Consider the following 56,682-nt stretch of genomic DNA (forward strand, 5'->3'; position numbering starts at 1 on the left):
CGAGATCCGCAAACAGAACCCCGCCTTCGGGCTCGGGTCCTACACCGAGCTGCAGTCCTCGAACCCCGCGGTGATCGCCTTCCTGCGCGAGTACGGCGACGACCTAGTGCTGTGCGTGCACAACTTCTCACGGTTCGCACAGCCCACCGAACTGGATCTGCGGGTCTACGACGGACGGCACCCCGTCGAGCTGATCGGCGGCGTCCGCTTCCCCGCCATCGGTGAACTCCCCTACCTGCTGACGCTCGCGGGGCACGGCTTCTACTGGTTCCGGCTCACCCGAGTCGCATCCCGCATCGGCCGCCGCCGCTGAGCGTCGGGCGAGGAGAGGACGCGTCACCATGCCGAAGACCATCACCCCCCGGCCGAGAACCGCAGCCGGCAGCGACCGGCCCCTGGCCTCGCTGAGCGGGCTGCTGCGCGAATGGCTGCCCATGCAGCGCTGGTTCGCGGGCAAGGACCGGCCGGTCACCGACCTGTCGTTGCTGTCCATGAGTGAGCTGTTCCCGGGCTGTCTGCACCTGCTGGTCCACGCCTCGCACGCGCCGGTGCCCACCCTCGGCGGCACGCCCCCGCCCGGCGACTGCTACCAGCTGTTCCTGGGCCTGCGCGAGCACCTGGCACCGCGGCTGGAACGGGCGTACATCGGCCGCGTCGAGGAGGGTCCGTTCGCCGGCCTCGCCGTGTACGACGCCCTGCAGGACCCGCGCTCGGCCCATCTGCTCCTGGAGCGGCTTAGGCAGCCCGGCACGACGGGTCCGCTGCGCTTCGAGGCGACCCCGGCCGTCCATCTGCCCGGCGGGCTCCCGCCCCGGCTGCTGGACGCCGAGCAGTCCAACTCGTCGATCGTCTACGGCGACGCGTACATCCTGAAGCTCTTCCGCCGCATCCAGCCGGGCGTCAACCCCGACCTGGAGGTGCCGGGCGCGCTGGCGGCACAGGGCTGCACGCGGGTGCCGGCGCCGGTCGCCTGGTTCAGCACCACCGCTCCGCGCCCGGCCACACTGGGTGTGCTGCAGCCGTTCCTGCCCGACGCCACCGACGGCTGGACGCTGGCGCTGGGCGCACTCGCGACGGGCGACGACTTCACCGCCGAGGCCCGGGAGCTGGGCCGGGCCATGGCCGAGGTGCACCTCGCGCTGGCGGAGGCCTTCCCGCCGGCCGGACCGGGCGAGAACGGCTGTATGGCGGAGGCGATGTCCGCCCGGCTGGACGCCGCCACGCACGCCGTGCCGGCGCTGCGGCCCTTCGTCCCCGGCCTGCGGGCCGCGTTCGGTGCCCTGGCCACCTGCGACACCGGACCGCCCGCCCAGCGCATCCACGGTGACCTGCACCTGGGCCAGGTGCTGCAGGCCGGGCGCGACTGGTTCGTCATCGACTTCGAGGGCGAGCCGTCCCGGCCGCTCGACGAGCGGCGGGCCCCGCAGTCCCCGGTGCGTGACGTGGCCGGGATGCTGCGCTCCTTCGACTACGCGGCCCGCCAGCGCCGCCCCTGGCGGCCGGAATGGGCGCGCCGCTGCCGGGAGGCGTTCTGCGCGGGCTACGCGGCCCGCGCCGGATGGGATCCACGCAAGAAGCACGCGCTGCTGCGCGCGCACGAGACGGACAGGGCGGTGTACGAGGTGCTGTACGAGGCAAGACACCGTCCGGACTGGCTGCCGGTTCCGATGGCCGCGATCAAGCGGCTCGCCGTGTGGAGAGGCTGACGTGATGGCACTGCGCGACATCGCACTTCCCGAGGGCGCCGGACCCGTGCCGCCCGTGGCCGTCCCGCTCGATAAGGGCGAGCGCGACCGCCTGCTCGGCGGTGCGCACCACGACCCGCACGCGCTGCTGGGCGCCCATCCGGTACCGGGCGCCACCCTGTTCCGTGCGCTGCGCCCGAACGCCCGCGCGGTGAGCGTCGTGGTCGACGGGACGAGCAGCCCGCTGGTGTCGGAGGGCGGCGGGCTCTTCGCCGCCGTGCTGCCGTACCCGCAGATCCCGTCGTACACGCTGCTGGTGGCGTACGACGACGGCGAGCAGGAGGTGGAGGACCCGTACCGCTTGCTGCCCGCCCTCGGGGAGCTGGACCTGCATCTGATCCGCGAGGGCCGGCACGAGCAGCTGTGGCAGGCGCTCGGCGCCGAGCCCATGACCCACCAGGGGGTGACGGGCACCCGCTTCACCGTCTGGGCGCCGAACGCCCAAGGGGTGCGGGTCGCCGGCGACTTCACCTACTGGGACGGCACGCAGTACCCGATGCGGTCGCTCGGCGCGTCCGGCGTGTGGGAGCTGTTCCTGCCGGGCATCGGCGAGGGCGCCCGGTACAAGTTCGAGATCACCTCCCGCTACGGCACCCGGTTCCTGAAGGCGGACCCGATGGCCCGCCGAACGGAGGTCCCGCCCGCGACCGCCTCCGTCGTGGCCGTCTCGCGGTTCGAGTGGGACGACGCGGAATGGATGGTCCACCGCGGTGACCTCCCGGTGCACGAGGCGCCGTTGTCCGTGTACGAGGTGCATCTGCCCTCCTGGCGCAGCGGCCTGACGTACCGCACGCTGGCCGATGAACTCCCCGCGTATGTCAAGGAGATGGGCTTCACACACGTGGAGCTGATGCCCGTCGCCGAGCATCCCTTCGGTCCCTCCTGGGGCTACCAGGTCACCGGCTTCTACGCCCCGACGTCCCGGCTCGGCTCGCCGGACGACTTCAAGTACCTGATCGACGCGCTGCACCGGGCCGGCATCGGCGTGATCATGGACTGGGTGCCGGCCCACTTCCCCAAGGACGACTGGGCGCTGGCCCGGTTCGACGGCGACCCGCTGTACGAACCCGGGGACTCCCGGCGGGCCGAGCATCCGGACTGGGGGACGTACGAGTTCGACCTCGGACGGGTCGAGGTGCGCAATTTCCTCGTCGCCAACGCCGTGTACTGGTGCCAGGAGTTCCACATCGACGGGCTGCGGGTGGATGCCGTGGCCTCCATGCTCTACCTCGACTACTCGCGCGACTCCGGGCAGTGGACTCCGAACGTCTTCGGCGGGCGGGAGGACCTGGACGCCGTGGCCTTCCTGCAGGAGATGAACGCCACCGTCTACCGGCGCTGCCCGGGCGTGGTGACCATCGCCGAGGAGTCCACCGCCTGGGACGGGGTGACCCGGCCGACGGACAGCGGCGGGCTGGGCTTCGGGCTGAAGTGGAACATGGGCTGGATGCACGACTCGTTGGAGTACATCCGGCACGAGCCGGTGCACCGCAAGTACCACCACCACGAGATGACCTTCTCGATGGTGTACGCGTACAGCGAGAACTATGTGCTGCCGATCTCCCACGACGAGGTCGTACACGGCAAGCAGGCGCTGGTGTCGAAGATGCCGGGCGACTGGTGGCAGCGGCGGGCCAACCACCGGGCCTACCTCGGCTTCATGTGGGCGCATCCGGGCAAGCAGCTGCTGTTCATGGGGCAGGAGTTCGCACAGGGCGCGGAGTGGTCCGAGGCGCACGGTCCCGAGTGGTGGCTGCTGGACGCGGACTACTGCTCAGCGGGCGACCACCGGGGCGTACAGGATCTGGTCCGGGATCTGAACACGCTGTACCGGGGCACCGAGGCACTGTGGCAGCGGGACACCGATCCGGGCGGTTTCCGGTGGGTGCTGTGTGACGCGGCGGACGACAATGTGTTCGCGTTTCTGCGGTTCGCCGCCGACGGCTCCCCCCTGCTGGCGGTGTCCAACCTCTCCCCCGTGGTCCGTGACGACTACCGCGTCTGGGTTCCCGACGGGATTCCCGCCTGGCAGGAGGCTCTGAACACGGACGATGCACGCTACGGCGGCAGCGGCGTGAGCGCCGGCGCCCCCGGGGCGCTCAAGCCCGAGGACGGCTTCCTCCGGCTCACGCTGCCCCCGCTCGCCACTGTCTGGTTGACGCCCGTGCGCTGAACCCCCAGGTGTCGGCGGCCCTCTCCGAGGGGCAGTCAGGGTCGTACGGACCCACGACTGCTCCTCGTGGCATGACGGAAGGGCGGTACCGCGTGCGAACTGTCGGAGTGGAGGAGGAACTCCTTCTGGTCGACCCGGACAGCGGGGAGCCGAAGGCATTGTCGGCCGCCGTCCTCGCCCGTGCCGCCCAGGACGATCCCGGACAGATCGCGTTCCAGAGGGAACTGTTCGGGCAGATGCTGGAGTTCGCCACCCATCCGCAGTCGGAGATGGCGGACCTCGGCGCCGAGATAGTGCGCGGCCGCAAGGAGGCGGCCCGGCTCGCCGACGAGATCGGCTGCGCGGTCGCCGCGCTCGCCACCTGCCCGCTTCCGGTCACCCCCCTGCTCAGTGCGCACGCACGCTACGAGTGGATTGCCGGGCACTACGGGATCGCCACCCAGGACCAGCTCGTGTGCGGCTGCCATGTCCATGTGTCGGTGGAGTCCGACGAGGAGGGCGTGGCCGTCCTCGACCGGCTCAGGCCGTGGCTTCCGGTGCTCTGCGCGCTCAGCGCCAACTCGCCGTTCTGGCAGGGCCTGGACACCGGATACGTCAGTTTCCGCAGCCGGGTCTGGGCCCGCTGGCCGTCGGCGGGGCCGACCGAACTGTTCGGCTCGGCCGAGCACTACCACCACCGGGTCAAGGACATGGTGGCCAGCGCGGTCATCCTGGACGAGGCGATGGCGTACTTCGACGCGCGTCTGTCCGCCACCTACCCGACGGTGGAGATCCGGGCATCGGACGTGTGTCTGCGCGCGGACACCACCGTCCTCGTCGCCACGCTGGCCCGCGCCCTGGTGGAGACGGCCGCACGCGACTGGCGGGCCGGGCGGCCGCCGCTCGACCACAGCGTGAGCATGCTCAGGCTGGCCTCGTGGCAGGCGGCCCGCTCCGGCCTGGACCAGGACCTGCTCGACCCCGCGACCATGCGGCCCCGGCCCGCCGCGCAGGTGCTGCACTCGCTGTTGGAGCACACCGGGGAGGCCCTCGCCGCCAGCGGTGACACTCCCTGTGTCGAGGAGGCCGTCGCAAGGCTGTTGCGCCGGGGCAACGGTGCCCGCGAGCAGCGGCTGCTGAGGGAGCGCACGGGCAGCCTGCGGGACGTGGTCACCGAGTGTGTGCGCCGCACCCAGGACTGAGCGGCGGCCCGGGGACACGCGCAGATCATCAGCCGATCACGACTTCCCTGTTCCCGGCACCGAAACCGCTTCCCTGGGCTACATTCGAGCACCGCCGGACACAGATCCGACCGGCGGAGTGACCCTCCGTACTCTCCGGGAGCAGCGCATGCGCGACGTCGCCCTCGCTCCACCAGCCGTGCCGCCGCTGACCGGCGGGCTCGCCGACAGCATCTTCGAGAACGCGGCCCGGACCCCGACCCTGCCCGTCCTCGCGCGCCGTACGGACGCGGCGCCCCGGGTGTGGGAGGAGGTGACGGCGGTCGAGCTGCGGGACGAAGTGGTCGATGTGGCCAAGGGCCTGATCGCCGCGGGGATCTCCCCGGGCCACCGGGTGGCCCTGATGGCCAGGACCCGCTACGAGTGGACGGTGTTCGCCCACGCGCTGTGGACCGTCGGCGGGGAGGTCGTGCCGATCCACCCGACGTCCTCGCGGGACCAGGTGGCGTGGATCCTGCGGGACGCCGGCTGCGTTGCCGTCGTGGTGGAGGACGAGCAGGGCGCCATGACCGTCGGCACCGTGTGCGCGGGGCTGCCACGGCTGAAGCACGTCTGGCAGCTGGACGCCGGCGCGCTGCAGCGGCTGGCCGAGCAGGGTGCGTTCGTCCCGCTGACCACGGTGGATTCGCTGCGCCGGATCGTGCTGCCCGACTCGACGGCGGCCATCACCTACACCTCGGGCACCTCCGGGCGTCCCCTGGGCTGCGCACTGAGCCACCGTGGCCTGGCCTACCCGTGCGACATCCTGCTCGCCGGCTGGAGACACACCGCGGCGCCGCCGGGTGAGCAGCCGTCCGTGCTGGCCTTCCTGCCCTTCTCCCATGTGTACGGGATCATGATCCAGGTGCTGTGCCTGCGCGGCGGGGTCCTGATGGCCCATGAGCCGGAGATGACGGAGGCGGCCCTCGCCTCGGCGCTGGCCACGTTCCGGCCGACGTACCTGTACGGCGTGCCGTCGGTGTTCGAGAAGCTGTACAAGACCTTTTTGCGGACCGCCCAGCAGGCGGGCCGGGGCGCGCTGTTCGAGCGGGCGGCGCAGACGGCGCGGGACTTCGCCGAGGCCGAGGAGCGCAGGCGGCTCGGCCTCGGGCCGGGTCCCGGGCTCGACCTTCGGCTGCAACACGCCCTGTACGAGCGGACGGTGTACCGAAAGCTGCGGGCCGGACTCGGCGGGCGGGTCGTGCGGGGCACCTCGGGCGGTTCGTCGCTCAGCCGGGAGCTCTGCCTTTTCTACGAGGGCATCGGTCTGTACGTGAACGACGGGTACGGGCTGACGGAGAGCTCCGGCGGGATCACGGTGCAGCCGCTGGGGCGGGAGAAGTCGGGGACCGTGGGCCGGCCGCTGCCGGGCACCGAGGTCCAGGTGGCCGACGACGGGGAGATCCTGGTGCGCGGCCCCTCGGTGTTCCAGGGCTACATCAGCGACGAGGCCCGTACGCGGGCCGTGCTGAGCGGCGGCTGGCTGGCCACCGGGGACGTCGGGCGGCTGGACTCCGAGGGCTATCTGACCATCACCGGCCGCAAGAAGGACGTCATCGTCACCAGCAGCGGCAAGAGTGTGGCCCCGGCGCAGCTGGAGCAGCGGCTGCGCCTGCATCCGCTGGTGCACCAGGCGGTGGTCGTCGGCGACGACCGGCCCTGTGTCGGGGCCCTGATCACCCTGGATCCGGTATTCCTCGCGCACTGGCGGGCCGCCCTGGCCCTGCAGGGCGAGTCGCCGGGCCGGGAGGCCCGCGAGGAGAACGCGCTCAGGGAGGAGATCGCGCGGGCCGTCGCCTCGGCCAACAGCGTGGTGTCCCGCGCGGAGTCCATCAGGGTCTACCGTGTCCTCCAAGAGCCGTTCGCCCCGGACAACGGGCTGCTCACGCCGTCCATGAAGCTGCGCCGGGACGCCATTGCGCGGCACTACGCCGCCGAGATCGACGCGATGTACGAGGCCCGTCCCCGCGCGATGCGGCGGCCGGGCCCCGAGGAGCCGGCCGACTGGGACGAGTCGGACAGCGTCTTCCGCTAGGAGGTGCCCGTACGCAGGCCGGCTGCCGGGCCGGACGGATAACCCGGCCCGACTGTGGGAACCCGCAGTGTTGGAGTGATCAGCAACGACGACCGCCCTGGCCGGAAGGGGCCGCCGCCCCGGCCGTGCGGGGCCGGGGAATGCGAGATGGCGACGGAGCCGCGGTGGGACGACACACCTCCCTCGGAGGACGGGTACGAGCGCGCCTTTTCCTTCCCGGGTGAGCTGCGCAACGTCACGGGCGCGCGGCTCGCGGCGGAGGAGTTCCTGTGCGGCCTCGCCCAGGACGCGCCGCCCCGCACGCACGAGTGCTGGGACGACATCCTGCTGGTCGTCACGGAACTGGCCGCCAACGCCATCCAGTACGCCCCCGGGCCGTTCGGGCTGCGGCTGCGCCGCACCTTCGACGGGGTGCACGTGACCATGCACGACACCAGCAGTACCCGGCCCGAGCCGAGGCCGTTCCACCCGAACGCGGGCGGTGGTGGCATCGGGTGGCACCTCGTGCACACGCTGTGCAGTCAGGTGAGCGTCGTCGTCCACGACCACGGCAAGGAAATCCACGTGTTCCTGCCCTGGTGACCGGCGTGCCCCGGGAGCGGGGTTCAGGAGTACGACGTGTATCTGTGCGAGTTGCGGATACTCCAGCCGCGGCAGGGGCATGCTGGTCCCCACGCATTCGTCTGCCTGCCGCACCCAGCTGGCGGAACGGCTGGGAGCACGGTGGGATCGATGTGGTCACAGCGATCCAGGGCATGCGAACGGCGTCGAGTCGGACCGCCTGGAGCCGCAGAAAGGGATGAACACCGTGACACGACCCAGGATTCTGGTGATCGGCGCAGGCTTCGCCGGAGTCGGGTGCGTCCGCCGCCTGGAGCGGAAACTCACCCCCGACGAGGCCGACGTCACCCTGGTGACGCCGTTCGCCTACCAGCTCTACCTCCCTCTGCTGCCCCAGGTCGCCTCCGGCGTGCTCACGCCGCAGTCGATCGCCCTGTCGCTGCGCCGCAGCAAGAAGTACCGGACCCGGATCATCCCGGGCGGTGCGATCGGCGTGGACCTGAAGTCCAAGGTCTGTGTCATCCGCACCATCACCGGCAAGACGATCAACGAGCGGTACGACTACATCGTGCTGGCGCCGGGCAGCGTGACCCGCACCTTCGACATCCCGGGGCTGACCGAGCACGCCTTCGGGCTGAAGACTCTCGCCGAGGCCGCCTACATCCGCGATCACGTCATCTCACAGCTGGACCTCGCGGACGCCAGCGACAATCCGGCCGAGCGGGCCGCGCGGCTGCAGTTCGTGGTGGTCGGCGGCGGCTACGCGGGCACCGAGACCGCGGCCTGTCTGCAACGGCTCACGCACGCGGCGGTCCAGCGCTATCCGCGCCTCGACCCGAACCTGATCAAGTGGCATCTCATCGACATCGCGCCCAAGCTCATGCCGGAGCTGGGCGACAAGCTCGGCCGCAGCGCGCAGGAGATCCTGAAGCGCCGCGGCATCGACGTCTCGCTGGGCGTGTCGATCGACAAGGCGGGCGCCGAGGAGGTCACCTTCACCGACGGCCGGGTGGTGCCGACCCACACGCTGATCTGGACGGCGGGTGTGGTCGCGAGCCCGCTGATCGCCACGCTCGGCACGGAGACGGTCCGCGGCAGGCTCGCGGTCACCGCCGAGATGACCCTGCCGGGCCACGACGGGGTGTTCGCGCTCGGCGACGCCGCCGCCGTACCCGACAAGGCCAAGGGCGAGGAGGACGCGATCTGCCCGCCGACCGCCCAGCACGCCATGCGCCAGGGCACCAAGGTCGCCGACAACGTCATCGCGACGCTGCGCAGCGAGCCTCTCCAGCCGTACGTGCACAGGGACTTGGGTCTCGTGGTCGACCTCGGCGGCAAGGATGCCGTGTCCAAGCCGCTGGGCATCGAGCTGCGGGGCGTACTCGCGCAGACGGTGGCCCGCGGGTATCACTGGTCGGCGCTGCGCACCAACGTCGCCAAGGCCCGTGTCATGACCAACTGGCTGCTGAACGCGGTCGCCGGCGACGACTTCGTGCGTACCGGCTTCCAGTCCCGCAAGGCCAGCCGGCTGAAGGACTTCGAGTTCACGGACTCCTACCTGACACCGGAACAGGTCCGCTCCAAGGTGGAGGGCCCGGCCGCCAAGAGTTCCTGAGGCGACCCGGACCACCGGAGAAGACCGCCGATCCGCCTCCCCGCCGGTCGGCGGTCTTCTCCGGTGCCTGCGGAACGGGGTGGCCTGGCGGAGTCCGAGCGCGGGCCGGGGCATGGGCACGGGCTCGCCGATGCGCTCGTCGTGTCCAGGCCGGCCGACGGCAGGTGGCGGAGGCCGGCCGGGGGCAGGCGGTCCAGGGTGTCGTGCGATGCTGGGCGGAGATCATGTTCTGGCACGGGAGAGAGCACGGCGGCGTGAGAGCAGTGGGACGGCCGGGGCGGGCGCGGATGCGGGACCGGCTCGCGGCGTCCGATCCCGGGTTGATCAGGCTCACCGCGGGCCTGCGCACGGTGGTCGCGATCGCCCTGACCCTCGCCGTGCTGGCCCTTCTGCGGGTTCCGGTCCCCCAGCTGGTCGCGGGCGCCATGGCGGCGATGGTCGCGACCTTCGCCATCCAGGAGAAGCAGCGCTCCCCGCAGGCCGTCACCCTCGCCCTCGGCCTGCCCGTGGCGCTCGCGTCGGTGGCGCTGGGCGCGCTGCTGAACCATCGGGTCGTCGCGGGCGACGTGTTCTTCGTCGTCCTCATCTTCTGTGCCGTCTACGGCCGCCGGTTCGGTGACCGTGGCACGGCACTGGGCCTGATCGGCTTCCAGATCTACTTCCTCTCCCTGTTCGTGCAGGCGACCACGTCCGGGCTGCCCGCCCTGTACGGCGTGATCGCCGTGGCGTTCGGCTGCAGCGCCGCGGCCCGCTTCGTGCTGCTGCCCGAGACCCCGGCGGGCACCCTCGACCGGCTGCGCGGGGCCTTCCGCGCCCGGCTCGGACAGCTGATCGCCAGCCAGATCGAGCTGCTGGACGCCGGACCGGACGACGTCGAGCAGGTCCTGGAGGAACTGCGCACCGGCACCGCCCGGCTGCACGAGACGGCGCTGATGATCCAGGGCCGGCTGGAGGACGGCACCGCCGACGCGGCGACGGCCCGGCTGCTGCAACGCCGCATCGCCGACGCCGAGATCGCCGCCGAGCGGCTCGGTCTGCTGCTGCTCACCGCGCGCAGCGCCGAGCGCACGGACACCCTCACCCTGCATCTGCCCGGCGCTCCCCTCCCCTTTGGCGGCGAGCTGCCGGTGCGGGACGAGGCGACGGCCGTGCTGCGCCGGGACCTGGAGGCGATGCGGCTGCTGGTGCTGCGGCCGGTCGGCGAGCCCTCGGGCACGGCGTCGGCGCAGGTGCGCAACCGGCTGCTCGGCTACCGCGAGGAGGAGCATCTGCCCAAGGCCTCCCCGGCCGTGCAGGACGTCTTCCGTGGCCTCGGCGAGGCCGCGCGGGCGGTGCTCGGGCTGCGGATCGCCCTGGACGAGCCGCAGGACGAGTCGGACGACACCCCGGCGACGGCCCGCTCCCGCGAGGAGCTGGACGCCGAGGACGCAGCCATCGAAAGCAGCGAGGAGGACGAACCGGAGGAGCCGGAGCCGACCGGGCTGCGGCGGCCCACCACCCGGGCCGCCGTGCAGGTGGCGGTCGGTTCGTCCCTCGCCATCGTGGGCGGTGAGCTGCTGTCCAGCCAGCGCTGGTACTGGGCGGTGCTGACCTGCTGGATCGTTTTCCTCAACACCGCGTCCACCGGCGAGATCCTGGTGAAGGGCTACCGGCGGCTGCTCGGTACGGTCCTCGGCGTGGTGGCCGGCATCGGGCTCGCCGGGCTGGTCGGAAACCACACCTGGACGGCGTTCGCGCTGGTGCTGGTGTTCATTTTCGCGATGTTCTACACGGCGCCCCTGTCGTACACGCTGATGTCGTTCTTCGTGACGGCGATGCTGGGGCTGCTGTACACGCTGCTGAACACCTACAGCGCGTCGGTGCTGCTGCTGCGGGTGGAGGAGACGGCGCTGGGCGCGGCCTGCGGCGTGATCGCGGCTGCGGTGGTGCTGCCCATCCATACCGACCGGCGCACCAACGACCTCCTCGTCGCCGTCCTCGACCGGCTGTCGGACGTCACCCGGGGCGCCATGGAGCAGCTGAGCGGTGAGGCGTACGCCGACCTGGTGGACGGGGCGCGCGACCTGGACCAGGCGCTGGCGGACCTGCGCGCAGCCACCCAGCCGCTCACGCATCCGATCACCCCGCTGCGCTCCCGCCGGGACACCGCCCGGTACGTGATGGCGCTGCTGGAGACGTGCGCGTACCACGCCCGTTCGCTCGCGGCCACGGCCGAGCTGCTGCCGACCCATCCCTCGATAGCGGCCGATCCGCGGCTGCGCGGGGCGGGCCGGCGGATCGTGCACAACATCGAGGCGATCGCCGCGCATGTCGCGGACCCCCGGTCGACGCAACGGATCGAGACCGGCCCCAGCATCGCCTCGATGCTGGAGCCCGGCACCCTGCGCACCCCGCGCTACGGCCGGGTGACCGATCGGGTGCTGCGCCATCTGCAGCGGCTGGACGAGGCGGTTCCGGGTCTGGCCCGGCCGCTGGGACTCGTGCCGGAGCCCAAGAAGGTGTGACCGTACGGCCGGGGTCTCACACCCGGCGCCAGCGGGCCAGGGCGAGGGCGAACAGGCCGAAGAGCATCAGGCCGGCCGCCACCGCCGCCAGCAGCCACGGTCCGGCGGGGGTGGCCGCGAAGGACCGCAGGGTGTCGTCCAGTCCCTTGGCCCGGTCGGGCCGGTAGTCGACGGCCGCGCGGACGGCGAAGGCCCCCGCCGCGGCGAACACCAGCGCACGGGCCAGGCCGCCGCCGACCCCGGTCACGTCGACCAGCTTGCGGGCGCGCGGTGACATCTCGCCGAGCTTCAGTTCCTCGCGGTACACACGTCGGACCGCCTGAACGCCGAGCCACACGCCGGTGACGACGATTGCGGCACCGGCCGCTCCCACCGCCCACTGGCCGGCGGGCAGGTGCATGAGCCGTGCGGTGACGTCCCGGGACTGGGCGTCGCCGGAGCGGCTCCCGCCGGCACCGGCCGCGAACGCGAGCACGGACCACGCGAGGAAGGCGTAGAAGACCAGGCGTGCGGCGGCGAGCAGGCGCTTGCGCACGCTGCGGCCGTCCGGCTCGGACGCGCCGAAGCAGACCTCGGACAGTCGCCACACCGCCATGCCGACGAGGCCGATGCCCAGCGCCCACAGCAGCACCGAGCCGTAGGGCCGGGCCGCGAGTTCGGCGAGTGCGCCGCTGCGGTCGGCCTGGCGGCTCCGGTCACCGAAGGCGATCCGCAGGGCGAGCAGTCCCACGAGCAGATAGATGGCGCCCCAGGCGAGCAGGCCGGCCCGGGCGGCCCACCGCGTCGGCTCGGCGGTGCTTCCGGGCCGGCTCGTGAGCCGGCCGCTTCCCGCTGCGGCCCCGGTGCCCACGGCACTTCACACCTTGGCGCGGCCGCGCGGCCGCTGCCCCAGTGCCTCGTCGCGTACGCGGGCGCAGCTGCGGCTGATGAGGCGGGATACGTGCATCTGGGAGATGCCGAGCCGGTCGGCGATCCGGCTCTGTGTCATGTCCTCGAAGAAGCGCATGTAGAGGATGTCCCGCTCGCGTTCGGGCAATCGGCGCAGCCCTTCCTTGGCGGCCTCGCGGTCGACGACGACGTCGTAGGAGGAATCCGTGTCGCCGAGCGTGTCGGCGAGGTTGTAGCCGTCGTCGCCGGCGGACAGCTCGGCGTCGAGCGAGAGGGTACTGAAGCTCTCCAGCGCCTCCATGCCCGCGGCGACCTCCTCCCGGGTGAGGCCGGTGTGGGCGGCGATGGCGTCGGCGGTGGGTTCGGGGGTGCCGGGGTGCTGGGTGAGTTCGCGGCGGGCGACGCGCACCCGGTTGCGCAGCTCCTGCACCCGGCGGGGCACGCGCAGGGCCCACATCCGGTCCCGGAAGTGCCGCTTGATCTCGCCGGTGATGGTGGGCACCGCGTAGCTCTCGAAGGCACCCCGGGAGGGGTCGAACCGGTCGATGGCCTTGACCAGTCCGAGCGCGGCGACCTGGCGCAGGTCCTCGACGGACTCCCCGCGGTCACGGAAGCGGCCGGCGATCCGGTGCGCCATGGGCAGCCACGCGGCGGCGAGTTCGTCGCGCACGGCGTCCCGCTCGGGGCCGTCCGGCAGTCCGGCCAGCCGCGCGAAGTCCGCTGCGGTGTCGGGGGCGTCGTCATGGGTCCGCCGCGGGGACGCGGCGGTTGCGATGTCGGGCGTACCGGGTCGGCTTGTCGACGTGTCGGTCAGCATGCGGTATCGCTCCTGAACGGTGGTTTCGGGGCGCGGACGGAACGGGGGTTCCGGTTTCCGGCCCGAACGGTGCTGTCAGGGTGTGCCGCGGGGGTGCCACCGGGCCCGCCGGAGGGGGCCCGCAGCGGCTGTACCGTCCCCGCGGGGCGCGCGCCTCCGGTCCGAAGCACGATTCTCCGACTGCCCGTCCGCCCGGGTGGCAAACGCCACTTGCCGGAACTTCCGGCGGCGGCGTCAACGCAGCGGTACGACGGCCGTGATGCGCTTGCCGCCGCACGGCAGGCCGGCCACGCTGACGTCCCGGGCGAGCAGGCAGACGATGAGCCAGCCGCGGCCGCCGAGCCGGCAGTGGCTCCGGTCGTCGGCCGGCAGGTCGGTCACGGGGATCTCGTCGCTGCGGTCGCTCACCGAGACGCGTACACCACCGGCTTCGACGTCGACGTCGAAGCCGGTGATCCCGCCGCCGTGCACGAGGGCGTTGGCGGTGAGTTCCGAGGTGACCAGCAGGGCGTCCGCCAGAGCCTCGTTGTCGCACGGAATGGCGCGCGCCCGGCAGCGTTCGGCCACCACGCGCTGGACGGTTCTGCGGGCGTCCGCCGGGCGGCACGGCAGGGTCCGGCATGGCTCCCGCAGTGCTGTCGAGGAGTCGGTCCGGTGATTCTCGCCCATCCCTTCCCTCCCTGAATGGTGACCGGGTCTGCCGGGGTGTCTCCCTTGTCGGCTGACCTCTCCCGGCGCTGTCAAACACCGTGGGCGGCATTGCCATCAGCGGGCGCCGTCCGGGTACCCGGACCGTATGACCGATGTGGTGGACGCGGACGAGTTGTTGCGGCGCATCCGGCGGGGCAGGGATCTTGCGGCCGAGCAGGAACGGGCCTGGCGGGAGCGGGCGGGGCGGCTGACGGCGACCGATCCGGAGGGGGCCCGGGATGCGTCCGTGCGGGCGCTGGCGTACGAGGCGGTGCTGCGGGTGCTGGAGGAGATCGTCACCCCGGGCAGAGCGGCCTCGGGGCGGGACGGAGTGAAACAAGTCACCTGACCTGCTCCCGATTGGCCGAATTGCCGCCAGATGGTTTATCGTTCATGCATACGTGGTGACGGAGTCGACCGGAATCGTCCTCCCTCGCCACCGCATACGGCCCTGGCTGGTCTCCCCCGTCCAGCCAGGGCTTTTTCATGCCTCCGTGGCGCATCGCCGGCACCGACCCGCCTCCTTCGAGGTGCCCGGGACGGCGGCAGCGGCTGAAATGGGCTTGGGGAAACACCCCGACCGCTGCCGGCGAGGAGTCCCGCGCCATGACCAAAGCGATAAAACTGCTGACCGCCCTGCCGCAGACACAGCGCGAGCGACTGATGGAGCTGGCCCAGGAGACCTCCTTCCCGGAGGACACCCGGATCTTCGAGGCGGGCGGTACCGCCGACCGCTTCTGGGTGATCCGTTCGGGCGCGGTCCACCTGGATCAGCAGGTCACGTCACGGAAGCGGGTCACCGTGGCCACGCTGGGCGCGGGCGACATGCTCGGCTGGTCCTGGCTGTTCCCGCCGTACCAGTGGGACTTCGGCGCGGTGGCCTTCAGCAACGTCCGGGCCTACGAGTTCGACGGGCCGTCGGTGCTCGCGCTGTGCGTGGAGGATCCGCTGCTCGGACTCTCGCTGGTGCGCACCGTCGCCGAGATCCTCGCCCACCGTCTGGAGACGACCCGCGGCAAGCTGATGGACCAGTACGCACTGCGCCGCGGCGGCCCGGTATAGGCCGCCGCGGCGGGGCCGAGGCCGGCCTCAGATCCGGTAGCGGCGCAGGGCCGGGAGCGCGGCGGCCAGCGCCAGCATCACCACGACGACCAGCACGCCACCGCCCGCCGCGGCGGCCCGGGGACCGAACGCCGAGCCGGCGGTGCCGTGCAGCACATCGGCCAGGCGCGGACCGCCCGCGACGACCACGGTGAACACGCCCTGCATCCGGCCGCGCATCTCGTCGGTCGCCGCGGAGAGCAGGATCGCCCCGCGGAACACCATGGAGACCATGTCGGCGACACCGCCGACGGCGAGGAAGGCCACGGCCAGCCAGAGGTTGCCGCTCAGCCCGAACCCGGCGACGGCCACGCCCCAGCCGACGACCGCGCCGATGACCATCCAGCCGTGCCGCCGCGCCCGGGAGAAGACACCGGAGAACAGGCCGCCGAGCACCGCGCCGACCGGGATCCCCGCGAACAGCACGCCGAGCGCGAGACCTTCGCCGTAGGAGGAGTACGTCTGCGCGGCCAGCTGAGGGAACAGGGCGCGGGGCATGCCGAAGACCATGGCCACGATGTCGGCCAGGAACGACAGCAGCAATACCTGGCGCCCGGAGATGTAGCGGAACCCGGCGACGATCTCGCGCACACCGGCCCGACGGGCCGGCCCGTCACCCAGCGGCGGCAGCGCGGGCAGCCGGAACACCGCCCACACCGTGACGCACAGGGCCAGCGCGTCGACCAGGTACAGCTCGGGCAGCCCGATGACCGGTATCAGCACACCGGCCAGCAGCGGCCCCGCGACGAGACCGGTCTGCAGCACGGTCGAGCCGAGCGCGTTGGCCGCGGGCAGTTCCTCCGTCGGGACCAGGCGGGCGATGGAGGCGCTGCGGGCCGGGGAGTTGAGCCCGAAGAAGGCCTGTTGCGCGGCGAGCAGCACCATCAGGACGGCGACGGAGCCCAGTCCGGTCGCGGCCTGCACCCAGAAGAGGAGCGAGGTCACCGCGATACCGCAGTTGGTGACCAGCAGCAGCTTGCGCCGATCCACCGTGTCGGCGACCGCCCCGCCCCACAGCGCGAACACCACCATGGGGACCAGACCGGCGAGGCTGGCGTAGCCGACCCAGGCCGAGGAGTGGGTGATGTCGTAGATCTGCTTGGGTACGGCGACGGCGGTCAGCTGGCTGCCGACGGCGGTGACGATCGTCGATGACCACAGCCGCCGGTAGGCCGGGATGCGCAGGGGCCGGGTGTCCATCGCCCAGCGGCGCCAGCCACGCCGGGGCGGGGCCGGCGCGGCCGGGCTGTCGGTGTCGGGTTCGGTGCTGCTCTCGCTCGTGTCCACGGATTCCCTGGCTGCTCGATACATCTTTCGATTCGAGCCTCACTATGGCAGCAACCGCTGGGCACGCCGAACGGGTTGTCTCAGGAATCGGCGACGAGAAAGGCGCCGAGCGCGAGCATGGTCACGGCGACCAGGCCGTCCAGGACCCGCCAGGCGGTCGGCCGGGCGAGGAAGCGGCCGAGCAGCCGGGCCCCGAAGCCGAGCGCGGCGAACCAGCACAGGCTCGCGAGGGCGGCACCGAGTCCGAAGGTCCAGCGCAGCGGGCCCCGATCGGCGGCAAGGGAACCGAGCAGGAACACGGTGTCCAGGTACACGTGCGGGTTGAGCCAGGTCATCGCCAGGCAGGTCAGCACGGCCCGCCGCCGCGAGCCCACCGCCTTCCCCTCCGCCCGCAGGCCGGTACCGGGCCGCAGCACCCGCCGCGCGGCGAGGGCGCCGTAGCACAGCAGGAACACACCGCCGACGAGCCCGACGGCCCGCACCGCGCCCGGCCAGGCCACCACGACCGCCCCGACCCCGGCGACGCCGAGCGCGATGAGCAGCGCGTCCGACAGGGCGCAGATACCGACCACGGCGAGCACGGCGTCGCGGCGTACCCCCTGGCGCAGGACGAAGGCATTCTGGGCGCCGATGGCGACGATCAGGGAGAGGCCGGTGCCGAATCCGGCGGCCGCGGCGGTCAGGGCGTGGTTCATGCCATCGACGTTAGGCAGGCGATCACTGTAGGTACAGCTAAAGATTCTTACGTATCCTTAGCACTCGTGATGTCAGAGCTTCCCCTGGAACAGGTGCGGACACTGCTCGCCGTCGTGGACGAGGGCACGTTCGACGCGGCGGCCGCGGCCCTGCATGTGACGCCGTCGGCGGTCAGCCAGCGGGTCAAGGCGCTGGAGCAGCGCACCGGCAGGGTGCTGCTCCAGCGGACCAAGCCGGTGCGCCCCACGGAGTCCGGTGCGGTGCTGGTCAGGTTCGCCCGGCAGCTGGCCCGGCTGGAGCGGGACGCGCGCGGCGAGCTGGGGCTGAGCGGCCCGGACGAGCCGACGCGGGTGACGGTCGCGGTGAACGCGGACTCGCTGGCGACCTGGTTCCTCGGTGCGCTCCCCCAGGTGGCCGGGCTCTGCTTCGAGCTGTACCGGGAGGACGAGGACCACACGGCGGCGCTGCTGCGCGAAGGCCTGGTCATGGCGGCCGTGACCTCCTCACCGGACCCGGTGCCCGGATGTTCGGTCCGGCCGCTCGGCAGGATGCGCTATCTGCCGGTGGCCACACCGGAGTTCGCCGAGCGGCACTTGGACGGGCCCCTGCGGGAACTGCTGCCCGAGGCCCCCGTCGTGGTCTTCGACCGCAAGGACGACTTCCAGGACGGCTTCGTACGACAGCTGGGCGGCACGGGCGCCGGCCAGCTGCGGCACTACGTGCCCACCTCGGAGGGCTTCCTCGACGCGGTCGCCGCGGGGCTCGGCTGGGGCATGATCCCGGAGGCCCAGGCGCGCCCGCTGCTGCGCGAGGGCCGCCTCGCCCTGCTCGCCCCGCGGGAGCGGATGGATGTCAGGCTGCACTGGCAGCAGTGGAAACTCGACTCCCCCACCCTGGCGGCCCTGGCCGACGCGGTGGCGGCGACGGCGGCTCGGACCCTGCGCCGGTGACGGTCAGGGCGCCTGTACGCCCAGCCGCCCGGCCGCACTGTCGAGCAGCATCTCCAGAGCGGTCGGGTAGGCGCTGGTGACCATGCGCCGGGCCAGCAGCGGGGCCGCCTCGGCGATGCGGGGGTGGGTGGCCCGCGGCAGGCGGGCGTAGGTCGAGTGCCACTTGTCCTCGTCGGCACGCTGGGAGGCGCTCGGCAGGGCCAGGGACGCTGCGTCGAGGGCGGCGAAGGCCAGCGTCTGGTCGATGAAGGCGTGATAGACGCGGACCGTTTCCTCCACGGAGAACCCGGCCGCGCGCAGGACGTCCAGGACCGCCTCGTCGGCGGCCAGTTCATGGGCGCGTCCGGTGACCCGGTTCGCGGTGAGCAGCGCCGCCTGCGGATGCGCGACGTAGGCGGTGTGGATGCGCAGCCCGATCGTGCGCAGGTCCGCCCGCCACCGCCCCGTCGGCCGCCATCCGTGCAGCGCCTGCCCGATGAGCGCGTCCCCGATGGCCAGGGTCAGGTCGTCCATGCCGTGGAAGTACCGGTACAGCGTGCTGGGATCGCAGTCCAGGGCGAGGCCGAGGCGGCGCGCGGTCAGACCGGTGCTGCCGTGCTCGCGCAGCAGACGCAGCGCGGTCTCGACGATCAGCTGCTCGGACAGCACGGTGCCGCTCCGGGTCGGACGGCGCCGGCGGCGCTTCTCCTTGGGCACCACGGGCTTGGGCACGGCTCATCCTCCCCGGCTTCTTATGCCAACACCATTGACCTTACGTCATGCCCCGGCGTTGTATTCCGGCCAAGGCGCGCCCGCCCCGTTACCGTTCGTGTCAGGCAAGGAGTTCCGTCATGCGTGTACTGCTCGTGGGAGCCGGTGGTGTGGGCACCGCCATCACCCGGATCGCGGCCCGGCGCCCGTTCCTCGACCTCATGGTGGTCGCCGACTACGACCCGGCCAGGGCCGAGGCCGCGGTCGCGGCCCTCGGCGCTGCCGGGGCCCGGTTCCGCGCCGAGCGCGTGGACGCGGGCGACGAGGCCGCGGTGGCGGCGCTGCTCGCCCGCCACGGCTGCGACGTGCTGCTCAACGCCACCGACCCGCGGTTCGTCATGCCCCTGTTCCGCGCGGCGCGCACGGCCGGCGCCGGCTACCTCGACATGGCGATGTCCCTGTCCCGGCCGCACCCCGAGCGGCCCTACGAGGAGTGCGGGGTCAAGCTGGGCGACGAGCAGTTCGAACTGGCCGAGGAATGGGAGAAGGCGGGCGCGCTCGCCCTGGTCGGCATGGGCGTGGAACCCGGCCTCTCGGACGTGTTCGCCCGGTACGCGGCCGACGAACTCTTCGACACCATCGAGGAGATCGGCATCCGCGACGGCGCGAACCTCTCCGTCGACGGCTACGACTTCGCGCCCTCCTTCAGCATCTGGACCACCATCGAGGAGTGCCTCAACCCGCCGGTCGTGTACGAGGCCGGGCGCGGCTGGTTCACCACGCCTGCGTTCAGCGAGCCGGAGGTGTTCGACTTTCCCGAGGGCATCGGGCCGGTGGAGTGCGTGAACGTCGAGCACGAGGAGGTGCTGCTGGTGCCGCGCTGGGTCGGCGCCCGGCGGGTCACCTTCAAGTACGGTCTGGGCGAGGAGTTCATCGAGACGCTGAAGACCCTGCACCGGCTGGGACTCGACCGCACCGCGCCGGTGACCGTGCCGGGCGCGGACGGGCCGGTCGAGGTCTCGCCGCGGGACGTGGTCGCCGCATGTCTGCCGGATCCGGCGACGCTGGGCGAGCGGATGCGGGGCAAGACGTGCGCGGGCACCTGGGTGCGCGGCACGAAGGGCGGCGCACCGCGGGAGGTGTACCTGTATCACGTCGTCGACAACCAGTGGTCCATGGCGGAGTACGGCTGTCAGGCGGTGGTGTGGCAGACCGCGGTCAATCCGGTCGTCGCCCTCGAACTCCTCGCCACCGGTGCCTGGTCGGGCACCGGTGTCCTCGGCCCGGAGGCCTTCCCCGCCCGTCCGTTCCTCGACCTGTTGACCGCGTACGACTCCCCTTGGGGCCTTCGCGAGCAGTGACCGGTCACCCGTGTTTGGCGGTCGGCTCGACGGTGACCCGAACTCGCGTTAAACAGATGCAAGGGCGCGGACGACATCGATCGCAGGTGACTTCCATGGGCAACTGGCGAGACCGAGCCGCGTGCCGCCTCGGTGACCCCGACCTTTTCTTCCCGATCGGCACCACCGGGCCTGCGACGCTGCAGACCCAGCGGGCCAAGGCCGTGTGCGAGCGCTGCCGGGTCCGGGAGCAGTGCCTGGAGTGGGCACTGGAAACGGGGCAGCCGGTCGGCATCTGGGGCGGCACGACGGAATCGGAACGGCGTGCCCTGCGCCGTCGTTCGAGCGTGCGACAGCAGCGCTGATCCTGAACAGAGCACCGTCCGACGCTGGTTCGGGCGCCGTTCCTCACCCGTCGGCCGGCGGTGCGGCCGCGGGCAGCCGGAGGGTGAACACCGCGCCCGTGTCCGGCTCGCTCGCCGCCGTTGCAGTGCCGCCATGGGCGGCGACGAGATGGCGGACGATCGGCAGACCGAGGCCGCTGCCGCCGGTGCGGCGGCTGCGGGACTTCTCGGCACGCCAGAACCGGTCGAAGACATGCGGCAGGTCCTCGGACGCGATGCCCGCGCCGGTGTCGGTGACGGTGAGGACGACCTCCTCGCCGTCCCGGCACGCGGCCAGCGTGACCGTGCCGTCGGCGGGGGTGTGCCGCAGCGCGTTGGAGACAAGATTCCCGAGCGCCTGCCGCATGCGCACGGGATCCGCCTCCAGCCAGGCGGTGCCGTCGGCCTCGGTGCGCAGGGCCACCCCGGCGGCGTCGGCGGCCACCCGGTGGGCGGCGGCGACCTGGTCGAGCAGGTCGCCGGCGCGCAGCGGCTCGCGGTGCAGGCGCAGCGTGCCCGCGTCGGCGGCCGCGAGGTCCTGCAGGTCGTCGATGATCCGCTGCAGGACCAGCGACTCCTCGTGCAGGGAGGCCAGCAGGGCCGGATCCGGGTCGACGACGCCGTCGCGGACGACCTCCAGCCAGCCGCGGATGTTGGTGAGCGGGCTGCGCAGTTCGTGGGCGATGTCGCTGACCATCGCCTTGCGCTGGGCCTCCAGGCGCTCGCGGCGCTCGGTCAGGTCGTTGAACGCCTCCGCGAGGATGCCGGTCTCGTCCCGGGTGGTCACCGGCACCCGCACATGCAGTTCGGGCGGCTGCTGCGCGGCCTCGGTCAGCGCGCGCAGCGGTCGTACGAGCCGGACGGCGACGACGGCGCCCGCGGCGACGGTGACGGCGAGGACCAGTCCGGCCACGCCGATCACCTTGGCCTTGTTGGCCGGGGACATGTCGAAGCGGGAGGGGTTCTGGTCCCCGATGCCGAGGAACAGCTCGGCGACCGGGGCGACATAGGGCTCCAGCTGGGCGCGGCGGGCGCTCAGTACACAGCGCTGCGCCGCCTGCTCGAACTTGGCGCTGTCCGCCTTGACGTACTTCGAGATCAGGTAGCCGCCGGCCAGGGGATCTCTGTTGCCGGGATCGAAGGTGAGGAACAGCGGCCCGGCGAGATCCATGCCCGCGTGTTTCAGACAGGGGCGGGCCAGCTCCGAAAGCTCGGTCAGGGCCCGCTCTTCCGTCGGCACGGGCATCGTGAGCTGACCGTCCGCGCACTGTTCCGCGACGTAGGAGTCGCTGTCCCCTGGGCTGCGGAGTACGGGGCGGCCGCTCGGGCTCCGGACGACCGTGGTGTCGGCGCCGAAACGCTCGTAGCACTGCTTGCGCCTGTCGGCCAGCGCGTCCAGCCGCTTCTGCTCCGCGGTCGTGATCCGGTACGGGCCCACCGCCCTCGGGTCGATGCCGCTGAGCTGGGCCCCGGTGTCGGTGTAGGTGTCGGTGCGCAGGGGGTCGACGGTGGCGGCGGGCCGGGGCGGCAGCGGGGTGCCGCGCGGCGCGGAGTCGGCGACGAAGGTGCGGTCGGCGGTGGTCAGCGCGATGCGCCGGCCGGTCCGGGCGGCCAGGTCACGCACGGTGCGCTGGACACCCGCCCAGTCCGGGTGTTCGGCGGCGTACCCGCTGAGCTCGGCGAGGATGCTGTTGTCGGCGGCGAGGTCCTGGCCCTGCTCCTCCTTCAGGGCGCTGGTAGTGGTCGTCACGGCGAGCCAGGCGGTGGCCGCCACCGAGCAGACGGCGATCAGCGCCGAGACGGACAGCAGCCGGACGAGCAGCCGTTTGCGCAGCGGTATCCGGCGCTTCACGGCCGGCCGCCGCTCAGCTTGTAGCCGACGCCGAACACGGTGACCAGGCGCACCGGCCGCCGCGGGTCGGCCTCGATCTTCCGGCGCAGGTTCATGATGTGCACGTCGACGGCCCGCTCGGTGGAGGCCCGGTCGAAGCCTCGCGTGCACTGCAGCAGCTGCCGCCGGGTGAACACCCGGTCCGGCTCCCCCGACATGGCCAGCAGGATCTGGAACTCGGCCGGCGTGCACTCCACCGGTTTCCCGTCGCAGCGCACCTCGTGCCGTACGGGGTCGACGCTGATCCCCGCGGCCCGTACGGCAGGATCCTCGTCCCGGACATTCACGCCGCGCGCGCTGCGCCGTAGCACCGTGCGGATCCGGGCCATCAGCTCGCGCGGGCTGTAGGGCTTGGTCATGTAGTCGTCGGCGCCCAGTTCCAGGCCGAGCAGCACGTCGTCCTCGGCGGCGCGGGCGGTGAGCATCACCACGGGGATCTCCGGGTCCTCGCCGCCGCGCAGCACCCGGCACACACCGAAGCCGTCGATCACCGGAAGCATCAGATCGAGCACGACGAGGTCGGGTCTCAGCCGCCGGGCCGCGTCGAGCGCGGCCGCGCCGTCGTGCACCACCGTGGCGGTGTGCCCCTCGGCCAGCAGGGAGCGGCGGATCAGTTCGGCCTGCTTCTCGTCGTCCTCGGCGACCAGTACATGTGCGCACACGAGTTCGGATCCTAGGCGGCTCAGGCGGCGAGCCGGTCGGCGTACCCCATGACGACCACCGGATGCCGGTCCGGATCGAGGGTGCGCGGGAGTTCTGTCGTACGGGCCTCGGCGATGCTGACGCAGCCGTGGGTGGGACCGCCGTGGTCGACGTGCAGCCGGACCCCACCGCCCCGGCCGAGGCCGATGGGACGTGTCCGGTCCAGGGGCGAGACGCCCGGCCGACGCTTGTCGTCGATGGCGACGACGTGGTCGAAGGACCCCGCGAGAGGTTCGCCCTCGAAGCCGGTGCCGGGCGAGCGGAACCCGGTGGACCGGTGGTAAGGGAGTCTGCCGCCCGGGTCGGACAGCGGGCCGTCGGCGTCGCTGAGGGTGTAGACACCGACCGGGGAGCGCAGGTCTCCGGCCATGTGGTGAGAGCTCCAGCCGCGCAGCGCGATGGGGGCACCCCCGGTCGGGCAGAGCCGAGAGTGGGGGCGGGCGGGCCACGCGGCGCCCGCCCGCCGGCCGACGGCGGTGCGCTCGTGCAGCACGACCGCGGAGCGCGGAGAGTTCCGGCCGCGCCCGGTGACCACGACGACGTGCCGGGAGCGGTCCGGGATCGCGGCATGGGTCTCGGGCCCGAGGCCGGGTATCCGCTGGGGTGCCGACTCGGCCACGGGCCCTGACGTGGGGGTGGCCGTCGCATCGGGCTGGGCGGTGGGGGTGACCGTCGGCGCCGGGCGCGCCGCGGTGGTGCGCCGGAGCTCCGTCGCCTCGGCTCCGCCGCCGCAGCCGGTGAGCAGCAGCGGGGAGGCGAGGAGAGCGACGGCGGTTCTGCGACGGATCATGGGTCGACCCTGGCCGACACATGTGTGGAACCTGTCAGGTTCTCAGGCCTTGCCGGGCTTTCCCTGTGCGTAGAGCCAGGTGTGGAACAGCCCGCCCAGGTCCTTTCCGGACACGCACTCGGCGAGCTTCACGAACTGGGCCGTCGTACCGTGCCCGGCCCGGTGCTCGGTGGCCCACGCGCGCAGGATGCGGAAGAAGTCCCGGTCGCCGACGGCCTTGCGCAGCTCGTGCAGGGTCATCGCGCCACGGGCGTAGACGGGCGTGTCGAAGATGTTCTCGCCGCTGCCCGGGTCACCGGGCGGGAAGGCCCACAGGTGGTCGCTCGCCGGGCGGTCGTAGAGGGCGTCGAAGCTCTTCTGGGCGCTGTCGCCGCCGTGCTGCTCGCTGTACAGCCACTCGGCGTAGGTCGCGAAGCCCTCGTTGAGCCAGATGTCCTTCCAGGAGGTCAGCGAGACGGAGTCGCCGAACCACTGGTGGGCGTTCTCGTGGACCAGGGTGCTCACGTCGGGTGCCGAGTCGTAGACGGCCCGGCTCTGGGTCTCCAGGGCGTAGCCGACGTTCGGCGCATGGTCGACGATCGAGCCGGCGGCGCGGAACGGGTACGGCCCGAACAGCTTGCTCTCCCAGTCCAGGACGGAGGGCAGCTTCTTCAGCACGGGCGCGGCCGCGCGGGCCTCACGGGCATCCACGGCGTTGTAGACCTGTATGCCGTCACGGGTGGTGTACTGCTCGACCTTGAACTTGCCGACCGTGGCGGTGGCCAGGTAGGCGGCCATCGGCTCGGCCTGGTGCCAGCGGAAGGTGGTGCGGCCGTTCGCGGTGTGCTGCCCGCGCAGGACGCCGTTGGCGACGGCGATACGTCCCTTCGGGACCGTGATCGTGAAGTCGTACGACGACTTGTCCTTGGGGTGGTTGTTCGCCGGGAACCAGGTCATCGCGCCCTGGGGTTCGCCGGCGACGAAGGCCCCGTCGTCGGTGCGGATCCAGCCGTCGGCGGAGCCGTCCGGGTCGGTGACCTGCTTCGGGGTCCCGCTGTAGGTGACGGTGACGCGGAACTCCTGGTCCTTGTGCAGGGTGTGGCGCGGGGTGACGACGAGTTCCTGGCCGCTGCGGCGGAATCCGGCGGCGCTGCCGTCGACCTTCACACCGGTGACCTTCAGGCCCTTGAGGTCGAGGTCGAAACGGGTGAGCTTCTGGGTGGCCCGGGCGGTCAGGACCGCCTTGCCGTCGAGGTGCCGGGAGCCGGTGTCGTAGCGGAGCGTCAGATCGTAGTGCTTGACGTGGTAGCCGCCGTTGCCGCTGAGCGGGAAGTAGGGGTCGCCCGCACCGGACGTGCCCTGCGTGCCGGCCGCCGCCGGTCCCGCGGCCCCGAGCAGCGCCGCCACGGCGACCGGGACGGTGGCGAGGACCGCCTCCCGGCGGAGGATCGCGGTACGTCGTCCTGTGGCGGGTCTGCGGGGGGCCGTCATGGGCGCTCCTTGGGGCGAGGGGGGTGGCGTTGATCGTTTCGCCCACAGACTAGGGCCGTGGGTGTCGCGGTTTCCCCCTCATTCAGGTCAAGTCACGCCGCGTTGCCGCGTGCTGGCACGGGGCGGCCGAAGTACGCTCGCGGAACCCGTCCGCGACCCGAGGGAGCCCGACCGTGAGCGTGCGCGTACGCCGGATCTACGAACCGCCGGAGCCCGACGACGGCCTGCGGGTGCTGGTGGACCGGCTGTGGCCGCGGGGCCTGGCCAAGGACGCGGCGAAGATCGACGAGTGGCCCAAGTCGCTCACGCCCTCGACGGAGCTGCGGCGCTGGTACCACGCGGGCGAGGGCTCGTACGAGGAGTTCCGGCGCCGCTACGAGGCGGAGCTCGCCGCTCCGGAGGCCGCCGAACTCCTCGACGGCCTCCGGAAGTCGGTGCGCGGCGGCCCGGTGACCCTGCTCACGGCGTCCAAGGCCGCCGGCGAGAGCCATGTCACGGTGCTGGCGGAGCTGCTGAAGGACTGATCTCGGGACATCCGCCGCACTGCCGCCCGGCCCGGTTCACCCCGTCTGCTTCGCCGCCGCCCGGCCCGCCGCCCGGCCCGAGAACAGACAACCGCCGAGGAAGGTGCCCTCCAGGGCGTTGTAGCCATGGACGCCGCCGCCGCCGAAGCCGGCCACCTCGCCCGCCGCGTACAGGCCGTCGAGGGGGCTGCCGTCGGCGCCGAGAGCGCGGGAGTCGAGGTCGGTCTGGATGCCGCCGAGGGTCTTGCGGGTCAGGACGTGCATCCGGACGCCGATCAGGGGGCCCGCGGCCGGGTCCAGGATGCGGTGCGGGCCGGCGACCCGGCCGAGGCGGTCGCCGATGAAGCGGCGGGCGTTGCGGATGCCCTGGACCTGGGAGTCCTTGCTGTACGGGTTGGCGATCTGCAGGTCGCGGGCCTCGATCTGGCGGCGCACCTCGGCCGCGTCCAGCAGGGGCTTGTCCGTGAGGCCGTTCATCTTCTCGACCAGCTGTTCCAGGGTGTTCGCGGTGACGAAGTCCGCGCCCTTGTCGAGGAACGCCTTGACCGGTGCGGGTGCGCCCTTGCCGAGCAGCCGGTCGCGCAGCACGGCCTTGCGGTCCTTCGCCGTGATGTCGGGGTTCTGCTCGGAGCCGGAGAGCGCGAATTCCTTCTCGATGATCTTCCGGGTGAGTACGAACCAGGAGTGGTCGTACCCGGCGATGTCCTCGGTGGTGCGCAGATGCCTGAGGGTGTTCAGGGTGTCGTAGCCGGGCAGGCAGGGGTCGGGCAGCCGGCGGCCGAGGGCGTCGAGCCAGACGGAGGACGGTCCGGGCAGGATGCGGATGCCGTGGCCGGGCCAGACGGGGTTCCAGTTCTGCAGGCCCTCGGTGTAGTGCCACATCCGGTCCCGGTTGACCAGACGCACGCCCGCCTCGGCGCTGATGTCGAGCATCCGGCCGTCGACGTAGGCGGGGACGCCGGTGACCATCCGGGCGGGGGGTGTGCCGAGCCGCTCGGGCCAGTAGCGGCGGACGATGTCGTGGTCGGCGCCGATGCCGCCGGTGGTGACGATCACGGCCTGGGCGGTGAGTTCGAAGTCGCCGAGGCGCTCACGGCTGGAGGCCACGCCGCGCGGCGAGTCGTCGTCGGCGAGGACGGTGCCGCGTACTCCGCGCGCCGTGCCCTCCTCGATGACCAGCTCGTCCACCCGGTGGCGGTGGTGGAAGGTGAGCAGCCCGTCCCGGGCGGCCTGCCGGGCGTATCCGACGAAGGGCTCGACCACGCCGGTGCCGGTGCCCCAGGCGATGTGGAAGCGGGGCACGGAGTTGCCGTGCCCGTCGGCGCGCAGGTCGCCGCGCTCCGCCCAGCCGACGGTCGGCAGCAGCGTGATGCCGTGCCCCTCCAGCCAGGAGCGCTTCTCGCCGGCCGCGAACTCCACATAGGCGCGCGCCCAGCGCACCGCCCAGGAGTCCTCGTCCGCCAGCCGGTCGAACTGCGCGCTGCCGCGCCAGTCGTTCCAGGCGAGGTCGAAGGAGTCCTTGATGCCGAGGCGCCGCTGCTCGGGCGAGTCGACGAGGAAGAGCCCGCCGAAGGACCAGAACGCCTGGCCGCCGAGGTTGGCCGCGTTCTCCTGGTCGACCAGGGCGACCCGCCGGCCCCGGCTGGTGAGTTCGTGCGCCGCGACCAGGCCGGCGAGGCCCGCTCCGACGACGATGACGTCCGCATCGATGGCGGCCATGGCGTCTGTGTCCTTCCGTCTACGACACTTCGGGGGTGCCGCTGCCGTCGGTCAGCAGGGCGGTGAGCAGTTGTTTGAGCCAGCCGCGGGCGGCGTCGACGTCCCGGTCCAGCAGCAGCTGGGTGGTGACGCCGTCGTAGGCCGCGACCACCGCGCGGGCGGCGCCGTCGGCGTCGCCGAGCACGGCGGGCAGTTCGGTGTGGCCCCGGGCCCGGAAGAGCCGGTCGGCGATGGCCTCCCGGAGCCGGGTGCGGTGGTCGAGGAGGGCCTGTGCGACGGCCGGTTCGCGGGCCGCGTGCACCAGGAAGTCGGTCTTCACCAGCAGCCAGTCCACGTCGAGCAGCAGGACCTCGGTGACCCGGTCCACGGAGGCGGGCACGTCGAGGTCCGGTCCGTCCTGGGCGAGGGCGTCGGCCACCTGGGAGGCGATGAGGTCGGCGCGCTCCCGGTAGAGGGCGAAGAAGAGCTCGTCCAGGGTGGCGAAGTTGGAGTAGAAGGCGCCGCGGCTGTAGCCGGCGGCCTCGCAGACCTCCTCGATGGAGACGCGGCCGAAGCCCTTGGCCGCGAACACCGCGAAGGCGGCGTCGAGCAGGTTGGCCCGCGTCCGGGCCCGCCGCCGGGTGACGCGCCGGGCCGTCTCCTCCACCATCGTGAGACCTCCGTTCGATACGCGAATGTATCCGATACATCGATGTATCGAAAGGGCTCGTCACCCCGCACACGAGACATAAGAAGGGAACGTATTTTCGATTCAGGAGTACTCTGGGCCCATGTCCACGCACCTCCAGGGCTCCCTGTTCGACCAGACCGACGAGCTTCGGCTCGCTTCCCTGCACGGGCTGCACCGGACCGAGCTGGGCGCGGGCGCCTGGATCGATGTGCTGCCGGGCTGGCTCAGCGGCGCCGACGCCCTGTTCGAGCAGCTGGCGGTCGAGGTTCCGTGGCGGGCGGAGCGCCGCAAGATGTACGACAACGTGGTGGCCGTACCGCGCCTGCTCGCCTTCTACAAGGCGCACGACCCGCTGCCGCACCGCGTGCTCGACGAGGCCCGCTCGGACCTGTCCGCCCACTACGCCGAGGAGCTGGGCGAGCCGTTCAGCACCGCCGGGCTGTGCTTCTACCGCGACGGCCGGGACAGCGTCGCCTGGCACGGCGACCGGATCGGGCGGGGCGCCCGCGAGGACACGATGGTCGCGATCCTCTCCGTGGGAGAGCCCCGGGACCTGCTGCTGCGGCCGGCAGGAGGCGGCGGCACGACGGTCCGGCGGCCGCTCGGACACGGCGACCTCATCGTGATGGGCGGGTCCTGCCAGCGCACCTGGGAGCACTGCGTGCCCAAGACCGCCCGGGCGACGGGACCACGCATCAGCATCCAGTTCCGGCCGCACGGCGTGCAGTGACCGACCTCTTCGCGGCGCCCCCCTGCCGTCCGGCCGGGCCTTAAGGTTCGTCCCATGGCCTTGCAGATCAGCGCCACGAACCCGGAGCACCCCGCGCTCCTGCTCGAACTGCCCTGGGACGTGCCCCTGGAGGAGTGGCCGCAGGAGTACCTCGTACCGCTCCCCCGGGGCATCTCCCGGCACGTCGTGCGCTACGCGCGCGCCGGCGACGAGGTGATCGCCGTCAAGGAACTGGCCGAACGGCCCGCACTGCGCGAGTACGGGCTGCTGCGCGACCTGGACCGGCTGGGCATCCCCGCCGTCGACCCCCTCGCGGTGATCACCGGCCGCTCGGACAGTGCCGGCGCCCCGCTGGAACCGGTGCTGGTCACCCGGCATCTGGGCGGCTCGCAGCCGTACCGCTCGATGTTCGAGACGACCATGCGCCCGGCGACCATGCACCGCTTGATGGACGCCCTCGCGGTGCTGCTGGTGCGGCTGCATCTGGCCGGGTTCGCCTGGGGCGACTGCTCGCTGTCCAACACGCTGTTCCGCCGGGACGCGGGCGCCTACGCCGCCTACCTGGTGGACGCCGAGACGGGCGACCTGCACCCCCGGCTCAGCCCCGGGCAGCGGGAGTACGACCTCGATCTGGCCCGGGTGAACATCAGCGGCGAGCTGCTGGATCTGGAGGCCTCGGGCGCGCTGCACCCGTCCGTCGACCCCGTCGAGTTCGGCCACGAGATCTGCACGCGCTATGCCGGCCTCTGGCAGGAACTGACCCGCACCTCCGTGTACCCGGCGGGCAAGTACCACTACATCGAGCGCCGGATACGCCGCCTCAACGACCTCGGCTTCGACGTGGCCGAGATGCAGATCGAGCACTCGGCGGGCGGCGACACGGTCACCTTCGTGCCCAAGGTCGTCGACGCGGGCCACCACCAGCGCCAGCTGCTGCGGCTGACCGGCCTCGACACGGAGGAGAACCAGGCCAGGCGGCTGCTCAACGACCTGGAGAGCTGGATGGCCACCCAGGACGACTACGTGCCCGGCGACCCCCTCGCCGCCCGTCCCGAGGTGCTCGCCCACCGCTGGGTGCGGGACGTGTTCCGGCCCACCGTCCGCGCGGTACCGCTCGCGCTGCGCGGCTCCATGGACCCCGCCGAGATCTACCACGAGCTGCTCGAACACCGCTGGTACCTGTCCGAGCAGGCCCAGCAGGACATGGGCCTGGACACCGCCGTCGAGGACTACATCGCCAACGTCCTGCCCAAGGCCCGTACGACCCTGGAGCCGACGACGCCGGACCGGCCCTAGATCACTCGTGCGGCACCACGGCCACCGGGCACCCGGCGTGGTGCAGCACGCCGTGCGCGACCGAGCCGATCCGGGCGCCCACCGCCGTCCGGTGCGCCCGCCGTCCGACGACCATCAGCTGGGCGCGTCCGGACACCGACAGCAGGACCTGTCCCGCGCTGCCCATCTCGACGTGCTCGGCCACACGCACCTGCGGGAAGCGGTCCCGCCACGGCTGAAGCGCCTCGGCCAGGGCTTTCTTCTCGTACGGTTCGAGACCGCCTGCGTCGTCCAGGAGCTTCAGCGAACCGGGGCTGTAGGCGAAGACCGGCGGCAGCGTCCAGGCCCGCACGGCCCGGACGGTGGCGCCCCGGGCGGCAGCTGTCTCGAACGCGAACCGCAGCACGGCCGCGCTGTCCTCCGGACCGCCCTGCTGACCGACGACGACGTCCCGCCCGGCCGCCTCTCCCACCGGCTGATCACCGGCCCGCACCAGAACCACGGGCCGGGTCACCTCGGCGATCACCTGCCGGCCGACGGATCCCAGCAGGAAACCGACCACCGGGCCGTGCCCCCGCGAGCCGAGGACCAGCATCTCGGCATCGGCCGCCGCGGCGACCAGCGCCTCCACGGCCCCGCCCTCGACCACGTCGACGCTCACCGGGAGCTCCGGGTGCCGCGCGCGGACGGCGCCCACGGCATCCGCCACCCCGTCCGACACCCAGCCGTGCTGCGTGTCCCGGTCGGCAGCGCCCACACCCTCGTGGAAGTGCCACGCATGCAGCACGCGCAGCGGCAGTCCCCTGCGGACGGCCTCCCGGCCCGCCCAGTCCAGCGCGGCCAGACTCTCCTGGGTGCTGTCCACCCCAGCCGTGATCGGGCGTGTCATGCGTGGGCCTCCTCGTTCCGCGGCGTCTGCGGGCCAGTCTTCACTACGCTGCGGGCATGTCCTTGGAATGGGAACAGGTGATCGTCGAGGCGGCCGACCCGGTGGCCCAGGGCCGCTGGTGGGCCGAGGCGCTCGGCTGGGTGGTGATCCACGACGCCTCCGACGAGTACGAGATCCGGCCCGCTCCGGACCGCCTGCCCGGGCTGCTCTTCGTACCGGTACCCGAGAAGAAGACGGCCAAGAACCGTCTGCACCTCGACTTCCGGCCGGACGACCAGGCGGCCGAGGTGGCCCGGCTGCTCTCCCTGGGCGCCCGGCACGCGGACGTCGGGCAGGGCGAGCAGCCATGGGTGGTGCTCGCGGATCCCGAGGGCAACGAATTCTGCGTGCTCGGCGAGCGTCAGGGCTGAGATTCCGGTCGCTGCCGCATACCGGAGCGAACCCGTGCGATCGAACATACGATGGGCGGGAACCGGTGCGGTGGACCCAGCGGCACCGTCCCGTGGACTCGATCGCTCGGGGTGGGAGAGGCATGCCACAGGCCGCCGACACAGCGCGGACCGTCATCCTGACCGTGGACGACGACCCGGGAGTCTCCCGTGCCGTCGCCCGGGACCTCAGGCGGCGCTACGGCGAGTCGCACCGGATCGTGCGCGCCGAGTCCGGGGAGTCCGCGCTGGAGGCACTGCGCGAGCTGAAGCTGCGCGGGGACCTGGTGGCCGTGATTCTCGCCGACTACCGGATGCCGCAGATGAACGGCATCGAGTTCCTGGAGCAGGCCCTGGACGTGTACCCGGGCGCGCGCCGGGTGCTGCTGACCGCGTACGCGGACACCAACGCGGCGATCGACGCGATCAATGTCGTGGACCTGGACCACTACCTGCTCAAGCCGTGGGACCCGCCGGAGGAGAAGCTCTATCCGGTGCTGGACGACCTCCTGGAGTCGTGGCGCACCAGCGCCTACAGGAGCGTGCCCAGCACCAAGGTCGTGGGCCACCGCTGGTCGGCCCGGTCCTCTGCGGTACGCGAGTTCCTGGCCCGCAATCAGGTGCCCTACCGCTGGTACTCGGTGGAGGAGCCGGAGGGTCAGCGGCTGCTGGCCGCGGCCGGTCAGGACGGGCAGCGGCTGCCCCTGGTGATCACCCCGGACTGTAAGGTCCTGATCGAGCCCGAGGCGCCTGAGCTGGCGGCACGGGTCGGTCTGGCGACGACACCGACGGCCGACTTCTACGACCTCGTGGTGATCGGCGGCGGCCCGGCCGGGCTCGGCGCCGCCGTGTACGGGGCCTCGGAGGGGCTCAGGACCGTGCTCGTGGAGCGGTCGGCGACCGGCGGGCAGGCCGGGCAGAGCTCCCGGATCGAGAACTACCTCGGCTTCCCCGACGGTGTCTCCGGCGCCCAGCTCACCAGCCGGGCACGCCGGCAGGCGGCCAGGTTCGGCGCCGAGATCCTGACCACGCGTGAGGTGACGGGCCTGGAGATCAACGGGGCGGCCCGTGTCGTACGGTTCGCGGACGGATCGGCGATCGCGGCGCACAGCATCATCCTGGCGACGGGTGTGCAGTACCGGCAGCTGGAGGCGCAGGGCTGTACCGATCTGACCGGCTGCGGGGTGTTCTACGGCTCCGCGCTGACCGAGGCGTCCGCCTGCCAGGGGCACGACGTGTACATCGTCGGCGGCGCCAACTCGGCGGGACAGGCCGCGATGTACCTGTCCAGGTTCGCCAAGTCGGTGACCCTGCTGGTGCGCGGCACCGACCTGTCGGCGTCGATGTCGTACTACCTGATCCAGCAGATCAACGAGGCCCCGAACATCTCGGTGCGCAGTCACACGGTGGTCGACGCGGCGCACGGCTCCGAGCGCCTGGAGCGGCTGACGCTGCGCCAGGTGGCGACCGGTGACAGTGAAGAGGTCGACGCGCAGTGGATGTTCGTGTTCATCGGCGCGGCTCCGCTGACCGACTGGCTGGGCGAGACGGTGCTGCGCGACGAGCGCGGCTTCATCCTGGCCGGGCCCGATCTGACCGCCGACGGGCGGCCGCCGGCGGGCTGGGAGCTGGACCGGCCGCCGTACCACCTGGAGACCAGCATTCCCGGCGTGTTCGTGGCGGGTGACGCGCGCGCCGAGTCAGCCAAACGTGTCGCGTCCGCCGTCGGAGAGGGAGCCATGGCCGTCATGCTCGTCCATCGGTACTTGGAGCAGTCATGAGCGGGCAGCCGGTGCCGTGCAGCCCCAGGGAGGTCGGCTCGCTGTTCCTCTTCGAGAAGCTGACGCCCGAGCAGCTCGGGCGGCTGTGCAGCGAAGGCCGGGTGGAGGTGTTCCAGCCCGGCCCGGTGTACACCGAGGGGGACCCCGCCACCTGCTTCTTCGTGATGATCGAGGGCACAGTGGTGCTCTCGCGACAGGTCGGCGGCGACGACGTGGAGGTCATCAGGACCTCGCAGCGCGGGGTGTACGCGGGCGCCATGCAGTCGTACCTCGGGGACCGGGTACGGCAGGTGTACAACAACTCGATGCGGGTGACGGAGCCGACGCGGTTCTTCGTGCTGCCGGCGGACACCTTCGCGGCCGTCATGAGCGAGTGGTTCCCGATGGCCGTGCATCTGCTGGAGGGCCTCTTCTTCGGCTCGAAGAGCACCCAGGCCGCCATCGGGCAGCGGGAACGGCTGCTGGCGCTCGGCTCGTTGTCCGCCGGGCTCACGCATGAACTGAACAACCCCGCCGCTGCCGCCGTCCGGGCCACCTCGACCCTGCGGGAACGGGTCGCGAAGATGCGCCACAAGCTCGCCGTGATCGCCGAAGGCCCCTTCTCCCGGGACGCGCTGGCGAGCCTGATCGAGATCCAGGAGCGCACCGCCGAGCGGGTCGCCAAGGCTCCGGTGCTCAGCCCTCTGGAGGCCTCCGACCGGGAGGACACGCTCACCGAGTGGCTGGAGGACCACGGCATCGACTACGGCTGGCACCTGTCCCCCACCTTCGTGCAGGCCGGGCTCGACACCGACTGGCTGGAGCAGGTCGCGGCGGCCGTGGACGAGGAGATCCTGCCCGGGGCGATCGGCTGGCTCAACTACACCATCGAGACCGAGCTGTTGATGAACGAGATCGAGGACTCCACCACCCGTATCTCGCACCTCGTCGACGCGGCCAAGCAGTACTCGCAGCTGGACCGGGCGCCCTACCGGGTGGTGGACGTGCACGAACTCCTGGACAGCACGCTGCTGATGCTGTCGGCCAAGATCGGTCCGCGCATCGAGGTCGTCAAGAAGTACGACCGTACGCTGCCGCAGGTGCCCGGCTATCCGGCGGAGCTGAACCAGGTGTGGACCAACCTCGTCGACAACGCGGTGTCCGCCATCAACAGCGCAGGCGGGGAAGGTACGTTGACGGTGCGGACCGCACTGGACCATGAGCGGGTCCTGGTCGAGTTCCGGGACACCGGGCCCGGAGTCCCGCCGGAGATCAGGAGCCGCATCTTCGACCCGTTCTTCACCACCAAACCGGTCGGCGAGGGCACCGGTCTCGGTCTGGACATCTCCTGGCGGATCGTGGTCAACAAGCACCACGGCACCCTGCAGGTCGAGTCCGCGCCCGGCGACACCCGTTTCCAGGTGCTGCTGCCGCTGAACGGCGAGACACCGGACGAGACGTCCGCTCCGACGACTCCCGAGGAGGCCCCATGAGCGGCGAGGCAGCGATCGACCCGAGCGTTCCTCCGAGCGGCACCGGGTGTGTGGAGTGCGACGAGGTGGGCGGCTGGTGGTTCCACCTGCGCCGGTGCGCGATGTGCGGACACATCGGCTGCTGCGACGACTCCCCCGCCAAGCACGCCACCGCGCACTACCGGGACACCGGGCATCCGGTGATCCGCAGCTTCGAGCCGGGCGAGCGCTGGTTCTGGAACTTCGACACGAACGAGATGTACGCGTCCGGACCCGAGCTGGCGGACCCGGCGAGCCATCCCGCCGACCAGCCGACGCCGGGTCCGGCGGGGCGGGTGCCGGCGAACTGGGCCGAGACCCTGCGCTGATCCGTCCCGGTCACGGGCGCCGGCGGTGGACTGCCGCAGTGGCTGATCGCACCGGAGCCGACCGGGTCCGGGTGACCCGGCCGGCCCGGGGTGTCAGCGTGTGCAGTCGAGGCTGCCCAGGTCGACGGTGTCGGCCAGGGCCTGCATGCCTTTGTCGTTGGGGTGCAGATGGTCGCCGTTGTCGAAGAAGGGCAGGATCCGTTCGGGGTCGTAGGGACTGCGCAGGGTGCTGTCGAAGTCGGTGACCGCGTCGAACTCCCCGCTGGTGCGGATGAACCGGTTGACGCCCTGGCGTACGGCCTCGGCGGCCGGGTCCCATTCGGACCAGCCCTTGAACGGGCCGACGGTCGCGACGGCCACGCACTTCCCGGCCGCGTGCGCTCGCCGCACGATCTCCCGGTATCCGGCGATCAGGTCCGTCACGGTGACGCCGGTGTGCGCCTTGAGGTCGTTCACCCCCTCGAAGAGGAAGACGGTGCGCACACCGGGCTGGGAGAGGACGTCCCGGTCCAGCCGGTTGAGGGCGCTCTGCCCGGCGCCGTCCGCGAGGACCTTGTTGCCGGAGATCCCCTCGTTGGCCACACCCTTTACGGCCGTACCTGCGGTGCTGAGGCGTCGGGCGAGGTAGTCGGGCCAGCGCCGGTTGAGGTCGGTGGTGGACTGCCAGCCGTCGGTGACGGAGTCGCCGAGGGCCGCCACGGCGCCGGTGGCGCTGCCGGGCGGGCGTACGGAGACGGCGTCGAGATACCACCAGGAGCCGGCCGGCTGCGTCCAGTTGGCCGCCGAGTCCTCGGCGGTGTGGTCGCCCTGGGCCAGATACGACGTCTGCATCGCCATCCCGTGGCCGGTGGCAGAGCCCACCGGGCCCGGGGTGTGGAGGCTGACGACCAGGTTCGCGGCGGCGGGGATCCTGGCGGGCAGTGGATCGCTCCACACGACGGCGCCCGCGGGGACGGTGACCGTGCGGGCTCCGCCGAAGGTCAGCTGCCGGTTGGTGCCCGGTTCCAGTGCCGCGCCCTGGCTCTGCAGGCCGGCGTAGACGCTGTCCAGGGTCAGGGGGCGGTCGCCGAAGGCGTTGGAGAGGCGCACGCGCAGGTCGCTGCCTCCGACGCTGGTGTGCACGACGAGCCGGTAGCCGCGGTCGGCGGTGCCCTCGCCCAGGCGGTCGGCACTGGCCGCCCAGGTGACGACCCCGGAGCCCCGAGTGGTGGCCTCGGGCGGCCGGTGGGCGGCCTGGGCGGGCGCGGACTGGCAGGCTACGGGCACCAGCAGGACGGCGGCGATCCGGAGGGCGCGCCCGAGCCGGCCGGTCATCGTGCGAGGTCCTTCAGCGTGACGGACCCGCCGGGCTTGAGGCGGACCGTCCGGGACATGCCTGCGTATCCCACGGAGGTCATGGTGCCGCCGACGCTGCGGATCCGCACCTCGGTGGGTTTCCCGTCCCGCCAGTGCAGGTCGACGACGAAGCCGCCGCGGGCCCCGGCGCCGCTGAGCGAGCCGGAGGCGGCCCAGGCGTCCGGCAGGGCCGGCAGGAGCTCCAGGTGGCCGGGGCGGGAGTACAGCAGCATTTCCACCACCGCGGCCGGGGTGCCGAAGTTGGCGTCGATCTGGAAGATGCCCCGGCCCTGCTCGACCTGGTAGATGTCGAAGAGGTTGGGAGCGGTGCCGTTGCTGCCGTCGGTCGACGGGCGGAGATTGTTGACGATCAGCTGGTAGGCCTTGCCGGGGTTCTTCAGCCGGGCCCAGCACAGGGCGCGCCAGGCGTTGGCCCAGCCGAAGCTCTCCATGCCGCGGGCGGTGAGCAGGGCGGTGGCGCCGGCGACGGTGTCGGCGGGCGTGGAGCCGTCGGGGCGGATGCGGTCGCCGGGGAAGAGGCCGACGAGCGGGGACAGGTGCCGGTGGGTGGTCTCGCCGAGGTTGTCGGGGGACATCCACTCCTCCAGCCAGCCCGTCTTGGGGCTGACGGCCGGCAGGTAGAGGCGCTCACGGAGTGCGCCGATGGTGCGGGCGTAGCCGGGGTCCCGCCCCAACTCTGCTGCCGCAGTGCGGTAGTTGCCGAACAGCGCCCAGACCAGTTCCTGTGCGTAGGTGATGCCCTTGGCGTCGAGCGGGCCCTGTTCCGGTGACCAGTCACTGTCTGCGATGAGGACCTCCTTCGAGGTGCCCGGAAGGGTGTGGGTGAGCAGCCGGGCCTCCCAGAATTCACAGGCGCCCTTGAGCAGTGGGTAGATCTTCTTCAGGTGGGCGCGCGATGCGGTGAACTCGTAGTGCTCCCAGAGGGAGTTGCACAGCCAGGCGTTGCCGGCCGGGTGCCACCACCAGCCCCCTCCACCATAGGGGTTGGTGGAGATGGCGACCGTCCAGCCGGCGTTCTTCCCGCTGGAGTTGCGGTAGCGGTTGCGGGAGTCGTTGAAGAGTCTGCTGGTGAGGTCGGTCCAGGAGGGGAGCTGGGCCACGCAGTAGTCGGTGAGCGCGTCGAAGCAGGGCGACAGGCCCACCCGGTCGGCCATCCAGTAGTTCATCTGGATGTTGATGTCGGTGTGGTAGTCGCCCATCCAGTCCGGGTCGTTCCCGTCGAGCCACAGTCCCTGCAGGCCCAGCGGCAGGCTGCCGCGGGACCCGGAAATCATCAGGTAGCGGCCGAACTGCAGGTAGGCGGCCTCCAGTTCGGGGTCCGGTGTGCCGTCCTGGGCGCGGGCCCTGATCCGCTCCCAGGTGTCCAGGGCGCGCTGGTGTGCGGAGGAGGCGCCGAGCTGGATGTCGAACCGGCCGTAGAGGGCCTGGTGGTCGGCGACGTGTGTGTGCAGGAGGGTGTCCGCCGAGTGGCGGGCGGCGGCGCGGACCTTGGTGCGGGCGAGAGCCTCGGGGTCGAGGGAGGGGTTGCGGTAGTGGGTGGAGGCGTCGGGCGCGTAGTCGGTGCCGCCGCTGACCACCACGGTCAGGTCCCTGCATCCGGAGAAGGTGACGCGGGTGCCGTCGACGCGGACGGTACCGCCGCTGCCCTGTGCGGTGACCGCCGCCCCGTACCGCAGTCCGTTGGGGAAGGAGCCCGCGAAGGAGGTGGCGCTCGACGCCTTCTCGCCGTGTGTGCCTTCGAGGGTCAGGGTGCCGGTGTAGCGGCCGCCGCCGTTCTGGGTGAAGTGCAGGACCACGGCGTCGTCGGGGCGGCTGGCGAACAGCTGCCTCTGGTACGTCACTCCGGCGCGGACGTACGAGGTCGTCACCACACCCTGGGCGAGGTCGAGGGTGCGGCGGTAGCCGGAGACGGCACCCAGGTCGTGCTCGGGGAGGTCGACGGTGAGCCGGGCGAGCAGGGTGAGGGAGCCGAAGTCCTCACGGCCGTAGGGGAACTGGCCGTCGGAGTCGAGGGTGTCGTTGAGGCCGCCGGTCCACATGGTGGCGTCGGTGATCAGGAGGAGTTCGCGGCCCGGGTCGTTGCCGGCGAGGGCGCCGAGCCGGCCGTTGCCGACGGGCAGGCCCTGTTCGATCATCGAGTGCTCGTCGGCCGGGGCCTGCCACCAGAGCCGGTCGCGTGCGGAGGTCGTGGCGGTGGGGGCGCCGAGGGGCCGCTGGGGTGCGGCGGTGGCGGTGAAGGCGGGCAGTGAGGCGACGGCTCCGGTGGCCGCGGCGAGCGCGAGGAAGCCGCGTCTGCTGGGCGGATTCTCCATGGCGGGCTCCGATTACTGGCGCGGGGTGGAGGGGACGTCGATGCGGTCGATGTCCGGCGCGTAGTCCGAACCACTGTCGAAGGTGAGTGTGTTGGCGCCCGCCTTCAAGGTCACGGGCACATTCACCGTCTCTACGCTTCCCCAGTCGCCGGTGGAGGGGAACTTGTGGCGCGCTCCGCTGCCGGAATTGGCGGAAATGTTCACCGAGCGGGCGTCGCCGCTGACGTAGGCGACCTTGATCAGATAGGTGCCGGGTTTGTCGACGACGATGTCGTTGAAACGGAGCTTGCCGCCGAGGTAGAGGTTGCCGACCTTCTTGCCGTCCGAGCAGCTGGAGCAGTCGGCGACGGAGGCGTTGCCGCTGAGCGTGTTGCCGGCGGACTCGGCCTCGTGGCCGGTGGTGTGCAGGGCGCTGCCGTGCGGGGTGACGGTGAACAGGCGGGAGCCGTGGGCGGGCAGCGCTTCGGTGATCTTGTTCTTGTAGGAGCCCAGGTTCTCGTGGTTCCACAGGTCGCGGACGGCACCCTTGCCGGTGAAGCCGAGGGCGGTGAAGTCGGCGGTGACGGCGGCGGGGGCGTCGGCGAGGTTGAAGAGGGCGACGGTGTAGCTGCCGTCGGGGTTCTTCGCGGCCCACACCTGCTGCGGGTCGGAGGGGGTGAGGGGCCGGGCGGGCTCGGTGCCGCCCTGGTTGACGGCGATGACCTCGCGGTTGGTGAGGAGCTTCAGGCCGTAGTCGTCGAGCCTGGTGAGGTCGTCGCCGGTGTAGAGCGGGGACTTGGCGATGGCCCACAGGGTCGCGTAGGTCTGCCGCTCGGCCTTGGTCAGGCCGTCCATGGCGCCGTTGCCGACGTCGAGGGAGTCCAGGTCGTTCCAGCCGCCGGGGCCGGCGTGCCTGGTCCAGCCGGGGGTGTCGTCGAAGCGGTCGTCGACGGAGTTCTCCCAGCTGACGAGGGTGTTGCAGTAGCACTCGACGTCGGTGTCGAGGCGCCAGCCGTTGGAGTACTTCTTCCAGTCGGCGGCGTGCCCGATGTCCAGGGACCAGGAGATCTCCAGGTGGACGGGCCGGCCGGTGGCGGCTATCGCCTTCTGCAAGGCGGCCACGTCGGCAACGTTGTCGTAGTTGTCGCCGCTCTTGAAGGAGCCGGGGCCCACGCCGTCGAGCTTGAGGAAGTCGTAGCCCCAGTCGGCGAGCGCCTGGGCCTGGGAGTCCACGTACTTCTGGGTGCAGGGTCTGGAGAAGTCCAGCTTGTAGGCGCTGTCCCAGCCGTTGGTGGTGCGCAGGTCGCCGTAGACGATGTCGGCGGTGGTGCAGCCGTCGGCGTGCCAGATCGGCGCCTTGCCCTCGCCGTAGGCCTCCTTCTCCAGGCCGACGGGCAGGTAGATGCCGGCCTTGAGGCCCTTGGCGTGGATGTGGTCGGCGACCGCCTTCATGCCGTGCGGGAAGCGGACCGGGTCGGCCTGCTGGCGCGCGTACGCGTCGAATTGCGGCTTCCAGGTCTTGTCCCGCCACCACCCGGAGTCGATGTTGACGTACTCGTACCCGTACGTCTTCAGCTTGGCGGCCAGGGCATCGGTCTGCTTCAGGACGTTCGTCTCGGTGAGGTAGCTGTAGTCGCCGTCGGGGTTGAGGCCCGGGTACTTGGACGACTGCATGCTCCAACTGGACCATCCCATATAGGGCTTGGCGGCCAGGGCCGGCGAGGTGTCGGCGTGGGCGGCGGCCGGGGCGATGGTGGCGAGGCCCGCCGTGAGGGTCATGGCGACGGTGGCTCTGAGCCCGCGTGCGGGCAGGACGGAGTACGAGGGTGACCGCATGGGCCGTACCTCCTGGGTGGGTTCGGGTCGGGGCCGTTCAGCCCTTTCCGCTGCTGGGGGTCGAGGTGATGAAGGACTGGATAGCGGCAGCCGCGGCGCCGCGCGCCCACTCCTCGAACGGGAGCGGGCGGGTCTGTACGTCGCACCGTGCGGCCGAGCCGAAGGCGGCCGCGGTGAACGCCTCGCGGATCTGATCGGCGAAGAGGTCGTAGGCGGCCAGGCCCTCGCCGGAGATGATCACGCGCTCGGGTCCGAACAGGTTGGCCACGGTGGCGATGCCCCGGCCGATGGCCTCGCCCGCCCGTGCGTATACCTCGCGGGCCCCGGAGACGCCCTGGTGGGCGAGGGCCAGTGCCTCGGCACTGTCGGTGACGGGACGGCCCGTCACCTCCCGGACGCGGGCGACGAGTGCGGCGTCCCCGGCGATCGCCTCCACACAGCCGCGGTTTCCGCAGTGGCAGGGCGGGCCGGCCGGGTCGATGACGACATGGCCGATCTCGCCCGCCACGCCGTGCGCGCCCGCGACCACCCGTCCGTGGACCACGAGTCCGCAGCCGATGCCCGCGCCGACGGTCACCACGGCGAAGTCGCTCAGGCCCGCTCCGGCGCCGAACCACTGCTCGGCGACGGTCAGCGCGCGCACGTCGTTGTCGACGGTGACGGGCAACCCGCCTGCCGTTGCGGCGAGTTCGGCCAGTGGTACGTCCCGCCACTCCAGGAAGGGCGAGTAGCGCACCACGCCCTCGGCGCGGTCGACGTCGCCCGAGACGGCGATGCCGAGCCCGAGGACCGGGGCGCCCGCCTGGGCGGCGTGGCCGAGGAGGTCCTGGACAAGGTCCGCGACCGAGGCCAGGACCGTGCGGGGTGCCCGGTCCGGCAGGGGCGCACGGCGGGCGAGGCGGATCTGGCAGCACAGGTCGGTCAGTACGGCGATCAGCTCGTCGCCGGTCACCTTGACGCCGATGAACAGCGCTCGTCCGCCGTTGACCCGGACCTGATGGGCGGGCCGGCCGAGGGCGGGGCGGGCCTCCTCGTCGGCGCCCTCCACCAGATAGCCGGCCTCCAGCAGGGGGCGGACGGCCTTGGTGACGGCGGCCGGGGACAGCCCCGCACGGCGTCCCGCCTCCAGGCGGGTCAGCGGGCCGTGGGACAGGACCGTCGTGAAGACCTGCGAGGCGGCCGGCGTGTGGGCCGGGAACGTCTCGGCGGCGGGGGTCGAGCGCATGGCCGGGAACCTATGGCCATTATTTTCCACTGTCAATAAAAGAAACAGGGGTGGTTGCAGGGGCAGTTGCCGACCTGCGGTTCCCTTCCGGACGGGCCTCTTGCGGACATGCGGATGCCCCGCGCGAGGCGGGGCATCCGGTGGTGCTGGTGTGCGCTGCCGTCCGTCAGTGGCGGGCGGCGGGCGTGTTGGCGGCGGTGACGTTGACCGCGGCCCACGCCTTGTCCACCGTCTTGTACTCGTTGCTGCTCGCGCCGTACAGGTCCTTGGCCGCCTTCAGCGTCGCGGCACGCGCGCCGTGGAAGTCGGTCGTGGAGACCATGTAGCGGGTCAGCGCACGGTAGAAGATGGCCGTGGCCTTGGTGCGGCCGATGCCCTTGACCGTGGCGTGGTTGTAGGTCGGCGAGTCGTACTTGACGCCGTTGATCGTCTTCTTGCCGCTGCCCTCCGCCAGGAGGTAGTAGGCGTGCGAGGAGACACCGGAACCGGCGTGCACCTCGGTGTAGTAGGTGTCCGGGGACCAGTAGTCGATCGTGCCCTCGAGCTTGTCGAGCGACGGGTGGTCCAGGCGGCGCAGGAACTTCTGCGACAGGCCCAGCTTCTCACCGACCAGGTAGTCCGCGGTGTCCTTGGAGTTCTTGGCGTAGAACTCGACGTTGGAACCGAAGATGTCCGCGAGCGACTCGTTCAGCGAGCCGGGCTCGCCGTACTGGTTGCCGTCGGCGTCGACGAAGGTCGGCTCCAGCTTCGCGGTCGCCTCCACCACGCCGTGGGTCAGCTCGTGACCGGTGACGTCGAGGACGACGAGCGGCTTCTTGAAGACCTGGCCGTCGCCGTCGCCGTACAGCATGCAGTTGCAGGTCGGGTCCCAGAAGGCGTTGCCGACCTTCTTGCCCCAGTGGACCATGCCCTGGGCGGCCTTGCTGTTGTTGGCTATGCCCTTGCGACCGAAGGTGCTCTTGTAGAAGTCCAGGGTCTTGGTGATGCCGTACTGGGCGTCCGCGGCGGCACTGGCACGGCTGGTGGTCTTGCCGTTGCCCCACACGTTGGTCGTGTTGGTGAACTTCGTGCCCGCGCTGAACTTCTCCGTGTACGAACCCTTGGCGTCCCGCGTCTCGGTGCCGTACCGGCTCGGGTCCTTGAGCTGGTAGTGGCCACGCGAGGTCGCCGTGGTGGTCAGGCCGACGCTGCCCACGAAGAGGGTCTTGCCGGTGCCCTTGGCGGTCGCCGGGTAGTGCGTGGCACCGGAGACACCCGAGCCGAGCAGGCCGGCGGCGGCGGAGCCGGTGCCGATGGCCGGGTCGGCGGTCTCGCCGCGCTCGCGCAGCGCGTCGAGCAGCTTCGGCGACAGGAACTCGTCCGCGTCGGGCGTGTTGCTGCGCACCTTGCCGGTGAGGGCGTCGATGACAACGGTGCTCGAGGTGCCGTTGTCGGTCACCGTCACCTGGTAGGCGAGGGCGGAGGCGCCACCGCGGGCGTCCACCACCAGCTCGGCGCTGCCCGCGTCGCCCTTGGCGGCCTGGGCGGCCTTCGCAGCGGCCTGGGCCGGGGTCAGCTTGGCCTCGGCGGCGGCCGGCTTGACCGCCTCGCCGGCCGCACGGGTGACACCCGTGAAGGCCAGCTGCCGGTTCAGGTGGACGACGAGGTCGCCACCGAGCACCGGCATTCCGTTGTGCGTGCGGACGAAACGGACGTGGCGTGCGCCCTCGGGGTCGATCATCACGTCCTGGGCGTGGAGTTCGTCGCCCTTCGAGACGCCCGCCGCCGCGGTGTGGGCGAAGGCCGCGCTGCGCGCCGCCTCCACCACCAGCGTGGCAGTCGTGGCGGCGGACGCGGCGGACCGCTCCACCCCCGTGGAGGGACCCGCGAAGGCCGTGCCGGCCAGGCCCGTGGCAGCCGTCGTCACCGCGACGGCGACCGCCACGCTGCGTATGTGCGGTCTACGCAATCTGATCAGGGTTCCTTCGTTCGAAGGCGGCCGGGATCAACCAACCGCCTTGACACATGGCGCCGTTGGACGCCACGGGGGCTGGTCTGGCCCCCGGGGAGAACCCTTACGGATCGGTCATGCGCACGTAAAGCCGGAATGATCCATTTCGCGGTTTTCTATGACAATCCTTTACGAATGCCTGCCACAGAGTGATCACGAGACGACCAACTGTGTGTCGACTGTGGAGACGTTGCCTCAATCCCCTAGGTTCCAAGGCCGGAATGTGACCGATGTCGCATCAAAAACCGTGTGGACGGGAGTGAGAGCCGGATGGTCTCAGCAAGGGTGGGCAGGGGCGCGGTGCTCGGAGCGGTCGTGCTGTCGATGCTCGCGGTCCCGGCGCGAGCCGCTACCGCAGAGGGGGACACCCCCGCGCCGGCGGCGCTTCCGGCGCCCGACACCACGGGCCTGGCCGGGGTGCTGCGCTCGGCTGTGTCGCAGGGGGCGCCCGGCGCGCTGGCCCTGGTCGACGACGGCGGCACGACGTACCGGCTCACCCAGGGCGTCGCCGACCGCCGCACACGTCAGGACATCAGCACGGACGACCGCTTCCGCGTCGGCAGCGTCACCAAGTCCTTCTCGGCCGTCGTCCTGCTGCAACTGGCCGAGGAGCACCGGGTGGACCTGGACGCCCCGGTCAACCGCTACCTGCCCGGGCTGCTGCCGGACGACCGCATCACGGTCCGGCACATCCTGAGCCACCGCAGCGGCCTGTACGACTACACCGAGGACATGTTCGCCGCCAGCGTGTCCGGCTTCGAGGCGGTACGGAACAAGGTCTACACCTACCGGCAGCTGGTCGAGCTCTCCCTGAAGAAGCCGCGCACCAATGCGCCCGGCGCCGCCTACTCCTACTCCAACACGAACTTCGTCGTCGCCGGCCTGCTCATCGAGAAGCTCACCGGGCACCCCGTGAAGACCGCGTACGAGGACCGCGTCATCAAGCCCCTGAAGCTGCGCGACACCTTCTACGTCCACCCCGACACCAGGATCCCGGGCCGGTACGCCCGCGGCTACCTCACCCCGGACACGACAGGCGCCGAGCTGGTCGACTCGACCGCCCAGACGGTGTCGTGGGCGCAGAGCGCGGGCGCGATCATCTCCAGCGCGGGGGATCTGAACACCTTCTTCTCGGCGCTGCTCGGCGGGAAGCTGCTCACCGAGGAACAGCTCGCGGAGATGGAGCGTTTCACGCGGATCGACAGCACGACGTCGTACGGGCTCGGGCTCAGGCGCCGCGACCTGTCCTGCGGGATCTCGGTTTACGGGCACACGGGGACGGTCCAGGGCTACTACACGTACGCGTTCGCCACGAAGGACGGCAAGCGCAGTGTCACGGCTCTCGCGAACACCTCCAACAACGGGAAGGTGCTGAACACGCTGGCGGGGGTGCTGGAATCGGCGTTCTGCGGCAAGAAGAGCAAGGCGCGGCCGGAGGCGGCCGTGGTGGAGCGGAACCTGGATGTGGCCCCGGCGTCCGTGTGGGGCCGGGGCATCGGTCCGGCGGGGCTGAGGGCCGCTCGCCTGCAAGCTCCCTGAATCCCGCGGCGGGAACTCGTACGCCCCCGTCGCGCGTTCCCCGCGGTGTGATGAGTGAGCTGGTCCCCGGGGGGAATCTGGCCCTGCCCGGTGGTGCGCTGAAGCTGCGGGTGGCCGGGCCCTTCGATGTGTCCGCCCTCGTCACGGACGGGGGCGGCAAGGTCGGCGGAGACGGCGACTTCGTGTTCTACAACCAGCCGGACGCGCCGGGGATCCGACTGCGCGGCGACACCCTCGCCGTCGACCCGGCGCGGCTGCGCCCCGGCGCCCTGCGGGTCACGGTGGCGGTCAGCACGGCCGAGCCCGGCACGCCCCTCGGCCGGCTGCCCGCACCCCGGCTCGACGTCACCGACAGCGGCGGCCGTCCGGTGGCGCGGTTCGCCCCGCCACGCCCCGGGAGGGAGTCCGTCCTGCTCCTCGCCGAGCTGTATGCGCGGGGTCCGGCCTGGAAACTGCGGGCGGTCGGGCAGGGGTACGCCGACGGGCTGGCGGGCCTGGCCCGCGACTTCGGGGTGAACGTCGCGGACGACGGCCCGCCGCCGACGCCCGCACCGGATTCCGGCGGCTTCCTCGGCCTGGTCAACGCCGCCCGTGCGCAGGCCGGTTCCCCTGCGGTGTCGGTCGACCCACGGCTCGCCTCCGCAGCCCGGGCGCACGCCTTCGCGATGGCCGCCGCCGGGCGGCTCACCGCCGAGGGCCCGGACGGCGTCTCGGTCCACCAGCGGACGGCGGCCGCCGGGTACGCGTACGTCACCGTCGGCGAACACCTCGTATCGGGACCGCGCACTCCGGACGAGTTCGTGGCCTACTGCCTGCGCACCGGCCAGTCCCGGGGCACGCTCCTGGACCCGGCCTTCGTCCACGTCGGCCTGGCCCACGCCGACGCGGGCGACCGGTACTGGACCGCGCTGTGGGCGGCGCCCCTCACTCCGGGCGCGGCGGCCCGGACCGCCGCGGAGGTCGTCGCGCTGACCAATGCCGAGCGCGCGCGGGCCGGACTGCGTCCCCTGGCGGCCGACCCACAGCTCACCCGGGCCGCGCAGGCGCACTGCGCGGACATGGTGGCCCGCGACTTCTACGCGCACACCTCCCCCGACGGCTCCCAGCCCTGGGACCGGGCCGCCGCCGCGGGCTCCCGCCGGCGCACCATCGGCGAGAACATCGCGTGCGGACAGCGCTCCCCCGCCGAGGTGGTGGAGGGCTGGATGAACAGCCCGGGCCATCGCGCAAACATCCTCAAACCGGACTTCACGCACATCGGCGTCGGCTACGCCGGAGGCGGCCGGGCGGGCACCTACTGGGCCCAGCTGTTCGGTGGCTGAACGGGCACGGTCCGTGATCTTGGCGGAACGACACCTTCCGGGACACCATGCCCCGCATGAAGGGTGACCTCTTTTCCAGTCAGCACATGGTGCAGCCGGCCGTGGAGCCGGGCATGACCATCGAGAACGCCAAGTGCATCAAGTACGCGGTGAACGGCGAGATGTACGCCCGCCAGGGCGCGATGATCGCCCACCGCGGCGGCCTCCAGTTCGAGCGCAAGGGCCAGGGCGTGGGTGGCATGCTCAAGCGTGCGGTCACCGGCGAGGGGCTGCCTCTGATGGCCGCGCGCGGACAGGGCGAGGTCTGGTTCGCGCACGAGGCACAGAACTGCTTCATCGTCGAGGTGGAGCCGGGCGACCAGTTCACCGTCAACGGCCGCAACGTCCTGTGTTTCGACGCCGCGCTGTCGTACGAGATCAAGACCGTGAAGGGCTCGGGCATCGCCGGCGGCGGCCTGTTCAACAGCGTGTTCAGCGGGCACGGCCGGCTCGGCCTGGTCTGCGAGGGCAGCCCCCTGGTCATCCCGGTCTCGGCCCAGCAGCCGGTGTACGTCGACACCGACGCCGTCGTCGGCTGGACCGCGCACCTGCAGACCTCCCTGCACCGCTCCCAGTCGATCGGCTCGATGCTGCGCGGCGGCTCCGGGGAGGCCGTGCAGCTGATGCTCCAGGGCGAGGGTTTCGTCGTGGTGCGGCCGAGCGAGGCGACACCGCAGAAGGCTCAGCAGCACTGACGCCTCGTGAGGTGATCTGCGCCTCACAGGCAACCCCTCTCGCCGTAGCGGCGTCTTGACCGACAACAGACCAAGCCCTGGCCCCCGGGCCAGGGCATGTTTTCGGCGTGCTATACACACCATGTATACACATCGTGTATAGAAAGGGATGCATGTACGGCAAGGCTTTCGCCCCGGAGTACCAGGGCGCCCTCACCACCCTGTCCGTGAACTCCTCGCTGGTCGATGTACTGGCCGAGGGCACCGAGCGGCTGCGCGAGGCCGAGCGGTCGGGCCGTCCCGACGAGGCGGCCCGCTGCGGACTCGCCGTCGCCGAGGCGCACCGGCGTCTCGGTCAGGTGCGGGACGCCGACCGGGCCTGGAAGGCGAGCTACCGGTCCGCCCGGGAGGCCGGGGACACGGCCGCGATGGCGTGGGCGCTGTGGAGCGGCGGCACCCTCGCCCGGCAGCGCGGGGCGTTCCCGTTGGCCTGGCGGTTGCTCGGGCTCGCGGCCGAACTCGGCGAACGGGGCGGCGACATCGTTGTCCGCGGCTACTCGCTCGCGGGCCTCGCGGAGACCGGTCGCATCCAGGGCGACTACGACGCGGTCGGCCGGCTGCACGAGCAGCTGCTGGCCGAGGCCCGCAGGCGCGGAGAGGCCCGCCACACGGTGTGGGCGCTGGAGGGCATCGCGCAGATGCACCGCAACACCGGGCAGTACGACAAGGCGTACGCGCTCTTCGAGGAGGCGGCGGAGATAGCCGAGCGGGCCGAGGACCGGCGCGGCCACGCCTGGGCGCTGCGCGGGCTCGCCGACGTCCTCTCGGTCCGCGACGGGAACACCGAGCGGGCGCTGGAGCTGCTGGCGCGGGCCGAGGCGAGCTGCCAGGCCATGAACCTGTCCAGCGCGCTCGCCTACAACCACAAGATGCGCGGCAACGTCTTCTACCGCGCGGGACGTTACCGCGAGGCCCGGGACCTGTACGAGCTGGCCCTGGAGGAGTTCCGCGCGATGAGCGAGGCGCGCGGCGAGGCGCTGGCCCGGCTGGGCCTCGCCAAGTCGCTGGCCCACCTCGGCCGCGACCGCGCCGAGACGGCGGCCGAACTCGCCGACCTCGCCCGGGTGCTGGAGCGCAGCGGACTCAGGCACGCACGGGCGATGGTGACCCGGGCGCAGGCGGAGTTCGGCCTGGCAGCGGAGGTCGTACGGTGACCGCGTTCCCCTCGGCGGTGCAGGCACCGCCCTCGGCCCCGGAAATCCTCGACCGCTGCCGGGAGTCGGTGCGCCCCGCGCTGGCGGAGGCGGTGGGGCGGCTGCATCCGTGGGTGGCCGAGATGGCCGCGTACTCCTTCGGCTGGTGCGAGGTCGGCGGCGCGCCCGCCGCCGCGCCGGGTGGCAAGGGCGTACGGCAGGCGCTGGCGGTGCTCGGCGCCCGGGCGGCCGGCGCCGACGGGCGGGCCGGGGTTCCGGCGGCCGTCGCGGTGGAGCTGGTGCACGCCTTCTCGCTGCTCCACGACGACATCATGGACGGTGATGCCACCCGGCGCCGCCGCCCCGCGGTATGGAAGGCGTACGGCACCGGTCCCGCGGTCCTCGCCGGTGACGCCCTGTTCGCGCTGGCCGTGGAGACCCTCGCCGTCGCGCCGGGCGGCGCCGGTGCCGTACGGCTGCTCTCCGCGGCCCTGGCCGATCTGGTGCGCGGGCAGGCCGACGACCTGCTGTTCGCCGCGCGGCCCTTCGGCGGGCCGGAACGGGTCACGCCCGAGGAGTACCGGGTGATGGCGGAGCACAAGACGGGCGCGCTGCTGGGCTGCGCCGCGGCCCTGGGAGCCGCGCTCGGCGGGGCTCCCGAGCCGGTCGTGGCCGCACTGGACCGCGCCGGGCGGCATCTGGGCATCGCCTTCCAGCTTGTGGACGACGTGCTGGGCATCTGGGGCGACCCGGCCGTCACCGGCAAGCCGGTGGGCGGCGACCTGCGGGAGCGCAAGAAGACCTTCCCGGTCCTGGCCGCGCTCGGCTCCCCCGCCGCCCGCCGCCTGCCCGCGCTCCTGGACTCCCCCGGGCGGACCACGGAGGCGGCCGCGCTGATCGAGGAGGCGGGCGGCCGTACGGCGGCGCTGGCCGAGGCCCGCACCCACACCGCCGCCGCGCGCGCCCTGCTCGCACAGCTGCCGTCGGCCGACGGCGCCGCCGACGAGTTGCTCCGCCTGCTGGACTTCCTGGTGGGCCGGGACCTCTGAATCCGTGTTGACCTTGGGCGGCCCGGCGGGTCAGGGTGCCAGCGGCGCGGTCTCCAGCCCCGCGTCGGGAAGGTGAACCACCTTGATCGGCATCTCGGACATCGAAGCCGCCGCGGAACGGATCGCCGGACACGTCGTACGGACACCGACCGTGCCGAGCCCCGGCCTCACGGCACTGCTCGGCGTCCCCGTCACGGCCAAGCTCGAACTGCTCCAGCGCACCGGCTCGTTCAAGGCGCGCGGGGCGACGGCCAAGCTGCTGTCGCTGAGCGAGCCCGAGCGGGCGGCCGGCGTGGTCGCGGTCAGCGGCGGCAACCACGGGATCGCCCTCGCCGTGATGGCGGCGGCCCTCGACGTGAAGGCGACCGTGGTCATGCCGCGCACCGCGCCGGCGCGCTCCATCGCACTGGCCGAGGAGGCCGGGGCGTCGGTCCGGCTGACCGACGGTATGGGCAGCGCCTTCGAGCTGGTCCTCCGGCTGCGGGACGAGGGGCTGACCCTGGTCCACCCGTTCGACGATCCGGTCGTGATCGCCGGACAGGGCACCGTGGGACTGGAGTTCGCCGAGGACGCGCAGGAGCTGACGGACGTGATCGTCAGCATCGGCGGCGGGGGCCTGATCGCCGGGGTGGCGGCCGCGCTGCGCGCCCGGCGCCCGAAGGTGCGGGTGTGGGGTGTGGAGACGGAGGGCGCGGAGGCCATGTCCGCCGCGCTGCGGGCGGGCGGTCCGCTGCAGGTACCGGTGTCCTCGCTCGTCACCACGCTGAGCGCGCCGTCCGTGTCCCAGCTGACGTACGACCATGTGTCCGCACTGGTCGAGGAGGTCCTGGTGGTACCGGACCGGGAGGCCGTGCAGGGCTGCCTGGACCTCGCCGACCGCGCCAAGCTGTGGACGGAGCCGGCCGCGGGCTGTCTGCTGCCGGCGGCCCGGCAGGTGGTGGAGCGGGCCGGTGAGAGCGCCCGGGTGGGGCTCGTGGTGTGCGGGGGCAATGCGACCCCCGGCGATCTCTTCGGCTGGGCGGACCGGTTCGGGCTGCTCTGAGCGTACCCGCGCACCCGGGTATTTACCGTCGGTTACCCGCAGGTCGATGCCCGGTCGCGCACCCTCTTCCCAAATTCGCAAGCGCTTTCGACGAGTTGAATAAAAGGCAGAAAAGGCGCCGGAGTTGCGGTTTCTTTGAACGCACCCCGGCGTACCCCGCGTACCTCTGGGAAAGGTCGAATCAGGGGTTTTCAGCGAGGGATGACCATGGTCAAGGCGCACGTCTCCGCACACGAGTTGGTCGCCGGCCGGTACCGGCTCCTCGAAGTCTTCGGGCGGGAGACGAACCGGCTGTGGTGGTACGCGGAGGACGTGACGGCGAACCAGCCCCGCCTGGTGGCCCAGACCGCCCTGCCGGAGACCTCCGACGCGGACACAGTGCGCCGCGCCACGGCCCGGGTCGTGCGGACCTCCGAGATCATGCGGCTCCTGTGCCCCGGCCGGGCCGCCACCGTCGTCGACGCCGTCGTGGAGGCGGGCACCCTGTGGACGGTCACGGAGTGGAACGACGGCACGCCCCTCGGTGAACTCCTGGACCGCGAGGGCCCGTTCAACCCCGTACGGGCGGCGCGGATCGGCCTCGACATCCTCGAGGTGCTCCAGTCCGCGCACGACGAGGGCATCACCCACGGCGAGCTGAGCCCCGGCCAGGTCTTCGTCCGGGACGGGGGCCCGGTCGTGGTGGCCGGGTTCGGACTGGCGGGCGCGACCCTGGCGCCGAGGCTCACGGCACCGTCGTACGCCTCTCCGGAACAGGCACGCGACGAGCGCATCGGGCCGGCCGCCGACCTGTGGGCGCTAGGCGCGATCCTCTACACGATGGTCGAGGGACGCCCTCCGTTCCGCGACCGGGGCCGCCCCGACGCCACCCTGAAGGCCGTGGACCAGCTACCCCTGCGCACCCCGCTGCGCACCGGCCCACTCACCCAGGCCGTCCAGGGGCTGCTGCGCAAGGACTCCCGGGAGCGGCTCACCCGGCCGGTGGTGCGCGAGGCCCTGACCCGGGCCCTCGACGAGGACGCCGCCGCGGACCGTTGCGCCGCGCCCGTGCCCCGGCTGCGCAGCGCCTATGCCGCCGTACTGCAGGCCGGTCAGGGGCGGAGCAGACGGCTGATGGTGGCCGGGACCGCGCTGGCCGTCGTCACCGTCACGGCTGCCGTCCTGGCCGCGACCCACCACCTGCCCGGCACCTCCACCGCGGCCGCGCCGCCCCGGCCCACCGCCACGGCCGTCCCACCGGTCGACGGCACCGGGAACGACACCCCGAGCCCGAGCCCGAGACCGACCGGCCCCAGCGCCTACCCGCCCCCGGCCCTGCCTGCCGGATACCACCGCTACACCGCACCGGAGGGCTTCTCCGTTGCCCTGCCCGACGGCTGGAAGCGGCTGGCCACCACGCGCGCGGCCGACGGCGCCTACCGCGTCACCTTCGGCACGGGCGGCGAGGCATCTGCTCTGGCCGTCACCTACAGCGAGCGCGTCGGTCCGGACCCGGTCGCCGTGTGGCGGGACGACGTCGAACCGGATCTGGCGCGGCTCCCCGGCTACCACCGGATCGGAACCGTCCGGGCCACCACCTACCAGGGGCACAAGGCCGCCGACCTGGAGTGGCTGGCCGGGTCCGGCGAGGCACGGGTGCACACCTTCGGACGCGGCTTCCTGCTCGACGGCGGGCACGGCTTCTCCCTGCGCTTCACCACACCGGCCGGGACCTGGGACGACTCCGCCAACCGGCTCGCGCAGAAGACCTTCCTGCAGACCTTCCGCGAACCGAAGAGCTGACCGGGGCCGTCAAAGCACCGCCTATGGACCCATATAGGCTTTCTGGCTGCACCCGCGCGCCGAGTGCGGTCCCACCCCGCCATGCCTCCAGGAGAGTCATCCGTGACCCTTGCGATCGACCCGTCCGAGACGTCCGCACCCACCGCGGTACCCCTGTCCGACCTCGTGGCGCGGGACGCACGCGAGTTCGGCGTCTACGCGCGCACCGGAGGCTGGACGTTCGCGCTGATGGTGGCGCGCAGCGTGCGGCCTGGCGGTCAGGCCGCCGGTGAGACCCCGAAGGTGTCGGCGAAGGGGTTCGCGGAACTGGCCGGCTGCTCGCCCGAGCGGGTCATGCGCTACTACAAGGCCTGGGACCGCGCGGCGGACGACGGTCTCGTCCCGCACTTCGAGGCGCTGGCCCCGGGCCAGGAGGTGGAGCTGCCTGACGCCGACGTGTGGCTGAGCTACTACGTCTCCCGCAACAGCGCCGCCTCCGAGCGCGGCACCGCCATCGCGCAGGCCGCCGAGGCCGAGGGCATCCGCCCCACCAAGGCCCTGGAGGTCGCGGAGAACCCCACCGCGCTGCGCGCCGCCATCCTCGCCGACCCCTCCACCGCCCGGGCCGCCCGCTCCGCCCTGCTGGACCGGCTCAAGGAGGACCCGGACCTGCAGGGCGAGCTGGCTCGGGACGTCGTACGCACGGACGACCTGAAGAAGGCGGTGGCGAGCGAGAGCCGCGCGGCCGACCGGATCGGCTACGTCCGGCAGATCGCCGAGTCCGGTCAGATCAGGACGCCGGCCGGACAGACGGTGGACGCGCCCGCCGAGCTGCGCGAGGAGGCCGAGCGGCATCTGTCGCTGATCGACGAGCTGGAGGACGGCGAGGACACCGGCGGGTGGGCCACCGAGGCCTACGACACCATGAAGTCCCTCGTCGCCGAGACGGTCGAGGCCGACCCCGAACTGCGCGTCCAGGAGCGGCGGACGAAGTTCTACGGCAGCCTGCAGAAGGCGACCCGGGCGTTCGAGGAGCTGACCTTCGACGACGCCCAGGACTTCTACGAGGACGACATGGTCCAGCGCCTGGAGGAACTCCAGCAGGCCATCAGCACCTGCCTGACCGCGCTGCGCGGAGCCGGCGGAACCGGATCGCAGGGCTGAGCCGCCCGAGCGGGACACGGCCGAGATCCCCAGCGCGGGCTGAGTAGCGGTACTCATGTCCGCGCCCGCCGGCCGGCGCCACGATGGGGCTCCTTCGACTTCCAGGGCAAGGAGCCCCCGCCATGACCGCAGTGCACCCCGCCCCGCGCACCGCGCCGCGCCGTCTGCCGCCCGCCCTGTACGCGGGCGTGGCGGCCGTGGGCCTCGCCGTCTCGGCATGGCGTGCGCGACCGTACAACCTGGCTCCTGGAGACGGTCTGGGCGCTGGTCGGGCTGCCCCTCGTGGTGCTCGTCCGGCGGCGCTTCCCGCTGACCGGGCTGCTGTGCGGACTGCTGGCCGTGCACGCGCTGGTCCTCGCGGTCGGCGGCCACTACACCTACGCGCAGGTGCCGGCGGGCGACTGGGTGCGGGACACCTTCGGACTGTCCCGCAATCCGTACGACCGGTTCGGGCATCTGATGCAGGGCTTCGTACCGGCGCTCCTCGTACGCGAACTGCTCAGCCGTACCTCGCCGCTGCGCGGCAGCCGCTGGCTGGCCCCGCTCACCGTGTGCGCCTGCCTCGCCTTCAGTGCCTGCTTCGAGCTGCTGGAGTGGGCGGCCGCCGAGATCGGCGGGCACAGCGCCGACGCCTTCCTCGCCACCCAGGGCGATGTGTGGGACACACAGTGGGACATGTTCTGCGCCCTGATCGGCGCCGTGCTGTCGCTCCTGCTCCTCAGCAGGGTCCACGACCGTCAAATGGCGGCTCTGGAGGCCCGTACGGCCCGTACCGGCGGCTAGGGGGTGTCGTTCGGATCACCCCGGGTCCGCGACACCCGGCACGACACCTCGCCGCGTCGTCGCATCACCCGGGTACGCCCGGTACGCGGGTGATGCTCCGCCTTGCGATGCACCGCACCATGCGCCGCGGCCTGATCCCGGGGTGATCCACACGACACCCCCTACTCGTCCCGCGGACTGGTGTGCCGACGGCGCGCCCACAGCGGCAGGCCGTACCAGCACACCAGGTACCAGGCGACGACGGCCGCGACCAGCCAGGGCACATAGCCGTCGTTCGTGGCCACCCGGAGGATCAGCAGCAGGGACGAGGTCATGGTGGCGAGCAGCAGGACCAGGCCGACGTTCGTCATCCGGGCGGCCAGCCGCACCGCCCGGGGCTTGACCCGGCGGCCGGCGACCACACGGTGCAGGGAGACCGGCCCGATGAGGGCACCGGTCGCGCAGGCGCCCAGGACGACGGTCACGATGTAGATGAGCTGGTCGGTGTCCGACAGTCGCGCGAACTTCGGCTGGAAGACGACGGTCAGCAGAAAGCCGAACAGGATCTGCACGCCCGTCTGGGCCACCCGGACCTCCTGGATGAGCTCGCCCCACATCCGGTCGGCCCGCTCCTCCTCGGTCTCGTCGCGCCCCCTGCGCTGTGCGGCCTGCGTCATGCCGTGCGGGTAACCGTCCGGGCGTTCGTTCAAACGGGCCGCCCGGGCGCTACCAGCGGCTCTCGACCTGCTCCTTGATCCGGCGGTCGTACAGGTCGCGGATCGCGGTGACCGTCTCCCCGGGCAGCGGCGGCAGTTTGGCCGCGGCCGCGTTGGCGCGGGCCTGCTCCGGGTTGCGGGCGCCCGGGATCACCGTGGTCACTCCGGGCTGCTCGGTCACCCAGCGCAGGGCCAGCTGGGCCGGGGTGTACCCCTCGGGGGCGAGCGCGGCGAACTCGGCCGCCGCCTCGACGCCGGTCGCGTAGTCGACCCCCGAGAAGGTCTCGCCCTGGTCGAAGGCCTCGCCGTGACGGTTGTAGGTGCGGTGGTCGTCGGCGGCGAACACCGTGTCCTTGGTGTACTTGCCCGACAGCAGACCGGAGGCGAGCGGTACACGCGCGATGATGCCGACGCCGGCCTCCCGCGCCGCCGGGAGCACCTCGTACAGGGGCTTCATCCGGAACGGGTTGAGGATGATCTGCACGCTCGCCACGTTCGGCCGGGCGATCGCGGTCAGCGCCTCGGCGCAGGTCTCCACGCTCACGCCGTAGGCCGCGACGCGCTCCTCCGCCACCAGGGTGTCGAGGGCGTCGAACACCTCGTCCGAGGAGTACACCGGCGTCGGCGGGCAGTGCAGCTGCACCAGGTCGAGGCGGTCGACGCCCAGGTTGCGGCGGGAGCGGTCGTTCCAGGCGCGGAACTTGTCCAGGACGTAGTTCTCGGGGATCTGCTCGGCCCGGCGGCCCATCTTGGTGGCCACCAGCACATGGAGGTCGGGCCGGCTGCTCAGGAACGTGGCGATGGTCGACTCGCTGCGGCCGTCGCCGTACACGTCCGCCGTGTCGAAGAAGGTGACGCCCGACTCGGCCGCCGCCTCCAGGACGGTCAGGGCCTCCTTGTCGTCCACGTCGCCCCAGTCGGCGCCCAGCTGCCAGGTGCCGAGTCCGACGACCGATGCCCGCTGACCCAACCTGGCGATTACGCGTTCGTCCATGAGGTCAGTGTGTCACTCGGCCCCTCGTCCCGCGGAACGGATCGCTCCGGCGGGCGACCACGTGCCCTCTGCCCGCCGCGTTCCACAGGTCCGCGGGGACGCTGCCGACCGGCCCCGCGCCGGCAGGTGCATCAGGTACCGGGCGTCAACTGCTCCTGCACGACGGGCCCGTAGCGGTCCGCGATGGCGTCGATGCCGGTCTCGCGCAGGTGCGGGCCGCGCGCGATGCCGTACATCACGCCGAGGCCGAGGAGGCCGGCGACGGCGAGTTCGGCGCGCAGGCCCGCGTCGGGGCCGGTGAGCCGGCCGGCGAGGCGCTCGGTGACCTGGGCGCGGAAGTTGGCGCGCAGGACCTCACCGTGGTCGC

At 72.1% G+C, this 56,682-nt stretch carries 49 protein-coding genes and 1 pseudogene (1 of these 50 only partly in view); 29 read left to right on the plus strand and 21 right to left on the minus strand.

The window, feature by feature from the left end; translation table 11 throughout:
• From ACIRU3_RS37435 to ACIRU3_RS37470, 8 genes are all read left to right on the plus strand, one after another.
• Positions 1 to 313: alpha-glucosidase C-terminal domain-containing protein (locus ACIRU3_RS37435; RefSeq protein WP_404066383.1), on the plus strand; the 313-nt coding region annotated here is incomplete at its 5' end.
• Positions 314 to 341: 28 nt separating this feature from the next.
• Positions 342 to 1,706 carry a maltokinase gene (locus ACIRU3_RS37440; RefSeq protein ID WP_404066386.1) on the plus strand — a complete coding sequence of 455 codons (1,365 nt, stop codon included), beginning with the start codon at positions 342 to 344 and terminating at the stop codon, positions 1,704 to 1,706.
• A gap of 4 nt (positions 1,707 to 1,710) precedes the next feature.
• Entirely contained in the window at positions 1,711 to 3,918 is a 2,208-nt protein-coding gene (gene glgB / locus ACIRU3_RS37445; RefSeq protein ID WP_404066388.1) for a 1,4-alpha-glucan branching enzyme, read from the plus strand.
• A gap of 92 nt (positions 3,919 to 4,010) precedes the next feature.
• Positions 4,011 to 5,099, plus strand: a complete 1,089-nt coding sequence (locus ACIRU3_RS37450) for a glutamate--cysteine ligase (RefSeq protein WP_404066390.1) — start codon at positions 4,011 to 4,013, stop codon at positions 5,097 to 5,099.
• 148 nt (positions 5,100 to 5,247) lie between these two features.
• On the plus strand, positions 5,248 to 7,152 hold the full coding sequence (locus tag ACIRU3_RS37455) for an AMP-dependent synthetase/ligase (RefSeq protein ID WP_404066392.1): 1,905 nt from the start codon (positions 5,248 to 5,250) through the stop codon (positions 7,150 to 7,152).
• Positions 7,153 to 7,299: 147 nt separating this feature from the next.
• Complete coding sequence (locus ACIRU3_RS37460) at positions 7,300 to 7,734, plus strand: ATP-binding protein (RefSeq protein ID WP_404066395.1); 435 nt, start codon at positions 7,300 to 7,302, stop codon at positions 7,732 to 7,734.
• A 217-nt stretch (positions 7,735 to 7,951) separates the two neighbouring features.
• Positions 7,952 to 9,328, plus strand: a complete 1,377-nt coding sequence (locus tag ACIRU3_RS37465; RefSeq protein WP_404066397.1) for an NAD(P)/FAD-dependent oxidoreductase — start codon at positions 7,952 to 7,954, stop codon at positions 9,326 to 9,328.
• A 287-nt stretch (positions 9,329 to 9,615) separates the two neighbouring features.
• Positions 9,616 to 11,832: an FUSC family protein gene (locus ACIRU3_RS37470; RefSeq protein WP_404066591.1), complete on the plus strand. Its 2,217-nt coding sequence runs from the start codon at positions 9,616 to 9,618 to the stop codon at positions 11,830 to 11,832.
• Between the two features lie 16 nt (positions 11,833 to 11,848).
• On the opposite strand, the gene ACIRU3_RS37475 is transcribed toward ACIRU3_RS37470, so the two are convergent.
• The 3 genes from ACIRU3_RS37475 to ACIRU3_RS37485 form a co-directional block, all read right to left on the minus strand.
• Entirely contained in the window at positions 11,849 to 12,682 is an 834-nt protein-coding gene (locus tag ACIRU3_RS37475; RefSeq protein WP_404066400.1) for a DUF1206 domain-containing protein, read from the minus strand.
• 6 nt (positions 12,683 to 12,688) lie between these two features.
• Positions 12,689 to 13,537: a SigB/SigF/SigG family RNA polymerase sigma factor gene (locus ACIRU3_RS37480; RefSeq protein WP_404066403.1), complete on the minus strand. Its 849-nt coding sequence runs from the start codon at positions 13,535 to 13,537 to the stop codon at positions 12,689 to 12,691.
• Between the two features lie 234 nt (positions 13,538 to 13,771).
• Positions 13,772 to 14,206, minus strand: coding sequence for an ATP-binding protein (locus ACIRU3_RS37485; RefSeq protein ID WP_404066406.1), 435 nt, complete (start codon positions 14,204 to 14,206; stop codon positions 13,772 to 13,774).
• 127 nt (positions 14,207 to 14,333) lie between these two features.
• Here ACIRU3_RS37485 and ACIRU3_RS37490 point away from each other — a divergent pair, with 127 nt between their 5' ends.
• The gene (locus tag ACIRU3_RS37490) at positions 14,334 to 14,576 is read left to right on the plus strand and encodes a hypothetical protein (RefSeq protein ID WP_404066409.1); all 243 of its coding nucleotides are present in this window, start codon (positions 14,334 to 14,336) and stop codon (positions 14,574 to 14,576) included.
• A gap of 257 nt (positions 14,577 to 14,833) precedes the next feature.
• Complete coding sequence (locus ACIRU3_RS37495) at positions 14,834 to 15,289, plus strand: cyclic nucleotide-binding domain-containing protein (RefSeq protein WP_404066412.1); 456 nt, start codon at positions 14,834 to 14,836, stop codon at positions 15,287 to 15,289.
• Positions 15,290 to 15,316: 27 nt separating this feature from the next.
• Here ACIRU3_RS37495 and ACIRU3_RS37500 read toward each other — a convergent pair whose 3' ends face one another.
• Positions 15,317 to 16,639, minus strand: a complete 1,323-nt coding sequence (locus ACIRU3_RS37500; RefSeq protein ID WP_404066415.1) for an MFS transporter — start codon at positions 16,637 to 16,639, stop codon at positions 15,317 to 15,319.
• A 56-nt stretch (positions 16,640 to 16,695) separates the two neighbouring features.
• A complete protein-coding gene (locus tag ACIRU3_RS37505) occupies positions 16,696 to 17,310 on the minus strand; it encodes a LysE/ArgO family amino acid transporter (RefSeq protein ID WP_404066417.1) in 615 nt (204 codons plus the stop codon).
• A gap of 66 nt (positions 17,311 to 17,376) precedes the next feature.
• On the opposite strand from ACIRU3_RS37505, the gene ACIRU3_RS37510 reads away from it, so the two are divergent.
• Positions 17,377 to 18,261, plus strand: coding sequence for a LysR family transcriptional regulator ArgP (locus ACIRU3_RS37510; RefSeq protein WP_404066419.1), 885 nt, complete (start codon positions 17,377 to 17,379; stop codon positions 18,259 to 18,261).
• 3 nt (positions 18,262 to 18,264) lie between these two features.
• On the opposite strand, the gene ACIRU3_RS37515 is transcribed toward ACIRU3_RS37510, so the two are convergent.
• Entirely contained in the window at positions 18,265 to 18,972 is a 708-nt protein-coding gene (locus ACIRU3_RS37515) for a TetR/AcrR family transcriptional regulator (RefSeq protein WP_404066421.1), read from the minus strand.
• Between the two features lie 119 nt (positions 18,973 to 19,091).
• Here ACIRU3_RS37515 and ACIRU3_RS37520 point away from each other — a divergent pair, with 119 nt between their 5' ends.
• Together ACIRU3_RS37520 and ACIRU3_RS37525 are read left to right on the plus strand one after the other, a co-directional pair.
• Complete coding sequence (locus ACIRU3_RS37520; RefSeq protein ID WP_404066424.1) at positions 19,092 to 20,312, plus strand: saccharopine dehydrogenase family protein; 1,221 nt, start codon at positions 19,092 to 19,094, stop codon at positions 20,310 to 20,312.
• Positions 20,313 to 20,407: 95 nt separating this feature from the next.
• A complete protein-coding gene (locus tag ACIRU3_RS37525; RefSeq protein ID WP_404066427.1) occupies positions 20,408 to 20,656 on the plus strand; it encodes a WhiB family transcriptional regulator in 249 nt (82 codons plus the stop codon).
• Positions 20,657 to 20,699: 43 nt separating this feature from the next.
• Here ACIRU3_RS37525 and ACIRU3_RS37530 read toward each other — a convergent pair whose 3' ends face one another.
• Genes ACIRU3_RS37530 through ACIRU3_RS37545 form a run of 4 tightly spaced genes read right to left on the minus strand, consistent with a single transcriptional unit; the run spans position 20,700 to position 25,527 of the window.
• Positions 20,700 to 22,526 (minus strand): sensor histidine kinase, encoded by a 1,827-nt coding sequence (locus ACIRU3_RS37530; protein WP_404066430.1) that lies wholly within the window; start codon positions 22,524 to 22,526, stop codon positions 20,700 to 20,702.
• Complete coding sequence (locus tag ACIRU3_RS37535) at positions 22,523 to 23,227, minus strand: response regulator transcription factor (protein ID WP_404066433.1); 705 nt, start codon at positions 23,225 to 23,227, stop codon at positions 22,523 to 22,525. Before ACIRU3_RS37535 ends, ACIRU3_RS37530 begins: the two co-directional genes overlap by 4 nt.
• A gap of 20 nt (positions 23,228 to 23,247) precedes the next feature.
• On the minus strand, positions 23,248 to 24,057 hold the full coding sequence (locus ACIRU3_RS37540; protein WP_404066436.1) for a hypothetical protein: 810 nt from the start codon (positions 24,055 to 24,057) through the stop codon (positions 23,248 to 23,250).
• Positions 24,058 to 24,099: 42 nt separating this feature from the next.
• Positions 24,100 to 25,527, minus strand: a complete 1,428-nt coding sequence (locus ACIRU3_RS37545; protein WP_404066438.1) for a M1 family metallopeptidase — start codon at positions 25,525 to 25,527, stop codon at positions 24,100 to 24,102.
• 173 nt (positions 25,528 to 25,700) lie between these two features.
• On the opposite strand from ACIRU3_RS37545, the gene ACIRU3_RS37550 reads away from it, so the two are divergent.
• Positions 25,701 to 26,051: a DUF488 domain-containing protein gene (locus ACIRU3_RS37550; RefSeq protein WP_404066441.1), complete on the plus strand. Its 351-nt coding sequence runs from the start codon at positions 25,701 to 25,703 to the stop codon at positions 26,049 to 26,051.
• 36 nt (positions 26,052 to 26,087) lie between these two features.
• On the opposite strand, the gene ACIRU3_RS37555 is transcribed toward ACIRU3_RS37550, so the two are convergent.
• Together ACIRU3_RS37555 and ACIRU3_RS37560 are read right to left on the minus strand one after the other, a co-directional pair.
• Entirely contained in the window at positions 26,088 to 27,761 is a 1,674-nt protein-coding gene (locus ACIRU3_RS37555) for an FAD-binding dehydrogenase (protein WP_404066594.1), read from the minus strand.
• A gap of 28 nt (positions 27,762 to 27,789) precedes the next feature.
• Positions 27,790 to 28,419: a TetR/AcrR family transcriptional regulator gene (locus ACIRU3_RS37560; protein ID WP_404066444.1), complete on the minus strand. Its 630-nt coding sequence runs from the start codon at positions 28,417 to 28,419 to the stop codon at positions 27,790 to 27,792.
• Positions 28,420 to 28,540: 121 nt separating this feature from the next.
• Here ACIRU3_RS37560 and ACIRU3_RS37565 point away from each other — a divergent pair, with 121 nt between their 5' ends.
• Positions 28,541 to 29,170 carry an alpha-ketoglutarate-dependent dioxygenase AlkB gene (locus ACIRU3_RS37565; RefSeq protein WP_404066447.1) on the plus strand — a complete coding sequence of 210 codons (630 nt, stop codon included), beginning with the start codon at positions 28,541 to 28,543 and terminating at the stop codon, positions 29,168 to 29,170.
• Between the two features lie 54 nt (positions 29,171 to 29,224).
• The gene (locus ACIRU3_RS37570; RefSeq protein WP_404066450.1) at positions 29,225 to 30,466 is read left to right on the plus strand and encodes a DUF4032 domain-containing protein; all 1,242 of its coding nucleotides are present in this window, start codon (positions 29,225 to 29,227) and stop codon (positions 30,464 to 30,466) included.
• Position 30,467: 1 nt separating this feature from the next.
• Here ACIRU3_RS37570 and ACIRU3_RS37575 read toward each other — a convergent pair whose 3' ends face one another.
• Positions 30,468 to 31,334: a universal stress protein gene (locus tag ACIRU3_RS37575; protein WP_404066453.1), complete on the minus strand. Its 867-nt coding sequence runs from the start codon at positions 31,332 to 31,334 to the stop codon at positions 30,468 to 30,470.
• 56 nt (positions 31,335 to 31,390) lie between these two features.
• Between ACIRU3_RS37575 and ACIRU3_RS37580 the strand changes: the two genes are divergently transcribed.
• The 4 genes from ACIRU3_RS37580 (at position 31,391) to ACIRU3_RS37595 (ending at position 35,362) form a co-directional block, all read left to right on the plus strand.
• Positions 31,391 to 31,744 (plus strand): VOC family protein, encoded by a 354-nt coding sequence (locus ACIRU3_RS37580; RefSeq protein WP_404066455.1) that lies wholly within the window; start codon positions 31,391 to 31,393, stop codon positions 31,742 to 31,744.
• Positions 31,745 to 31,866: 122 nt separating this feature from the next.
• Positions 31,867 to 33,543 (plus strand): FAD-dependent oxidoreductase, encoded by a 1,677-nt coding sequence (locus tag ACIRU3_RS37585; RefSeq protein ID WP_404066458.1) that lies wholly within the window; start codon positions 31,867 to 31,869, stop codon positions 33,541 to 33,543.
• A complete protein-coding gene (locus ACIRU3_RS37590) occupies positions 33,540 to 35,015 on the plus strand; it encodes an ATP-binding protein (RefSeq protein ID WP_404066461.1) in 1,476 nt (491 codons plus the stop codon). Before ACIRU3_RS37585 ends, ACIRU3_RS37590 begins: the two co-directional genes overlap by 4 nt.
• The gene (locus tag ACIRU3_RS37595) at positions 35,012 to 35,362 is read left to right on the plus strand and encodes a UBP-type zinc finger domain-containing protein (RefSeq protein ID WP_404066464.1); all 351 of its coding nucleotides are present in this window, start codon (positions 35,012 to 35,014) and stop codon (positions 35,360 to 35,362) included. The genes ACIRU3_RS37590 and ACIRU3_RS37595 overlap by 4 nt, the downstream gene beginning before the upstream one ends.
• Positions 35,363 to 35,455: 93 nt before the next feature.
• Here the strand turns inward: ACIRU3_RS37595 and ACIRU3_RS37600 are convergent, their stop codons facing one another.
• The 5 genes from ACIRU3_RS37600 to ACIRU3_RS37620 all read right to left on the minus strand — a co-directional run bounded on the left by ACIRU3_RS37600 (position 35,456) and on the right by ACIRU3_RS37620 (position 44,018).
• Positions 35,456 to 36,676, minus strand: coding sequence for an SGNH/GDSL hydrolase family protein (locus ACIRU3_RS37600; protein WP_404066467.1), 1,221 nt, complete (start codon positions 36,674 to 36,676; stop codon positions 35,456 to 35,458).
• A complete protein-coding gene (locus ACIRU3_RS37605; RefSeq protein ID WP_404066469.1) occupies positions 36,673 to 39,030 on the minus strand; it encodes a glycosyl hydrolase family 95 catalytic domain-containing protein in 2,358 nt (785 codons plus the stop codon). Before ACIRU3_RS37605 ends, ACIRU3_RS37600 begins: the two co-directional genes overlap by 4 nt.
• A 12-nt stretch (positions 39,031 to 39,042) precedes the next feature.
• Positions 39,043 to 40,845: an alpha-galactosidase D gene (locus tag ACIRU3_RS37610; RefSeq protein WP_404066472.1), complete on the minus strand. Its 1,803-nt coding sequence runs from the start codon at positions 40,843 to 40,845 to the stop codon at positions 39,043 to 39,045.
• A gap of 37 nt (positions 40,846 to 40,882) precedes the next feature.
• Positions 40,883 to 42,070, minus strand: a complete 1,188-nt coding sequence (locus tag ACIRU3_RS37615; protein ID WP_404066474.1) for an ROK family protein — start codon at positions 42,068 to 42,070, stop codon at positions 40,883 to 40,885.
• Positions 42,071 to 42,236: 166 nt separating this feature from the next.
• Entirely contained in the window at positions 42,237 to 44,018 is a 1,782-nt protein-coding gene (locus ACIRU3_RS37620) for a M4 family metallopeptidase (protein WP_404066477.1), read from the minus strand.
• Between the two features lie 312 nt (positions 44,019 to 44,330).
• Between ACIRU3_RS37620 and ACIRU3_RS37625 the strand changes: the two genes are divergently transcribed.
• The 9 genes and pseudogenes from ACIRU3_RS37625 (at position 44,331) to ACIRU3_RS37665 (ending at position 54,626) form a co-directional block, all read left to right on the plus strand.
• Positions 44,331 to 45,599, plus strand: a complete 1,269-nt coding sequence (locus ACIRU3_RS37625; RefSeq protein WP_404066480.1) for a serine hydrolase domain-containing protein — start codon at positions 44,331 to 44,333, stop codon at positions 45,597 to 45,599.
• A 50-nt stretch (positions 45,600 to 45,649) separates the two neighbouring features.
• Positions 45,650 to 46,921, plus strand: coding sequence for a CAP domain-containing protein (locus ACIRU3_RS37630; protein WP_404066483.1), 1,272 nt, complete (start codon positions 45,650 to 45,652; stop codon positions 46,919 to 46,921).
• Between the two features lie 56 nt (positions 46,922 to 46,977).
• Positions 46,978 to 47,655 carry an AIM24 family protein gene (locus ACIRU3_RS37635; protein ID WP_404066486.1) on the plus strand — a complete coding sequence of 226 codons (678 nt, stop codon included), beginning with the start codon at positions 46,978 to 46,980 and terminating at the stop codon, positions 47,653 to 47,655.
• 152 nt (positions 47,656 to 47,807) lie between these two features.
• Positions 47,808 to 48,848: a tetratricopeptide repeat protein gene (locus ACIRU3_RS37640; protein ID WP_404066489.1), complete on the plus strand. Its 1,041-nt coding sequence runs from the start codon at positions 47,808 to 47,810 to the stop codon at positions 48,846 to 48,848.
• On the plus strand, positions 48,845 to 49,876 hold the full coding sequence (locus ACIRU3_RS37645; protein ID WP_404066492.1) for a polyprenyl synthetase family protein: 1,032 nt from the start codon (positions 48,845 to 48,847) through the stop codon (positions 49,874 to 49,876). The genes ACIRU3_RS37640 and ACIRU3_RS37645 overlap by 4 nt, the downstream gene beginning before the upstream one ends.
• Before the next feature lie 82 nt (positions 49,877 to 49,958).
• On the plus strand, positions 49,959 to 50,918 hold the full coding sequence (locus tag ACIRU3_RS37650; RefSeq protein ID WP_404066494.1) for a threonine/serine dehydratase: 960 nt from the start codon (positions 49,959 to 49,961) through the stop codon (positions 50,916 to 50,918).
• A 201-nt stretch (positions 50,919 to 51,119) separates the two neighbouring features.
• Entirely contained in the window at positions 51,120 to 52,700 is a 1,581-nt protein-coding gene (locus ACIRU3_RS37655) for a serine/threonine protein kinase (RefSeq protein ID WP_404066496.1), read from the plus strand.
• A 102-nt stretch (positions 52,701 to 52,802) separates the two neighbouring features.
• Complete coding sequence (locus ACIRU3_RS37660) at positions 52,803 to 53,843, plus strand: hypothetical protein (RefSeq protein WP_404066499.1); 1,041 nt, start codon at positions 52,803 to 52,805, stop codon at positions 53,841 to 53,843.
• Positions 53,844 to 53,965: 122 nt separating this feature from the next.
• Positions 53,966 to 54,626 (plus strand): annotated as a pseudogene (locus ACIRU3_RS37665) (DUF2238 domain-containing protein).
• 161 nt (positions 54,627 to 54,787) lie between these two features.
• Here ACIRU3_RS37665 and ACIRU3_RS37670 read toward each other — a convergent pair.
• The 3 genes from ACIRU3_RS37670 to ACIRU3_RS37680 form a co-directional block, all read right to left on the minus strand.
• Positions 54,788 to 55,282 (minus strand): DUF6328 family protein, encoded by a 495-nt coding sequence (locus tag ACIRU3_RS37670; RefSeq protein WP_404066501.1) that lies wholly within the window; start codon positions 55,280 to 55,282, stop codon positions 54,788 to 54,790.
• Between the two features lie 49 nt (positions 55,283 to 55,331).
• Positions 55,332 to 56,315: an aldo/keto reductase gene (locus ACIRU3_RS37675; RefSeq protein WP_404066504.1), complete on the minus strand. Its 984-nt coding sequence runs from the start codon at positions 56,313 to 56,315 to the stop codon at positions 55,332 to 55,334.
• A 131-nt stretch (positions 56,316 to 56,446) separates the two neighbouring features.
• A protein-coding gene (locus tag ACIRU3_RS37680; RefSeq protein ID WP_404066508.1) for a TetR family transcriptional regulator crosses the window boundary here: on the minus strand, positions 56,447 to 56,682 show its final stretch. It continues 370 nt past the right edge of the window; 236 of the gene's 606 nt are visible here — the last part of the coding sequence; the start codon falls outside the window, past its right edge — the gene reads right to left on this strand; its stop codon occupies positions 56,447 to 56,449.

The sequence above is a fragment of the Streptomyces sp. NPDC101151 genome, assembly GCF_044768335.1.
Classification (GTDB): Bacteria; Actinomycetota; Actinomycetes; order Streptomycetales; family Streptomycetaceae; genus Streptomyces.

Coding starts and splice junctions, on each gene's coding strand:
- ACIRU3_RS37545 (WP_404066438.1), bottom strand. CDS start 25,527: ATGACGGCCCCCCGCAGACCCGCCACAGGACGACGTACCGCGATCCTC.
- ACIRU3_RS37440 (WP_404066386.1), top strand. CDS start 342: ATGCCGAAGACCATCACCCCCCGGCCGAGAACCGCAGCCGGCAGCGAC.
- ACIRU3_RS37460 (WP_404066395.1), top strand. CDS start 7,300: ATGGCGACGGAGCCGCGGTGGGACGACACACCTCCCTCGGAGGACGGG.
- ACIRU3_RS37465 (WP_404066397.1), top strand. CDS start 7,952: ATGAACACCGTGACACGACCCAGGATTCTGGTGATCGGCGCAGGCTTC.
- ACIRU3_RS37580 (WP_404066455.1), top strand. CDS start 31,391: ATGTCCTTGGAATGGGAACAGGTGATCGTCGAGGCGGCCGACCCGGTG.
- ACIRU3_RS37455 (WP_404066392.1), top strand. CDS start 5,248: ATGCGCGACGTCGCCCTCGCTCCACCAGCCGTGCCGCCGCTGACCGGC.
- ACIRU3_RS37470 (WP_404066591.1), top strand. CDS start 9,616: ATGCGGGACCGGCTCGCGGCGTCCGATCCCGGGTTGATCAGGCTCACC.
- ACIRU3_RS37525 (WP_404066427.1), top strand. CDS start 20,408: ATGGGCAACTGGCGAGACCGAGCCGCGTGCCGCCTCGGTGACCCCGAC.
- ACIRU3_RS37605 (WP_404066469.1), bottom strand. CDS start 39,030: ATGGAGAATCCGCCCAGCAGACGCGGCTTCCTCGCGCTCGCCGCGGCC.
- ACIRU3_RS37625 (WP_404066480.1), top strand. CDS start 44,331: ATGGTCTCAGCAAGGGTGGGCAGGGGCGCGGTGCTCGGAGCGGTCGTG.
- ACIRU3_RS37485 (WP_404066406.1), bottom strand. CDS start 14,206: ATGGGCGAGAATCACCGGACCGACTCCTCGACAGCACTGCGGGAGCCA.
- ACIRU3_RS37505 (WP_404066417.1), bottom strand. CDS start 17,310: ATGAACCACGCCCTGACCGCCGCGGCCGCCGGATTCGGCACCGGCCTC.
- ACIRU3_RS37655 (WP_404066496.1), top strand. CDS start 51,120: ATGACCATGGTCAAGGCGCACGTCTCCGCACACGAGTTGGTCGCCGGC.
- ACIRU3_RS37675 (WP_404066504.1), bottom strand. CDS start 56,315: ATGGACGAACGCGTAATCGCCAGGTTGGGTCAGCGGGCATCGGTCGTC.
- ACIRU3_RS37635 (WP_404066486.1), top strand. CDS start 46,978: ATGAAGGGTGACCTCTTTTCCAGTCAGCACATGGTGCAGCCGGCCGTG.
- ACIRU3_RS37590 (WP_404066461.1), top strand. CDS start 33,540: ATGAGCGGGCAGCCGGTGCCGTGCAGCCCCAGGGAGGTCGGCTCGCTG.
- ACIRU3_RS37640 (WP_404066489.1), top strand. CDS start 47,808: ATGTACGGCAAGGCTTTCGCCCCGGAGTACCAGGGCGCCCTCACCACC.
- ACIRU3_RS37630 (WP_404066483.1), top strand. CDS start 45,650: ATGAGTGAGCTGGTCCCCGGGGGGAATCTGGCCCTGCCCGGTGGTGCG.
- ACIRU3_RS37490 (WP_404066409.1), top strand. CDS start 14,334: ATGACCGATGTGGTGGACGCGGACGAGTTGTTGCGGCGCATCCGGCGG.
- ACIRU3_RS37670 (WP_404066501.1), bottom strand. CDS start 55,282: ATGACGCAGGCCGCACAGCGCAGGGGGCGCGACGAGACCGAGGAGGAG.
- ACIRU3_RS37500 (WP_404066415.1), bottom strand. CDS start 16,639: ATGTATCGAGCAGCCAGGGAATCCGTGGACACGAGCGAGAGCAGCACC.
- ACIRU3_RS37565 (WP_404066447.1), top strand. CDS start 28,541: ATGTCCACGCACCTCCAGGGCTCCCTGTTCGACCAGACCGACGAGCTT.
- ACIRU3_RS37480 (WP_404066403.1), bottom strand. CDS start 13,537: ATGCTGACCGACACGTCGACAAGCCGACCCGGTACGCCCGACATCGCA.
- ACIRU3_RS37560 (WP_404066444.1), bottom strand. CDS start 28,419: ATGGTGGAGGAGACGGCCCGGCGCGTCACCCGGCGGCGGGCCCGGACG.
- ACIRU3_RS37520 (WP_404066424.1), top strand. CDS start 19,092: ATGCGTGTACTGCTCGTGGGAGCCGGTGGTGTGGGCACCGCCATCACC.
- ACIRU3_RS37495 (WP_404066412.1), top strand. CDS start 14,834: ATGACCAAAGCGATAAAACTGCTGACCGCCCTGCCGCAGACACAGCGC.
- ACIRU3_RS37540 (WP_404066436.1), bottom strand. CDS start 24,057: ATGATCCGTCGCAGAACCGCCGTCGCTCTCCTCGCCTCCCCGCTGCTG.
- ACIRU3_RS37615 (WP_404066474.1), bottom strand. CDS start 42,070: ATGCGCTCGACCCCCGCCGCCGAGACGTTCCCGGCCCACACGCCGGCC.
- ACIRU3_RS37610 (WP_404066472.1), bottom strand. CDS start 40,845: ATGCGGTCACCCTCGTACTCCGTCCTGCCCGCACGCGGGCTCAGAGCC.
- ACIRU3_RS37600 (WP_404066467.1), bottom strand. CDS start 36,676: ATGACCGGCCGGCTCGGGCGCGCCCTCCGGATCGCCGCCGTCCTGCTG.
- glgB (WP_404066388.1), top strand. CDS start 1,711: ATGGCACTGCGCGACATCGCACTTCCCGAGGGCGCCGGACCCGTGCCG.
- ACIRU3_RS37570 (WP_404066450.1), top strand. CDS start 29,225: ATGGCCTTGCAGATCAGCGCCACGAACCCGGAGCACCCCGCGCTCCTG.
- ACIRU3_RS37585 (WP_404066458.1), top strand. CDS start 31,867: ATGCCACAGGCCGCCGACACAGCGCGGACCGTCATCCTGACCGTGGAC.
- ACIRU3_RS37575 (WP_404066453.1), bottom strand. CDS start 31,334: ATGACACGCCCGATCACGGCTGGGGTGGACAGCACCCAGGAGAGTCTG.
- ACIRU3_RS37595 (WP_404066464.1), top strand. CDS start 35,012: ATGAGCGGCGAGGCAGCGATCGACCCGAGCGTTCCTCCGAGCGGCACC.